Origin of the sequence: Kitasatospora sp. NPDC096147 (assembly GCF_044763225.1) — a bacterium.
In the GTDB taxonomy this organism is placed as follows: Bacteria; Actinomycetota; Actinomycetes; order Streptomycetales; family Streptomycetaceae; genus Kitasatospora.
Window position 1 is genome coordinate 95,728 of record NZ_JBIWFX010000006.1, and the last position, 55,133, is coordinate 150,860.

The window sequence follows — 55,133 nt, forward strand, 5'->3', positions numbered from 1 at the left end:
TGTTCCGCATGACAGCTGTCATGCGGAACACCCGACGCGCCGCACTGCCCGCGCTCCGCCGTTTTCGCGACTCTTGAGGGGTCGGAGCGAACGGGGAGAGAGGGAAGCGCGATGAGCACCGCGACAGCGACGGCCACCGAGGTGGCCGCCTTCCGGCAGGTGAGCAAGAACTACGGCACCGTCCGGGCCGTGGACGGCCTGGACCTGGTGCTGCGGCCGGGTGAGACGGTCGCCCTGCTGGGCCCGAACGGGGCCGGCAAGTCCAGCAGCCTGGACCTGCTGCTCGGCCTGCGGGAGCCGGACACCGGCACCGTCTCGCTGTTCGGCGGCAGCCCCCGGGCGGCGATCGAGACCGGCCGGGTGGGCGCCATGCTGCAGAGCGGCGGCCTGCTGGGCGAGGTGAAGGTCCGCGAGCTGGTGAAGTTCGCCTGCGACGTGCACCCCAAGGGCCACCGTCCCGAGCAGGTGATGGAGAAGGCCGGGATCACCGAGCTGGCCGAGCGCAAGGTGGACAAGCTCTCCGGCGGCCAGGAGCAGCGGGTGCGGTTCGCCCTCGCCATCGCCGGGGCCAACGACCTGATCGTGCTGGACGAGCCCACCACCGGGATGGACGTGTCGGTCCGTCAGCAGTTCTGGGCCGCCATGCGGGCCGAGGCCGAGGCCGGCCGCACCGTGCTGTTCGCCACCCACTACCTGGAGGAGGCGGACTCCATCGCCGACCGGGTGCTGGTGCTGCACCGGGGCCGGCTGATCGCCGACGGCACCGCCGCCGAGATCAAGGCCAAGGCCGGCGCCCGCCGGATCTCCTGCGAGCTGCACCCGGCCGACGGCCGGGCCGAGGAGGCCGTGCTGCGCGCCCTGCCCGGCACCGTGGGCCTGGACCTGACGGTCCGTCCGGACGGCGTCACGGTGGTCCGGATCCGCACCACCGACGCGGACGCCGGGGTGGCCGGCCTCTACCGCGCCGGGCTCTACCCCCGGGCCCTGGAGGTCACCGGGCTCGGCCTCGAGCAGGCCTTCCTGACCATCACCGGCGAGGCCGACGCCTCCGAGGGCACCGACGGCCCGCAGAGCACCGACACCCACGGGGAGAGCGCGCGATGAACACCCTGATCCAGCTGGAGATCCTGCGCACCTTCCGGAACAAGCGCTACCTGATGTTCACGGTGCTCTACCCGGCCCTGCTCTACGTCTTCTTCATCAACGCCTACGGCAGCTCCCCGCTGGCCAACGGCATGCAGGTGAAGACCTACTTCATGGTCTCGATGGCCACCTTCGGCGCCGTCGGCGCGGTGCTCACCGGCAGCGCCCAGCGGATCTCGCTGGAGCGCAAGAGCGGCTGGGTCCGCCAGCTCCGGCTGACCGCGCTGCCCGGCCGGGCCTACACCATCGCCAAGATCGCCTCCTGCGCCGTCACCACGCTGCCCGCGATCGTGGTGGTCTTCGTGATCGGCGCGATCGAGGGGGTCTCGCTGTCCGCCGCCGAGTGGCTCGGCCTGGCGCTCGCGCTCTGGCTCGGCAGCTTCGTCTTCGCCGCGCTCGGGGTGGCGCTCGGCTACGCGGCCCAGCCGGACGCGGTGCAGCCGATCGTCATGATCGTCTACATGCTGATGGCGCTGCTCGGCGGCACCTGGTTCCCGGTCGGCGGCTCGCTGGAGAAGTTCGCCCGGTTCAACCCGGTCTACCTGTACAACCAGCTGGCCACCTTCGTGCAGCCGGGCCACTCCTTCGACCTCGGCGCGGTGGCCGGGCTGGGCGCCTTCCTGGTGGTCTTCGTGGCCGCCGCCGCCCACCTCTACCGCAAGGACACCAAGCAGGCATGATGTCGCCCATGCCGAAGCTCCCCACCACCTCCCGCACCGGTGCCGAACCGACGGGAGGGGGCGGGGAGTTCCGCGTCATCCCGGGCGCACCGGTGGACAACCTGCGCCAACTGGTCGTCAAGATCTGCTGGATGTCGCTCTGGATGATCTACCTCTACTACCCGGTGGAGGACCTGACCGGCGACGAGCACACCACCGCCGGGAAGGTCTTCGGCTGGTGCGCGCTGACCCTCTTCCTGGTCGCCTACCTGGGCATGGTCGCGGTCCGCTCGCTGGCCCACGACCGCTGGTGGATCGGCCTCCCGGTGGCCTGCACCATGCTGACCCTCGCGGTGGTCACCTCCTTCGGCCTGGGCCCGGCCTGGCTGACCCTGTTCACCTACACCTCGGTCTGCTTCGGCGCGGTGCTGCCGCCGAAGTACGGGCTGTACGGCGTCGGCGGGGTCACCCTGCTGGCGCTGGCGGTCGCCCTGCTGGTGCACGCCGACTCCGGCCTGCTGGCCGCCATCCTGCTGCCCTGCCTGCTCAGCGGACTGGCCATGGTCGGCCTCCAGCGGCTGGTCGGCACCATGCGCGAACTCCGCGAGGCGCGGGCCACGGTGGCCCACCTCGCGGTGGCCGAGGAGCGGCTGCGGATGGCCCGCGACCTGCACGACCTGCTCGGCCACTCGCTCTCGCTGATCACCATCAAGGCCCAGCTCGGCGGCCGGCTGATGGACGCCGGCAAGGAGGAGGCCGGCCGGGCCCAGTTCAGCGAGATCGAGCAGGTCGCCCGGCAGTCGCTGACCGACGTCCGGGCCGCTGTCGGCGGCTACCGCCGCCCCACCCTGCCGGTCGAACTCTCGGCCGCCCGGACGGCCCTGACGGCCGCTCAGATCCGGCTGGAGGCCGACCCGCTGCTCGGTGACCCGCGCCCCGGCCTGGACGGCGAGGAGGCCGGGGCGCTCGCCTGGGCGCTGCGCGAGTCCGTCACCAACGTCATCCGGCACGGCGAGGGCGCCACCCGGTGCACCGTCACGCTGGACGAGACCTGGGCCGAGGACGGCACCCGGCACGCCGTGCTGACCGTCACCGACAACGGCCGGGGCCCCGGCAAGTCCCCGGTGGGGAACGGACTCTCGGGCCTGCGGGAGCGGCTCGCACTGGTCGACGGCCGGCTGGAGACCGGGCCGGGGGAGCGGGGGCGCGGCTTCCGGCTCCGGGCGTCGGTGCCGCTGCGGGCGGTGGCCGATAGGGTGCCCGAATGATCAGGGTGCTGCTGGCCGAGGACCAGGGGATGGTGCGGGAGGCGCTGGCGGCGCTGCTCTCGCTGGAGGGCGACATCGAGGTGGTCGCGCAGGTCTCGCGCGGCGACGAGGTGGTGGCGGCCGTGACGGCCCATCAGGTCGAGGTCGCGGTGCTCGACATCGAGATGCCCGGGATGACCGGGATCGAGGCGGCGGCGGCGCTGCGCAAGGCCGCGCCGGGGGTGCGGATCGTCATCGCCACCACCTTCGGGCGGCCCGGCTACCTGCGCCGGGCGATGGAGGCCGGGGCCGACGCCTTCCTGGTCAAGGACGCGCCCGCCGCCGAACTGGCCGAGGCGGTCCGCCGGGTGCTCCGGGGCGAGCGGGTCATCGACCCCACCCTGGCCGCCGCGGCCCTCGCCGAGGGGGCCAATCCGCTGACCGCCCGCGAGCGGGACGTGCTGGCGGCGGCCGCCGACGGGGCGCTCAACTCGGAGATCGCGGCGCGGCTGCACCTGTCCGAGGGGACGGTGCGCAACTACCTGTCGATGGCGATCCAGAAGACGGCCACCCGCAACCGTGCGGAGGCGGTCCGGCTGGCCCGGGAGAAGGGCTGGCTGTAGCGGCGGGCCGGGGCGGGCCCGGCCGGGCGCTCAGGTGGCGACGACGTCCTGTGACGGGCCTCCGAACGCCGATCCGGTCGGGGCGTCGGTGGGCGTCCGCGGCGGGTCGAGGCGGTGCACGGCCGCACGGTGGGCAGCGTGCAGCAGGACCGTGCTGAGGGTGTGCCAGGCGATGCCGATGAGCATGCCGACGGCGGTGACGACCAGGAGCGAGGACCCGGTCGGGCCGTCCGCCACCGCCCGGAGATGGAGCTGCTGCACCCCCGCCGCCACCACCTGGCCGATCAGCACCAGCGGCAGCACGTGCAGGACGGTCCACCAGGAGCCGTGCGCCAGCCGGAGGGCCCGGCCGAGCCCGCCGCCGTCCACCCGGACGGCCATCGGCACCAGCAGGCCCACGTACATCAGGTAGACCATCAGCGGGAGGGCGACCAGCGCGAAGGCCAGGGTCCGCTCCGGGAGGACGTCGGCCCGGAGGGCCAGCAGGAGCAGGTGCTGGGCGTCCGTCAGCATCAGCAGGACGGCCAGCAGCGGGAACCGCAGTGGTCCGGCGAGCGGCCGGCCGGGGTTGAGCAGGCGCAGTGCGAGCCACCAGTACCCGGCACCGACCAGCCCGCCGATCACCAGCTCGACGACCGAGCCGGCCGGGCCGTAGGGCAGCGGCAACGCCGTGCAGACCAGCAGGACCAGGCCCTCGGCCACGCCCAGCCCCAGCAGCAGGGCCCAGCCGGAGGCGGGTATCACCTTGACGGCGTCCCACCAGCGGGGCGCGGCGTGCACGTTCGCATCGGTCACCGGGCGACCCTAGCGGTGCGGCGGAGCCCGCCGCACCGGGGTTTCAGTTCAGCCGGTGCCGGGCGGCCCGCGCGTCCTGGCGGGCCCGGGTGGCGGCCTTGGGGTCGAAGGTGTCGAGGATCTCGGCGTAGGCGTCCATCTCCGCCGCCCCGGCCAGGAAGTCGCCGGTGCGGACCAGGAGTTCGGCGCGCTCCAGGCGGAGCTGGGCGGGGTGGCGGGGGAGCAGCAGGGCGAGCTCGGTGGCCCAGAGCTGGGTGCGGGCGTGCTCGGGGCGGTCGGCGGCCCAGCTGCGGATGTTGCCGAGCACCCGGTGCACGGTGTCCAGCGGGGCGGCGGGGCTGAGGAGTTCGGGGGAGAAGTGGTGACCGGTGGCCCGGGCCAGCTGCGCGGCGTCGGGCAGGTCGAGCAGCCGGCCGCCGTGGTACGGGTCGGCCAGCACGTAGTCCTCGCCACCGGCCGGTCCGCCGACCGCGACGATGAAGTGCCCGGGCAGCGCGACGCCGTGCACGGTCAGGCCGGCCCGCTTCGCCACCGCCTGCCAGACCAGCGAGAGCATGATCGGCAGGCCGCGCCGCCGCCGCAGCACGTCGGGCAGCAGCGAGGACTCCACCCGGCGGTAGTCGGCCGGCCGGCCGTGGAAGCGCTCCCGGCCGCCGAGCACGGCGGCCAGCAGGGCGGCCACCTCCTCGGGCGTGCCGGGGGTGCGTTCGGCGACGGCCTGCCGGACGGCGGCGGCGTGCCGGTCCAGGGCGGCCTGACAGGCCGCCAGCAGCTCGTCCAGGGTGGGCGGTTCGGGGTTCTCGGCCGAGGGCGCGAGGACGTGCTCGGCGGCGGCGAGCACGCAGAGCAGCACCGGGTCGGGCTGCTCGGCCCTGGCCTCGGCGCGGAAACGTGCACGGCTCTGTTCGGTCAACAGTCCACACTCTCCGGTGACGCTACCGCCGGGGGAGGCGGGCGTAGTGGTAAGTGTGACTGGTGGTGAAGCCCAGTCGGTCGTAGAGGGCGATCGCGCCCGCGTTCTCGGCCTCGACCTGGAGGTAGCCGCCGGTGGCGCCCTCCTCGGCGGCGCGGGCCGCGAGCACCGCCATCAGGGCGCTGGCGAGACCGGCCCGGCGGGCCTCGGGGGCCACCTCGACGGCCCCGAAGCAGGCCCAGGGCCCGTCGATGACGCACCGTCCGATCGCGGCCGGGGCGGCCGGATCGGGCCCCGGCACGGTGGCGAACCAGACCGAGGGGCCGCCGTGCAGCACCTGGTGGGCGGCCCGCTCCAGGGCCGGGTCGTCGCCGACCCGGCGGTAGCGGGACAGCCAGGCGGCGTCGGCGGTGCGCGACAGCCGTACCCGGTCGCCTCCCTGACCGAGCTTCACCAGGGCGGCCAGCGGGGCGGTGCGGACCAGGGTGGGGGCCAGCTCGGCCCCGCAGCGGGTCAGCTCCTCGGCCAGCCCGTCCGGCGAGCCGGGCACCGAGACCTCGACGTACCCGGGCAGGCCGCGTGCCGCGTACCAGTCGTCCACGGCTGCCAGCGCCTGCGGCAGCGGCAGGCCCGGGTCGCCCAGCGCCTGGACCGAGTTGGCTCGCCGGGTGAAGCCGGCCGAGGCCCGCAGGGTCCACTCGCCGAGCGGCTCCTGCTCGACCGCCGGCCACCCCCGGGCGGCGGTTCGCTGCAGCTCGGTCGGGGAACTGACGGGGAGTGGGCTGCGGCGGGCCGGGAAGAGCGGGACCGGCTTGCCGGCCATCAGCAGCTGCTGCGGGATCGTCACCGCTCCGCCGTCCCTGGCCACCACGGTCAGCCCCTCGGCGTCCCAGGAAGTGAGCACGCCGATCACATCGCGGAACACGGGCCGGCCGTCCAGCATCTCCGAAAGCCGCCGCACCGAGACGCGTCTTCCCACGTCAGAGCGGGTCAGCCGGACCTCGGGGCGGCTTTCGGCCGCACTACCCTCGGGCATCCAGGGCACCTCCTGTGCATTTGCGGTCTCTGACCCGCGATACTAGGGGCGGGCATCGACGACGCCGCGCTCACCCGCGCACAAGCCAATAGTTTGGGCAACTGCCCAACCGAGGAGGAACGACAGCGTGACTTACGTCATCGCGCAGCCTTGTGTCGACGTCAAGGACAAGGCGTGCATCGAAGAGTGCCCGGTTGACTGCATCTACGAGGGCAAGCGCTCGCTCTACATCCACCCGGATGAGTGCGTCGACTGTGGCGCCTGCGAGCCGGTCTGCCCGGTCGAGGCGATCTTCTACGAGGACGACACCCCGGAGGAGTGGAAGGACTACTACAAGGCGAACGTCGAGTTCTTCGACGACCTCGGTTCGCCCGGTGGTGCCTCCAAGCTGGGTGTCATCGACTCGGACCACGCGTTCATCGCGGCCCTGCCGCCGCAGAACGCCGACCACTGATCGGTGGCCGACCAGCTGTGAACGACAACAGCACGCACGCGCCGCTCCCGGGCCACCCGGGGGCGGCGCGCCGCGTCTCGGACCTGCTGCCCGTCTTCCCCTGGGACAGGCTGGAGCCGTACAAGAAGACGGCCCTCGCCCACCCGGACGGGCTCTGCGACTTCTCCGTGGGCACCCCGGTCGACCCGGTGCCCGAGCTGATCCAGAAGGCCCTGGCCGCCCACACCGACACCCCCGGCTATCCGACCGTCTGGGGCCCGGTGGAGCTGCGCGAGGGCATCGCCGACTGGCTGCGCCGCCGCCTCGGGGCCGAGATCGGCCCGGAGGCGATCCTGCCGACCGTCGGCTCCAAGGAGCTGGTGGCCTGGCTGCCGACCCAGCTGGGCCTCGGCCCGGGCGACCAGGTCGCCTACCCGAAGCTGGCCTACCCGACCTACGAGGTGGGCGCCCGGCTCTGCGGCGCCGAGCCGGTCGAGTACGGCGAGCTCGACGAGCTGGACCCGGGCCGGGTCCGGCTGCTCTGGCTGAACTCGCCCTCCAACCCGACCGGGCGGGTGCTGACGGCCGATCAGCTCCGGGCCGCCGTGGCCTGGGCCCGGGAGCACCGGGTGCTGCTGGTCAGCGACGAGTGCTACTTCGAGCTGGGCTGGGAGGCCGAGCCGGTCTCCGTCCTGGACGAGGCGGTGTGCGGCGGCAGCCACGAGGGCCTGCTCGCGGTGCACTCGCTCTCCAAGCGGTCCAACCTGGCCGGCTACCGGGCCTCCTTCGTGGCCGGTGACCCGGTGGTGGTCCGGGAGCTGCTGGAGATCCGCAAGCACGGCGGGATGATCGTGCCCGCCCCGGTGCAGGCTGCCACCCTGGCCGCGCTGGCCGACGACGCCCACGTCGAGGAGCAGCGGGGCCGGTACGCGGCCCGGCGCTCGGCGCTGCGGGCGGCGCTGGAGGGCCGGGGCTTCCGGATCGAGCACTCCGAGGCCAGCCTCTACCTGTGGGCGACCCAGGGCCGGCCGTGCTGGGAGACGGTGGCCGAACTGGCCGGGCTGGGCATCCTGGTGGCGCCCGGCGACTTCTACGGCCCGGCCGGGGCCGAGCACGTCCGGGTCGCGTTCACCGCGACCGACGAGCGGGTGGCCTCGGCGGTGGAGCGGCTCACCCGCTGAGCCTCCGTCACCACGCCGAAGGGGCGCGCACTCCACGGAGTGCGCGCCCCTTCGGCGCTTCGGCAGCCGGCCGGTGGGCTCAGGCCGGCCCGTGCCGGGGTGTGGCGGGGTGTCAGCCGCCGATCGGCAGGCCGCCACCGAGCAGGCCGGTCACCGGGCCGAGCAGGCCGGAGGCGTCGCCCAGGCCGGGGGCGCCACCGAGCCGGTTGGAGTGGTCGGTCGGGTCCTGGGTGTCCACCGGCAGCTTGGTGCTGTCGGGGACCAGGTGGCCCAGGCCGCCGGGGAGGTGGTCGGTGAGCAGGTGGGTGTCCGGGACGCCACCGGTCGGCAGCGCGCTGGCGGCGGTGCCGGTCAGCGAGCCCGAGGTCAGGTCGCTCAGCGGCAGGCCGGTGCCGGGCAGCGAGCGGTTGGCGGCGGCGGGGGAGCCGGGCAGGTGCGGCACCTTGTCGGTGACGGCCGGGGCGAGGCGGTCCACCAGCATCGGGGTGGCCTTGCCGGCCACGGCGGCCAGCGTGCCGGCCGTCTCGGTGGTCTTGGCGGCCGGGCCGGCCACCTTGCCGAGTGCCTGGTCGGCGTCGGGCAGCGCGCCGGCCACGGCCTTGCCGGCCACGTCGGCGGAGGCCGGCACGCCGGTCTGCACGGTGGCGGCGGTGGTGTCGGCGGCGGCCACACCGGCGTCGTGGGTGGCGCCCTGCAGGGTGTTGTTCGGGTTGTCGAGCTGGCTCAGGCCGGCCCCCAGGTCGGTCTTCGGCAGCAGGTCGGCGGCGGACGCCGCGCCGGCGGCGGCCAGCGGGGTCGCGGCGGCGGCGACGAGGAGCGCGGCCTGGGCGATCCGGCGCGTGAGGGGACGAGACATGGTGCTCCTGCTCCTGAGAGGTGGGCCCCCGGCAAGGGGTCGGGTGTTCGGGGCGCCAGGGGTCGTCCGTCGGGCGGACGACGTGATTACCGCCGGAACGCCGAGAAGGTTTCGCCGGGCCAAGGTCAAGGCTTGGCAAAGGTCGGACGATCCTCTTTCCGGCATTCGGCCCAAAACGCCCGCCCGGCCGAGGGGCTGACGAAACGTCACGGCGCCCCTCCCGCAAGGGGAAGGGCGCCGTGGTCGCGATCGGGCCGGAGTGGCCCCGGAGCGGGCCGGACGGTAAACCGCGGTTGACCGGAATCACCCGGCCGGCCGGTACTGGTGCACCAGTGCGTCAAGCCTTCGGCGGGGCGCCCAGGGTGACCAGCACCCGCTCGGTGCCGGCCGACTCGCCGCCCTTGGCGTGCCAGCCCTCGGTGGGCCGGTCCACCTGCCAGACCCGGCCGTCGTACGCGACCTGGCCGATGCCCAGGTCGGCGGCCTGCGCCACCGCCCACTGGGCCAGCGCCCAGCCGGTCTGCTTCTGCGCGGCCCCGGCCTGCGGGGTGAGCGCCAGCACCGTGCGGGTGTCCTTGCCGGCCGGCGGCACGTCGGAGGTGGTGACCAGCTTCCCGAACTCCCGGCGGGCCCGGTCCGCCGGGCCGGGCAGCGGCTTGCCGTTCTCGTCCAGGGCGGCCGCGGCGGCGGTCTGCGCCGGGTCGTGCACCACGCAGCTGAGCGCGGCCGGCTCGCGACCGGTGAGCACCGAGGCGAGCAGGGTGGCGTTGGTCTCGTGCTTGGCGTAGGCCTGCGGGTAGCCGCTGCGCTGCACCTCCTGGGCCGCGTCGGTGAGCGGCATCCGGGCGTAGCCGTTCACCTTCACCAGGCCGTCCAGGAACTTGTTGGTGGCGTACACCGGGTCCTTGATCTGCTGCACGGTGCCCCAGCCCTGGGACGGCCGCTGCTGGAACAGGCCGACCGAGTCGCGGTCGCCGCCGTTCAGGTTGAGGATCTTCGACTCCTGCATCGCGGTGGCCAGCGCGATGGTGACGGCCCGTTCGGGCAGGCCCCGGGAGAGTGCCACGGCGGTGATGGTGGCCGCGTTGGCCGCCTGCGGCAGGTCCAGCTCGCCCTGGCCGGTCGCGGTGGCGACCTTGCAGCCCTCGGGCGGCGGGATCAGGGTGTCCCGGTTGAGGTAGACCACGGCGCCGCCCACGATCGCGAGCACGGTCAGCCCGATCAGCACCCGGCGCACCGGCCGCCGACGGCGGCCCGCCGTCTCCTCGGTCGCAGTCTCCGTCACAGGTCCCGTCCTCTCCTCGCCCGATCGCCCGGACACCGTACCCACTCGGACGGCTGTGCGGTGTCCGTGGTTGCGCACGCCCCCACTACGCTGACCGTCATGACCAGCTCCGACACCACCTCCGTGCAGCGGCTCGACCTCACCCTCGACGGCGGAGCGCTCACCGCGCAGCTGGTCGACTTCCCCTCCGTCAGCCGCTCGGAGGGGCCGCTGGCGGACGCGGTGGAGGCCGCGCTGCGGCAGTACCCGCACCTGCGGGTGGACCGGTACGGGAACAACGTGGTGGCCCGCACCCGGCTGGGCCGGGCCGAGCGGGTGGTGCTGGCCGGGCACCTGGACACCGTGCCGATCGCCGACAACGTGCCGTCCCGGGTGGAGGGCGACCTGCTCTACGGCTGCGGCACCTCCGACATGAAGTCCGGCGTGGCCGTCCAGCTCCGGCTGGCCGCCACCCTGACCGAGCCCAACCGGGACCTCACCTTCGTGTTCTACGACTGCGAGGAGATCGAGGCCGCGCACAACGGCCTCGGCCACCTGGCGGAGCATCACCCGGACTGGCTGGCGGCCGACTTCGCGGTGCTGATGGAGCCCAGCGGCGCGATGGTCGAGGGCGGCTGCCAGGGCACCCTGCGGGCCGACGTCAAGCTGCACGGCACCCGCTCGCACGCGGCCCGCAGCTGGCTCGGGGACAACGCCATCCACAAGGCCGCCGAGGTGCTCCGCCGGCTCTCCGAGTACCGGCCGCGCCGGGTGGAGATCGACGGCCTGGAGTACCGCGAGGGCCTCAACTGCACCCGGATCAGCGGCGGGGTGGCCGGCAACGTGATCCCGGACGAGTGCCTGGTGCACGTGAACTTCCGCTACGCGCCGGACCGTTCGGAGGCCGAGGCGGCCGCGCACGTGCGCGAGGTGTTCGCCGGCTACGACATCGAGGTGACCGACACCGCCCCCGGCGCACTGCCCGGCCTGGACCAGCCCGCCGCCCGGGCGTTCCTGGAGGCGGTCGGCGGCCAGGCCCGGGCCAAGTTCGGCTGGACCGACGTGGCCCGGTTCTCCGCGCTCGGCGTGCCGGCCGTCAACTACGGCCCGGGCGACCCGAACCAGGCGCACAAGCGGGACGAGCACTGCTCGCTGAGCGCCATCGCCGAGGTGGAGGAGCGCCTGCGGGCCTGGCTCACCGCGGCCAACTGACCGTCACCTCGCGTACCGCCCGTTTTTCCCCGGGAAAGGGGATCAACGGGCGTACTGTTCCGTCATGACAGGCACAGGAGACGAGAACACCACGTACGGAACCGACGAGCACTCGGACAGTCCCGAGAAGAAGAGCGTGCCGGAGAAGCGCAAGGGCCCGGTGCTGCTCCGCCGGGACCAGGTCGGCACCGGCACCACCGACCAGCGGCTGCTCGACACCACCGGCCCGACCGACTGGCTGCACACCGACCCGTGGCGGGTCTGGCGGATCACCTCGGAGTTCGTCGAGGGCTTCGGCGCGCTGGCCGAACTCCCGCCCGCGATCAGCGTCTTCGGCTCCGCCCGGACCCCGGTCGACTCGCCCGAGTACGCCGCCGGGGTGGCCATCGGCCGGGCCCTGGCGGAGGCCGGCTACGCGGTCATCACCGGGGGCGGCCCCGGCGCCATGGAGGCGGCCAACCGGGGCGCCTCGGAGGCCGGCGGCCTCTCGGTCGGCCTCGGCATCGAGCTGCCGTTCGAGCAGGGGCTGAACGAGTTCGTCGACCTCGGGCTGAACTTCCGGTACTTCTTCGTCCGCAAGACGATGTTCGTGAAGTACGCCCAGGGCTTCGTGGTGCTGCCGGGCGGGCTCGGCACGCTGGACGAGCTGTTCGAGGCGCTCACCCTGGTGCAGACCGGGAAGGTCACCCGCTTCCCGGTGATCCTGTTCGGCTCGGCCTACTGGGGCGGCCTGGTGGACTGGCTGCGGGACACCCTGATCGCCCAGGGCAAGGCCAAGCCGTCGGACCTGGAGCTGTTCCACGTCACCGACGAGATCGACGACGTGCTGAAGATCCTGGCCGACAGCCGCCGCCCGGCGGACGAGGTCTGACCCTCGCTCAGGCGAGCCCCCGGCGGGCCACCGCCGGGGGCCGGGTGCCCCGGATCGAGGCCACCATGTCGAGCACCTGGCGGGTCTCGGCGACCTGGTGCACCCGGTAGACCTGCGCGCCCAGCCAGGCCGAGACGGCGGTGGTGGCCAGGGTGCCGAGCAGCCGCTCGTCCACCGGCCGGTCCAGGGTCTCGCCGACGAAGTCCTTGTTGGAGAGCGAGACCAGCACCGGGAAGCCGGTCGCGGTCATCTCCGGCAGCCGACGGGTGGCCTCCAGCGAGTGCCGGGTGTTCTTGCCGAAGTCGTGGCCCGGGTCGATGATCACCGCGTCCCGCCGCACCCCGAGCTGCACCGCCCGCTCGGCCAGCCCGACCGTCACGCCGAGGATGTCCGCCATCACGTCGGCGTACCCGACCCGGTGCGGCCGGGTGCGCGGCTCGGCCCCGCCCGCGTGGGTGCAGACCAGCCCGGCGTCGTACCGGGCGGCCACCTCGGCCAGCTTCGGGTCCACCCCGCCCCAGGCGTCGTTCAGCAGGTCGGCCCCGACCTCGCAGACCGCCTCGCCGACCTCGTGCCGCCAGGTGTCCACGCTGATCACGGCCCCGGGGTGACGCTTCCTCAGCTCCGCCACGAACGGCACCGTGCGGCGCAGCTCCTCCTCGACGGTGACCTCCTCGCCGGGCCCGGCCTTCACCCCGCCGATGTCCAGGATCGCCGCGCCCTCGGCCACCGCCCTGTCGGCCGCGGCGAACGCGGCCTCGTCGGCGAAGGTCGCGCCCCGGTCGAAGAACGAGTCGGGGGTGCGGTTGACGATCGCCATGATGACGAGTTCCCCGTCGCCGAATTCGCGCGGGCCCAGACGCAGTGCCACCGGTGTCTCCTCCACGGCTCGCCCGGGTGCAATGATGGGCCCCGGTCTGTTCGGGGACCATGATCCCATCTCTCTCGTCTCGTGCCGGGCCCACCGGAGTACTGGAGGACAGCTCGTGTTCTGGTTGGTCGTGGTGGCGATGGCCGTGGTGATCGGCGGGACGGCCCTGGTGGCCCTCGGCGGGGGTGGCACCCTGCCCGAGGCGGAGCACGACCGGATCGCCGCCCGGCTGCCGCAGGACCGGCCGCTGAGCCGCACCGACGTGGACGACATCCGGCTGCCGATGGCCGTCCGCGGCTACCGGATGGACGAGGTGGACGACGTGCTGGACCGGCTCGGCGCCGAGCTCGCGCTGCGGGACACCCGGATCGCCGAGCTGGAGGCCGCCGCCGTCCCGGTCGGCGCGGGCGCCCCGGCCGCCGCCGGCTCCTCGGCTCCGGCCGCCGAGGCCGCGGCCACCGTGACCGCCGCCGTCGAGCTGACCAAGGACCGGGACGGGAACGCCTGATGGCCGACGGCACGGCGGCCGGCGCGGTGCTCGGCGCGGACGGCCTGAAGCGCTGCGGCTGGGGCGACTCGGCCGACGACTACCGGGTCTACCACGACACCGAGTGGGGCCGGCCGGTGCACGGCGACGACGCGCTGTTCGAGCGGGTCGCGCTGGAGGCGTTCCAGTCCGGACTGTCCTGGATCACCATCCTGCGCCGCCGGGAAGGCTTCCGGGCGGCCTTCGCCGGCTTCGCGATCGAGCGGGTGGCGGAGTTCGGCGCGGAGGACGTGGAGCGGCTGCTCCAGGACACCGGCATCATCCGGAACCGGGCCAAGATCGAGGCCACCATCGCCAACGCCAAGGTCGCCCGCGACCTCGACGGCGGCCTGGACGCGCTGATCTGGCGGCACGCCCCGGATCCGGGCCCGGCCCCGCACGCGCTCTCCGACGTGCCCGCCGTCACCCCGGCCTCCACGGCGCTGGCCAAGGAGCTGAAGAAGCAGGGCTTCCGCTTCGTCGGCCCGACCACCGCCTACGCCCTGATGCAGGCCTGCGGGCTGGTCAACGACCACCTGGCGGACTGCCACGCCCGGTAGGCGCGCTCCGCGCGGCAGGCAGGCCCACGGGGGCGCGAGGAACCGCGCGGGTCGGCAGGCGGCCCACGGGCAACCGAGCCGCCGTCAGCCGGTCGTCCGTGCTGCCGTTCTCCCGCGCGGTTCCTCCCGCCCCCGGCGGGGCGCTTCCGTGCGGGTGTCAGCGGCCGAGGTACTTCGGCTGCTCCTTGGCGAGGAAGGCGGCGACCGCGATCCGGTGGTCGGCGCTGGCTCCGGCCAGGGTCTGGAGCTCGTCCTCCCTGTCGAGGGTCTCGCTCAGCGAGTGGGTGGCCCCGTAGGCCAGCGCGGTCTTGATCGCGCCCAGGGCGACCGTCGGGCCCTCGGCCAGGCGCTGGGCGAACTCCCGGGCGGTGGCGGCGAGTTCCTCGGCCGGGACGACCTTGGTGGCCAGGCCCAGCTCGGCCGCCTCGGCCGCCTTCACGGTGCGCGGGAACATCAGCAGCTCGGTCGCCCGGGCGTGCCCGACCAGCCGGGGCAGGGTCCAGGAGGCCCCCGAGTCGGCGGTCAGCGCGACCCCGGCGAAGGAGGTGTTGAAGCCGGCCGTGTCGGCCACGATCCGGAAGTCGCAGGCGAAGGCCAGCGAGGCGCCCGCGCCGGCCGCCACGCCGCCGACCGCAGCCACCGTCGGCTTGGCCATCCCGGCCAGTGCCCGCACCAGCGGGTTGTAGTGCTCGGCCACGGTCCGCAGCGGCGGCGCACCGCCCTCGTCGGCGGCCCGGAGCAGGCCGAGGTGCTCCTTGAGGTCCTGGCCCACGCAGAACGCCTTGCCGCCCGCTCCGGTGAGCAGGACCGCCCGGACGGCCGAATCCTCCGCCGCCGCCGTCACGGTGTCCCGCAGGGCCACCTTGGTGGCGGTGTCCAGGGCGTTCATCGCCTCGGGGCGGTTGATGGTGATGACGGCCAGGCCGCCGTCGATTTCGTACAGCACGGAGTCCGACATGGACCGCAGCTCCCGGTGTCTGAGGGTGGGACGGAGTCAGGATGCCCGACTGTCAGTGGCATGCGGGAGTGTGACCTCCGGCACCCTCCCGCAGGGTCGCACACCTCCTGCCACCGGGGCTTCCGGCCGTCCGCCGGGCGCTTCGCGGGGTGCGGCGAGCGGTGCGGAGAGAGTGACGTTGGTCATCCGGGCTCCGGATGCGGGATAATGGCTTCCGATCAATGCGTTCGATACCGGCGGTGGACGGACTGCCGGGACGTTTTTGATGCGGTTTGCAGGAAGGGGAACGAGCATGGCGGCCATGAAGCCGCGGACGGGTGACGGCCCGCTCGAGGTCACCAAAGAGGGGCGGGGCATCATCATGCGCGTTCCGCTCGAAGGCGGCGGACGCCTGGTGGTGGAGCTCACGCCGGACGAGGCGAGCGCCCTCGGTGAGGCTCTGAAGAACGTCACCGGCTGACACAGCGGGTGCCGCCGCGTTCTCCTCGGAGACCGCAGACCTGAGCCCGGTTCCGGACCTCCGGAACCGGGCTTCGCGTTGCCCGGGGCCGGCTGACGGGTGGTCGGCTGACGGGGGTTCGGCCGACGGGCGGTCTCGGCCCGGGGGTCGGCTGACGGGTGGTCAGCGCTTCACGGCGCAGAGCAGGCCGTCGCTGACCGGCAGCAGTGCGGGCAGCAGCCGGTCGCTCTCCCGGACGTCCCGGACCAGCTCGCGGACCGCGTGGGTGGCCGGGTCGTCGAGGTCGGGCTCGGCCAGCCGCCCCTGCTGGAAGACGCCCTCGAAGCAGGCCATCCCGCCCGGGCGGAGCAGGCGCAACGATTCGGCGAGGTAGGCCCGGGACTCGGCCGGATCGCCGTCGCAGAACACCAGGTCGTACTGGCCGTCCGCGAGCCTCGGCAGCACGTCCAGCGCCCGGCCCGGGATGAAGCGGGCCCGGTTCGCCGCGAAGCCGGCCGCCTGGTACGCCTCGCGGGCGTACTGCTGGAGCACCGGCTCGGTGTCGACGGTGGTGAGCACCCCGTCCGGCCGCATCCCGCGCAGCAGGTAGACCCCCGACACGCCGGTGCCGGTGCCGATCTCGGCGACCGCCTTGGCGTCCAGCGCCGCGGCCAGCAGCCGCAGGGCGGCCCCGCCGCTGGGGCCGATCGGCTGCACCCCGATCCGGGCGGCCTGGGCCCGGGCGTAGGTCAGCACCGGGTCCTCGCCGACGTAGCTGTCGGCGAGTGCCGCGCGGGCGGGCCCGAACTCGGTGATGGCTGCCTCTTCCGGAGCGCCGGATGTCGATATTTCCTGGCACAGGTTACTGGCCGCGCGGGAACCGCGTTCGAAGACGGTCCGTTGTGGGAGGAGACGGCCGGTGGCCGGCCCGCGCGGTGCGCGGTCCGGCGGGAGACCGGTGCTTTATCCGGAGCTGACGGGTGAGGTCGATATGGTGGTGGCCCTGCTGGGCAGAAGAGCCGACCGAGGAGGTGTGGCCGAGGGCGACGTCCCGATGTCGTGGCACTCCTACGGCACCGCGTCGACCCGTACGCCGAAGCCCGTGATGAACCAGCCTGCGCACTCCCCCCTGGACACGTCGACCGCAGCCGACTCCGTGGTGGCGGACGCCGCCCCGCTCGCGACCTTCGCCGAGGGCCCCGACGCGCAGACCTGGACGCCGCCGAGCTGGGCGGAGATCGTCGAGGCGCACAGCGCCCGGGTGTACCGGCTGGCCTACCGCCTGACGGGCAATCAGCACGACGCCGAGGACCTGACCCAGGAGGTCTTCGTCCGGGTGTTCCGCTCGCTCTCCACCTACACCCCCGGCACCTTCGAGGGCTGGCTGCACCGGATCACCACCAACCTCTTCCTGGACATGGTCCGCCGCCGCCAGCGGATCCGCTTCGACGCCCTGGGCGAGGACGCCGCCGAGCGGCTGCCGTCCAAGGAGCCGAGCCCGGCCCAGCACTTCAGCGACACCCACTTCGACGCCGACGTCCAGCAGGCGCTGGACACCCTGGCCCCCGAGTTCCGCGCGGCCGTGGTGCTCTGCGACATCGAGGGCCTGTCCTATGAGGAGATCGCCGCGACCCTGGGCGTGAAGCTCGGCACCGTGCGCTCGCGCATCCACCGTGGCCGCTCGCACCTGCGGGCCGCGCTCAAGCACCGGGCCCCCGGCAGCGCGCCGGGCCGGGTCCGCCGCGGCGGGGTCGAGCCCGAGCCGGTGGCGGTGGCCGCCGGGTCCGGGGGCGAACGGGGGCCGGCGTGAGTTCCGCCGGCGCCACCGGGAGGTCGCGGCGCGGGAGCGTCCGGGCCGCCCTCGGGCGCCGCGCCGAGCCCCTGACGGAGCTTCAGTCCGTCCCCGCCGCCCCCGAGGCGGCCGAGCAGCACCACCTGGGCGACCGGCTGGCGGCCTTCGTGGACGGCGAGCTGGACCACGACGCCCGCGAGCGCGTCCAGGCCCACCTGGCCACCTGCGCCGACTGCCTGGCCGAGGCGGACGAGAGCCGTTCGGCCAAGCTGCTGCTGACCCGCAGTGCCGTCCCCGAGCCCTCCGGCCTGCTGATGGCCCGGCTGCTCGCGGTGGCCGCCGGTCCGGCCGACGACGACCTGCCGGGCAGCGGCCCCGGGGCCCCGCTCGCCGGTCCGCAGACCGGTGAGCTGCCCGGCGCGCCCGGCCCGGGGGGCAGCGTCTTCGGCGGCAGCCGACTGACCGGCGGTTCTTTCGGCCGGGGCGCCGGCGCCACCTTCGGTGGCGGTGCGCTCGGCGCGGACAGTCCGCTGGCCGGAGTGGACCCGAGGGCCCGCCGGGCCACCGCCGTCCGTCCGTCCCCCGCCGCCGTGGTCCGGCCGCTGGCCGCCGCGGTCCGCCCGCTGGCCGCACTGGCCGAGCTGCCCCCGGCGGTCCGGCCGTGGGCCCCGCGCGGGCGGCGCTTCGTCTTCGCGGCGGCCGGGGCCTTCTCGGTCGCGGCGGTCACCCTGGGCGGGGTCGGCGCGGTCTCCGGGCAGCCGGTGCCCACCCGGATCACCCCGGTCAGCGGTTCGGGCTCCGGGGCCGGCTCCGGCGGCGCGGCCGTGCTCCCGGTGGACTTCCAGGCCGGCTACGCGCCGGGCCGGGGCGCCCGCCCCCCGGCCGGCCCCAGCGGGCGGCCCGAGGAGTCCTCCTCCGGGCCCCAGCACTACTTCCGCTGACCGCCCCGCACCCCCGTCCCCGCCCTGACCAGGGCGGGGACGCTTTTTTGCCACAGCTTCATCCAGGGGGATGCCTGGTCGGCACCGGGGCCGTTTACTCTGTACTCACTGCCGTCCAGATCCCTCCATTCAACGCCGGGAGCCCGGGTGTTTTCTGACATAGGCCCACTTGAGGTGGTGACCCTGGTCGTCCTGGCGATCGTGATCTTCGGGCCGGACAAGCTCCCGAAGCTGATCCAGGACGTGATGGGCTTCATCCGCAAGGTCCGCTCCTTCGCGGACAACGCCAAGCAGGACATCCGCACCGAGCTCGGTCCGGACTTCAAGGACTTCGACTTCGAGGACCTGAACCCGAAGACCTTCGTCCGCAAGCAGGTGCTCGGCGGCGGCGACGGTGACCCGCTCGGCTTCAAGGAGATCCGGGACGGCCTGGACATCAAGTCGGTGCTGAACGACGAGCCCGCGCCCAACCGCGCCGTCACCGAGCTGACCAAGTCCGCCCCGCCGGTCACCCTGGAGCCGCTGAAGGCCGGCGAGCGCCCGCCGTTCGACCCCGACGCCACCTGAGCGCCCGACCGTCCGAGCCGCCCGACCGTCCGAACCGTCCGACCGTCTGAGCCGCCGTCAGCCCCCGCGCACGCGTTCGACGCCCCGCCAGCCACGCTGCGCGGGGCGTCGGCGTGCGGGGCCCGCTACTGTGCTGAGTGCCAATCAGTGGTGTGACCGAGGAGGACCGGATGGACGCGAGCAGCACGACGGTGGGGGCCCAGGTGGGTGCGCAGAAGCGCCCGGCCGCCGACCCGCTGGCGCCCTACCAGGCCGCCGACTTCCCCTGGTACGGCCTGGACGACGGCTGGACCGGCCGGCGCTGGCTGATGCAGGCCGGGGCGGGCGGCCGGGACGGCGCCCCCGTCGACTACGGCACGCTGGGCCACGGCGACGAGCCAGCCAGGGCCTACGAGCCCCGGGACGTCCGGAAGTTCGCGGTGGTGGTCACCATGGCCCGCCGCGACTCCCGCCGCAGTGCCGACAACACCGGCACCCTGGAGGCCACCTCGGCCTCCTCCGCCGCCTGGCTGGCCGGCTCCGGCCTGCTCGCCGCCACCTGGCCCGGCCAACTGGACCGCACCCTGCGCCAGGACTGGCTGGACCAGCAGACCGCCCTCGCCTGGGACCTCGCCGACGACCTCGACGGCCCCGGCTGGTCCCCGCTCACCCTCCCCGTCAACGGCCTCCCGCAGCCCTTCCGCTACCGCGAGTCCGAGTACGGCTGGGTGCTGGCCGGGGAGGCCCCCGGGGTCCTGCTCGGGGCCTACGGCCGGGGCGTCAGCGCCTACGGCGCGGGCTTCGCCACCGTCCCCGACCTGACCGCCTACACCCGCCCCTGACGGTTCACAGGGCGCAGCGGTAGGACCCGTCCTGCTGCTGCGCCACCTTCGGGTACCCGAAGCAGTCCAGCATCGGCGCCAGGGTGACACCCCGCCAGCCCGCCGCCACCACCAGCGCGCAGCACACCGCCCCCACCACCGCGAACCGCACCCGCGGCCCCCGCCGGGAGGCCACCAGCGCCCCCACGGCCGCCCCCAGCGCGACCACCAGGCACAGCAGCGCCAGCCCCCCGTGGTTCGCCTGCATCCCCCGGTACTGCTCCGGCCGCTCGGCCTCGGCCGTCACCGCCACGCTCAGCAGCAGCGCCATCGCCGACACCGGCACCAGCCGGACCCCCAGTCGTCCCGTCACGAACAGGGGAACGCAGGAGGCCCCGGAACCGGTTCCGGGGCCTCCTGCTGACGTTCGGTCAGAACTTGTTCTTCGGGGTCAGGCCGAGGGAGAGGCCGGAGAGGCCGCGCTGGCGGCCGCCGAGCTTGCCGGCGATGGTGCGCAGGGCGGCGCCGGCCGGGGAGTCGGGGTTGGCGAGGACCACCGGGCGGCCGTCGTCGCCGCCCTCGCGGAGGCGGACGTCGATCGGGATGGAGCCGAGGACCGGGACGGTGGCGCCGACCGAGCGGGTGAGGGCGTCGGCGACGGTCTGGCCGCCGCCGGTGCCGAAGACGTCGATCATCTCGTCGCAGTGCGGGCAGGGCATGCCCGACATGTTCTCGATCACGCCGACGATCTTCTGGTGGGTCTGCAGCGCGATGGTGCCGGCCCGCTCGGCCACCTCGGCGGCGGCCATCTGCGGGGTGGTGACGATCAGGATCTCGGCGTTCGGGACGAGCTGGGCGACCGAGATGGCGATGTCGCCGGTGCCCGGCGGGAGGTCGAGCAGGAGGACGTCGAGGTCGCCCCAGTAGACGTCGGCCAGGAACTGCTGGAGGGCGCGGTGGAGCATCGGGCCGCGCCAGACCACCGGGGCGTTGCCCGGGGTGAACATGCCGATCGAGATGACCTTCACGCCGTTCGCCGACGGCGGCATGATCATGTCCTCGACCTGGGTCGGCCGGCCCTCGACGCCCAGCATCCGGGGGACGCTGTGGCCGTAGATGTCGGCGTCCACCACGGCGACCTTCAGGCCGTCGGCGGCCATCGCGGCGGCCAGGTTGACGGTGACCGAGGACTTGCCGACACCGCCCTTGCCGGAGGCGACGGCGTAGACCCGGGTCAGGGTGCCGGGCTTGGCGAAGGGGATCTCGCGCTCGGGGGCGCCGCCGCGCAGCAGGGTGGAGAGCTCGCGCCGCTGCTCGTCGCTCATCACGTCCAGCTCGACCTGGACGTCCGTCACGCCGGGCACGGCGGCGACGGCGGTGGTCACCCGCTCGGTGATGGTGTCGCGCATCGGGCAGCCGGAGACGGTCAGGTAGACGGCCACCTTGACCGCACCGCCGGCCTCGATGTCGACCGACTTCACCATGCCGATCTCGGTGATCGGCCGGTTGATCTCCGGGTCGTTCACGGTCGACAGTGCGGTGCGTACGGAGTCCTCCGTGACGCCTGCCGTGACCTCAGTCTCGTTCGCCATGCCTTGATGGTACGGCCCGGCGGCACCCGGCCGACCGGAGAGTAACGTGCGGAGGGTCACAACGTGTCGGCGTGGTCCCGGCGTTCGTCCAGTTCCTTGAGCAGGGCCTGGAGTTCGGACCGGACGAAGTCGCGGGTGGCGACCTCGCCGAGGCCGTGGCGCAGGGCCGCGACCTCGCGGGTGAGGTACTCGGTGTCGGCGATGTTGCGGTCGCTGCGGGCCCGGTCCTGCTCCATGTTGACCCGGTCGCGGTCGTCCTGGCGGTTCTGGGCGAGCAGGATCAGCGGGGCCGCGTAGGAGGCCTGGAGCGAGAGCATCAGGGTGAGGAAGATGAACGGGTAGTCGTCGAAGCGCCAACTCTGCGGCCCCACGGTGTTCCAGACCACCCAGGCGATGATCACCACCGTCATCCAGACGATGAACCGGCCGGTGCCGAGGAAGCGGGCGATCCGCTCGGAGAGCTTGCCGAACGCCTCGGGGTCGTAGGCGGGCAGCGAGAACAGCCCGGGACGGCCGGTGCGCGGCTGGTCCAGCCGGGGCCGGGCCGAGCTGCCGGTCGACTCGGAGCGGTTGCCCCGCTGGGTGCCCTCGCGGGCCCGGAGCTCACGCAGTTGGCGGAGCTCGCGCAGCTCGCCCTGGAGGCGCTGGCGCGGGGACTCCTCGCGGCGGTTCCTGCGGTCACCGTCCACCGGTGGTCACCTCGCTCTCGTGGTCGGGCGCGTCGTGCGGGTCGTGGGCCTCGCCCGGGTGCAGCGCCTCCTCGCGCCAGTCGTCCGGCAGCAGGTGGTCCAGCACGTCGTCGACCGTGACGGCGCCGAGCAGGTGGTCGGCCTCGTCCACCACCGGGGCGGCCACCATGTTGTAGGCGGCCAGGTAGCTGGTCACCAGGTGCAGCGGGGTGTCCGGCGGCAGCGGGTCCAGGTCGTCGTCGACCAGCGAGCCGACCAGGGTGTACGGCGGCTCGCGGAGCAGCCGCTGGAAGTGGATGGTGCCCAGGTACTTGCCGGTCGGCGTCTCGTTCGGCGGCCGGCAGACGTAGACCTGGGCGGCCAGGGCCGGCTTGTGGTCGGAGACCCGCACCCGGGCCAGCGCCTCGGCCACCGTGGCGTCCGGCTCCAGCACGATCGGCTCGGTGGTCATCAGACCGCCCGCGGTGTTCTCCTCGTAGCTGAGCAGGCGTCGGACGGAGGCCGCGTCGTCCGGCTCCATCAGCCGCAGCAGCCGCTCGGCCGCCTCCTCCGGGAGGTCGGAGAGCAGGTCGGCCGCGTCGTCCGGGTCCATCGCCTCCAGCACGTCGGCGGCCCGCTCCTCCTGGAGCTTGCCGATGATCTCGACCTGGTCGTCCTCCGGCAGCTCCTCCAGCACGTCGGCCAGCCGGTCGTCGTCGAGCGCGGCGGCCACCTCGGCGCGGCGCTTGGGGGAGAGGTGGTGCATCACGTTGGCCAGGTCGGCCGGGCGGAGCTGCTCGAAGGTGGCCAGCAGGTTGGCCGCGCCCTGGCCCTCCTCGGCCAGCGAGAAGCCGCTGACGGCGGACCAGTCCAGGGTCAGCGTCTCGCCCTTGGCCTTGCGCAGCCGGGAGACCTTGCCGACCTGGACGAAGACCTTGCTGATCTCCCACTCGCGGACCCGGGTCTGCACCATCGCCACGTCCAGCACGGTGACCTCGTCCGAGGTCTTGGTGCGGGTGACGGTGCGGTCCAGCAGTTCGGCGAGCACCAGGGTCTCGGACGGGCGCTGCTCGAACCGCCGCATGTTGATCACACCGGTGGTGAGCACCTGCCCGGACTCCAGGCTGGTCACCCTGGTCATCGGCAGGAAGATCCGCCGCCGGCCGACCACCTCGACCACCAGGCCGAGGACCCGGGGCGGACGCCCGCCGATCCGCAGCGACACGACCACGTCCCGGACCCGCCCGACCTGGTCGCCGTTCGGGTCGAAGACCGCGACCCCCGAGAGGTGCGAGATGAAGACCCGGGTGCCCGGCCCTGCCATTGGCTTCCTCCTCGCGCTGATCCGCCGCCCAGGCTACCCGCCCGGGCGGGCGGCGGCCCGCCGACCGGCGGTGGCGCGGTACGGTCACGGCAGTTGATCATCCGTCAGACGGAGTGGTCGTCAGCTGACAGGGGAGGGGATGGCGCATGAACGGTACGGCACACGTACGGATCGCCCGGCCGAGCAGGGACCTGGTGGCGGCGGAGCGGTTCTGGATCGAGGGGCTCGGGCTGAGCGTGCTCTGGCGCTCGGAGCCGGAGCCGGATTCGGGGGAGCACGCGCTGCTGATGGCCGGGTGGCCGGACGCGGCGTGGCACCTGGAGCTGGTGGATGCGGGGGAGGTCGTGCCCGTGCCGACGGTGGAGGACCTGCTGGTGGTCTACCTGGGCGGCGAGGTGCCGGCCGGACTGGTGGAGCGGCTGGAGGCGCACGGCGGCCGCCGGGTCCCCGCGCACAACCCGTACTGGGGCCAGTGGGGTGTGACGGTCGAGGACCCGGACGGCTACCGGCTGGTGCTCTCCACCCGGGAGTGGTCCAACGCCGCCGCGCTGGGCCCGTCCTGATCCGGCGTCAGTCGAGCGGCTGCTGGAGCTCGGTGACCCAGGTGGTCTGCGGGCCCTCGCACTCCAGGTAGAGCTCGCGGACGTACCCGACGGCTCGCTCGCCGGTGGCCTCCGTCCAGCGGGCCATCAGCTGCTCGGCCGGGAGCACCTGGTCCATCGCGCCCCGGTGGACCAGGGTGGCGGCGCGCGGCACGGCGGGCAGGTCGGCGATCTCGAAGCCGTGGGCGGGGTCGGGCTCGGCGTTCACCGGCAGCGCGGCGTACGCGCGGACGCGGTCGGAGCCGGGCTCGGCCTCCTCGTAGTACGCCAGGCCCGGCCCGGCGACGGTCAGGCCGGCCCGCTCCACCAGGGCGCAGAGCCGCCCGAACAGCGGGTCGATGACGGGCCCGACGTGCTCCGGCCCGAAGCTCTCCGCCACGGCGGACAGCCGGGCCACCCGGACCGCCGGCAGGCTCTTCACCACGATGTCCTCGGTGGGCATGTGCCCCTCGCTCTCGATCGAACGGAGCCGCGACTCGACCCGGGTGAGCCGGCTCTCGGCCTCCGCCACCGCCTCGGCGAGCTCGGCCCGGCGCAGCCGCAGCATGCCGCGGAGCTCGTCCGGGGACACCTGCTCGTCGATGATCCCGGCCACCTGCTGGAGGGTGAAGCCGAGGTCCTTGAGCGCGATGATCCGGTTGAGCCGGGCGAGCTGGGCCGCCTCGTAGCCCCGGTAGCCCGTGAACGGGTCCACCCGGGCCGGGGCGAGCAGGCCGATGGCGTCGTAGTGGCGGAGCATCCGGACCGACACCCGGCCGTGCTTCGCGAAGTCTCCGATGCTGAACATGATGAGGGGTACTCCAGGGGCTGACACGGTGTCAGGGTCAAGTGCGGAAGCCCTGCGGCGGGCCGGCGGGAACCACGCGGGGGGTCGGGGCGGTGGGAACCGGGCAGCGGCCCGACGGTTGCGATGGTGGGATCCATGCAGCGGCCCAGGGGCGCGGGGAACTGCGCGCTGCGGGAGGCACAGAGCTGACTGCCGGGTGCGGGGGTTCACTTGCAGGTGGTTGTCCGTACCCGGCGGGTGGGTCTGGTTCTTCCGCTTCGCGCAGTTCCTCGCGCCCCTGGCTGCCCTTCGGGCAGCTGGGGCGTGTGCCGGGTGCGGGGGTTCACTTGCAGGTGGCTGGCCGTACCCGGCATACGGGTTTCGTTCTTCCGTTTCGCGCAGTTCCCCGCGCCCCTGACTGCCCTGCGGGCAGCCGGGGCGCCCAGGGCAGCCGGGGTGGCCGGAGGGCAGGGGTCAGCGGGGGCGCTTGAAGAGGAGCTTGGGGAGGCCGGCCGGGATGGGGCGGCGGGTGGTGGCGGGGGTGGGGAGGGGGACGGCCTGGTGGGAGGTGTCGGGCATGGTGCCGGGCTTCTCGGTGAGGGGGCCGGCCGGCTCCAGGCGGAGGACGCGGCACTCGCGCGCCCAGCGCTCGCCGATGGTGTCGGTGTCGGGGGCGTTCAGCCGCTTGCCCTTGAGCTCCTCGACCGCACCGGTCCACGCCTCGCTGCCGGCGGCCAGCTCGCTGACCCGGGCCGGCCAGGCGGTCAGCCGGCCCCACTTGTCCTTGCTGCGCACCGTCACCTCGGCACCCTGACCGGCCGTCAGGCCGTGCAGCGGCTGCTCGCCGCCGTCCCCGACCACCACCACCGCGCCGTCGTGCCAGGCGTGCCAGACCGGGCGGGCCTGCGGCTGCCCGTCGGCGCGCACCCAGAGCAGCCCGGACTTCTTGGCGGCCTCCTCCAGCAGGGCGCGGTCCAGCAGGTCGTCGGCGGCGATCGTGGGCTCCATGGCGGACAGCGTACGGCCTGCCGTCCGGGGCCCGTCCCAGCAGACAGGACGACAGTTCCGTACACGCGTCACAGCCCTTACGGTATGAGCCGAAGCCCGCGCACCACCCCGAGGAGCACCGTGCCCGCCGCCCGGCCCGAGACCGCCACCGCCGCCACCGTCCAGGCGCCCGCCACCGTGCCGGGCGGGGCTCCGCTGCCCCGGACCGACCTGGTGCTGCTGGCCGTCTCGATCGCCGGCATCTCGCTCTCCGCGCCGCTGATCACCGCCACCGCCGCGCCCGCGCTGGCCATCGCGTTCTGGCGCAACGTCATGTCGGTGGGCGTGCTGGGCCCCTACGCGCTGCTGCGCCACCGTGCCGAGCTGCGCGGGATCGGCCGCCGGGCGCTGCTGCTGGCGATGGCCGCCGGGGCGCTGCTGGCGGCGCACTTCGCGCTCTGGATGCCCAGCCTGCGGATGACCTCGGTGGCCTCGGCCACCGCGCTGGTCACCACCACCCCGCTCTGGACCATCCTGCTGATGCGGCTGCTCGGCACCCGGGCGCCCCGGCTGGTCTGGATCGGCACCTGCGTGGCCTTCGCCGGGGTGCTGGTGCTGACCGGTGTCGACATGTCGCTCTCGCCGCGCGCGCTGCTCGGGGACGCGCTGGCGCTGGCCGCCGGACTGGCCGCCGCCGGGTACATGCTGCTCGGCGCGGAGGTCCGGCGGACCGTCAGCACCACCGCGTACACGCTGGTCTGCTACTCCACCACGGCGGTGGTGCTGCTCGGGATCTGCCTGGTGGCCGGCACCCCGATGACCGGCTGGGACCTCGGGGTCTGGGGGCAGATCGCGCTGCTGATGGTGACCGCCCAGCTGCTCGGCCACTCGCTGAGCAACCGGGTGCTGCGCACCCTCGGCCCGACCGTCACCTCGACCGCGATCCTGCTGGAGACCCCGGGGGCGGCGCTGATCGCCGCGCTCTGGCTGGGCCAGCTGCCGCCGGTGGCCGCCTACCCGGCACTGCTGGTGATCCTGGCCGGCCTGGCCCTGGTGATCCGGGGCCAGGGCCGGAGCTGACGGTGGGTCAGGGGCGCTGTCAGAGCCAGCCGTTGCGGCGGAAGCCCCGGTACATGCCGACGCAGAGCGCGCCGATGCAGGCCATCACGATCGGGTAGCCGTACTTGGAGTGCAGCTCCGGCATGTAGTCGAAGTTCATCCCGTAGACGCCGGTGACCATGGTGGAGACGGCGAAGATGGCCGCCCAGGCGGTGATCTTGCGCATGTCCTCGTTCTGCGCCACCGAGACCTGGGCGAGGTTCGCCTGGAGCAGCGAGTTGAGCAGCTCGTCGAAGCCGTGCACCTGCTCCACCACCCGGGTCAGGTGGTCCGCCACGTCCCGGAAGTACTTGCGGATGTCCGGGTCGACCAGCCGCTGGCCGGGCTCGGAGAGCTGCTGCATCGGGCGCAGCAGCGGGGTCACCGCGCGCTTGAACTCCAGGACCTCGCGCTTGAGTTGGTAGACCCGGCCGACGTCGGCGCCGCGTCCGCCCTTGTTGGCGAAGACGTCGAACTCGATGTCGTCCACGTCGGCCTGGAGGCGGTCGGCGACCAGCAGGTACTGGTCCACCACCTGGTCGGCGATGGCGTGCAGCACGGCGGACGGGCCCTTGGCCAGCAGCTCGCCGCCGCCGTCGCTCTCCAGCCGGCGGCGCAGCTGGCCGAGCGAGCTGTGGCCGCCGTGCCGGACGGTGATCACGAAGTCGGGGCCGACGAAGACCATCAGCTCGCCGCTCTCGATCACCTCGCTGGTCGGGGTGAGCGCGTCGTGCTCCACGTAGCGGATGGTCTTGAAGACCGCGAACAGCACGTCGTCGTAGCGCTCCACCTTGGGGCGCTGGTGCGCGTGCACCGCGTCCTCGACCGCCAGCGGGTGCAGGCCGAAGCGCTGGGCGATGCCCTCGAACTCGGCCTCGGTCGGCTCGTGCAGACCGATCCAGCTGAACGATCCTGCATCCGTCTCCCGGGCCGCGCGGACCTGGCGGGCCGCCTCGCGGGGGCTGCACTTGGCGCCGGCCCGCTTGCCGTCCAGGTAGACGGCGCAGTCCACCACGGCCGAGGAGCTCTGGTCGCCGGCGGCGGCGTCGTACTTGGGCGCGGTGCGGCGGGGGCGTGGGCGGACGACGGCACGGAGGTTGTCGATCATCGACATGACGGGCTCCTCGGGCAGGAACCGTCGCACGGCGGCGCTGAGGGCAGACCGTGGTGCGGCGGAGCGGGCGGCACGTTCGTAGCGGCCGAGGCCGGTGTTTCCGGAGCCGGGGAAGAAGTCCTGCTGCCTTGCTGGGGCGCGGTTTGGACGCTGCGGCTTCGGGGAAGGTGCTCTCCCGGCCGGACGTGACGCTGCCTCAGCTGCTCGTCGGGCCGATCACCGCGGGGTGATCGGACGGGGTGCCACGGAGGGGCCCTGCGGAGAGGGGCCTCAGACGAGGCTGACGAGGACGGAGCGGAGGCGACGCGGCCGGGCAGAGCTGCCGGTACTGCATGGTCGGCTGGTATCCACCGCAACCACCTCCTTCACGTCGTGGCCCTGTTGGTGAGTGATGCCCCAGTGGCCAGCTCCATACCCTAACAGTTGACGGGCCGCCAGCGCTGGGGGTCTGCCGCCCCGGCCTGTCAACCGGGCGTTAGGGTCTGCCCATGGCGCACGATTCCCACGACCCCGCCGAGCTCTCCCGCACGGCCGTGCTGGCCGCCGTCGAGGCCCGCTTGCTGGCGACTTTCGGCGAACCGAGCGGCCGGGCGGCCGTCACCTTCCTCGGCGCGGACCGGATCGAGGTGCTGCGCTTCGGCCCCGACGCGGCCGGACTGGTGAGGTACGTCACGCTCGGCATGTCAGCTGCGCCGATGACCGACCCGACCTCGGTGGTGGCCGATCCGGTGCGCGGGCCGCGCACCGAACTGGTGCTGACGGTCCGTGGGGGGCGCGACGACGTGCTCCGCACGCTGGCCACCTTCGCCGCCACCCCTCAGGTGGAGGGTCTGGTGGTGGCCCCCGGCGCCTCGCTCGACCTCGGCTCCCCGCTCTGGGCGGGCGCGCCGTTCACCTCCGTGCTGACCGGCGAGCCCGGCGGGCTGGTCGAGGACCTGGAGCTGGCCGAGCCGGCCGAGCCGGTGCGCTTCCTGCCGCTGCTGCCGATGACGCCGAACGAGGCCGCGCACAAGCGGGTGCACGGTGCGGCGGAGCTGGAGGAGCGCTGGCTGCGGCACGGCACCGACCTGCGGGACCCGGAGCGGCGCGGCGTACCGCTCGACTGACGGACGGTCAGCCGTGGCCCGCCCGCCGGGCCGTGCGGTCAGCCGGTGATCGGGGCCGCTCCGGTCGCCTGGGCCAGCAGGGCCTCGTAGACCTCGGGGGCGGTGGTGTGCTCGCCGAGCCGGACGGTCTTGCGGCTGCCGTGGTAGTCGCTGGAGCCGGTGGCCAGCAGCCCCAGCTCGGCGGCCAGCGCGCGCAGGCGCTCCCGGGTCTCCGGGTCGTGGTCGGTGTGGTCCACCTCCAGGCCGCCGAGTCCGGCCCCGGCCAGCTCCCGGATGGTGGCGTCGGAGACCGTACGGCCGCGCTTGACGGCTCCGGGGTGGGCGAAGACCGGCACCCCGCCGGCCGCCCGGACCAGCCGGACGGCCGTCACCGGGTCGGTCTCGTGCTTGGGCACGTCGGCCCGTCCGCCGTTGGCCAGCCAGTCGGCGGTGAAGGCCGCCGAGACGTCCGGCACCACCCCGGCCTCGACCAGTGCGCTGGCGATGTGCGGGCGCCCGACACTGCCGTCGCCCGCGATCCGCTGCACCTGCTCCCAGCTGATCGGCGCCCCGAGCTCGACGCACCGCTCCACCACCGCCCTGCCCCGGCGGAACCGGTCGGTGCGGACCAGCTCGCGCTCGGCCGCGAAGGCCGGCTCGGTGGGGTCGAAGAGGTAGGCCAGCAGGTGCATCGAGATCCCGCCGGTCCGGCAGGACAGCTCGGCACCCGGCACCACCGTCAGCCCGGTGCCGCGCACCGCCCCGGCCGCCTCGGCGTGCCCGGCCACCGTGTCGTGGTCGGTCAGCGCCACCACGTCCAGCCCGGCGGCCACGGCGGCGGCGACCAGCTCGGCGGGGGAGTCGGTGCCGTCCGAGGCGTTGCTGTGGGCGTGCAGGTCGATGCGCACTTGCTGGTCTCTCCTCGCGGCCGGGGCTCGTGGGCGCTCAGCCTACGACCCGGCCCGCCCGGGAGCGGCGGCTACCCCAGCAGGCGCGGGGACAGCGCTCCGCACGGCAGCAGGCTCAACTCGGCGCCGGCGTCCCGCAGATCGGTGAGCACCAGCTCGTCGTACATCATCAGTGCGGACTGCTCGGGCCAGGCCACCGCCCAGATCCACAGCCCGCGCGCCTCGCCGACGTAGACCGCGCGGTCGTCCGGCGCCTCCGGCACGTGGAACATCGGAGTGGGCCGGCCGGCCGCCGTGACCTTGGCGTCGGCGGGCTTGTAGAGCGAGACCGAATCGCCCGGATCCGGGCCGGGCAGTCCGGCGTACCGGGCGCCGAGCCCGACGCCCAGCTCCTCGGCCACCAGCACCAGCTCGCCGAAGCCGCCGAGCGGGGCCGGGCCGGAGCAGGCCACCGCGGTGGCGCGGGCACCTGACACGTCGTCACCCGCGTGCGCGATCCCGGTGAAGAGCCAGCCGACCGGCAGCGGCCAGGGCAGCCAGACCGGCACCTGCGAACGGGCGACGGCGACCCCGAGGGCTTCCACGCTGGGCGGCAGCACCGGCTGCATCGGATGAACCGCGCCGTGCTGGTCACACTGCCAGGTGTCGGAGAAGAGACCGGGTGCGCGGACCCGGGCCGCACACCTCGGGCAGCTTGGCTCGCCCCTCATGACGGACAACGGTCCTCCCTCCGGAGCGCCGCGTCAAGGACGATCACCCGGATGGAGTGGCGCTCCGCCGGGGGTGGTGGGCGGCCCCGTTGGGGGATGTCCCGCCGGGGCCGGTGGCAAACGTGCGCCAGCTCGCGGCCGGTGGCGCGGCCCCGCCGCACTGCGCCGGGAACGCACTGACGCCCCGTCACCGGGATGCGGTGGGCGGGGCGTCGGTGGGTATCGGGACGTCGGACGCGGCCTCGGCCGGTCCGTCGCCGGTCAGACCGCCTTGCACGGACGGATGTAGATGCGCTCGCCGGTGACGGCGGCCCGCTCCACGTACTCGCGGACGGTGTCCGCGTCGGCGATCAGTCGGTCGGTGGCGGCGCCCTGGACGTCGTCCAGGCGGAGGATCTCGAAACGCATGGGTCGCTCCCTTCCCTGCCCCGCGCGGAGCGGGGCCTTGGTGACAGCTCGGTCTTCGTCGTCCGGTGGTGCTGCTGTCCTGTACATACGGTGTCGCACTGCTGGATCGGGCGGGTTGCCCGCCCGTTAAGTCCCGGTTTCGGCGCATCGGCGCCGGTGTGCTTCGACTGCTCCAACCAGGCGCCGGGCTCGGTGATTCCCGGACAGAATCAAATATTACCTGAACTAAAGAAATTGTGCCCGGGATGAGCCCCGGCGTCCTCCCGCCGGGGGCTGCTCCGTCAGGTCAGGTCCCAGAAACCGGCGAGTACGGCGGCCGTGGCGGCGGGCTGCTCGGCGTTCGGCGAGTGCAGCGCCCCGGGGACGGTGGTGTGCGGCACGCCGAGGCGGTCGGCCATCGCGATCTGCTCCTCGACCGGCCAGGCGTAGTCCCGCTCGCCGGACACCACCTGGGCCGGCAGCCCGGCGGCCGTCAGCGCGGCCAGCTCCGCCACCCGGTCCGGTGCGGAGATCAGGTGGCCGCCCATCGCGATCAGCGCCTCGGGGCGGTTCGCCAGCCAGCGGCGGTGCAGGAACGCGCCGATCTCCGGCTCCGGGGCGGGCCTGTCCCGGTCCATGTCCTGCATCAGCTGCCAGATCTCCTCCAGCGTCAGCCCCCCGGCCAGCGCGTCGACCAGCAGCCCGGTGCGGGCCGCCTCCGGCGGGTCGATCGCGGCCGGACCGGTGGAGAGCAGGGTCAGCGAGCTCCAGGGCAGCGCGGCCCGGTCCGCCGCCAGCGTGGCCTGCCGGCAGACCTGGCCGCCGAAGGAGTGGCCCAGCAGGTGCAGCGGGGCGTCGGTGGGCAGCGCGGTGGCGAGCGCCAGCAGGTCCAGGGCGAGCCGGTCGATCGCGTAGGCGGCGGCGTCGGCCGGGCCCCCGGTCTCGTACTGGCCGCGCTGGTCCACCGCGACGGTGCGGTACCCGCGCTCGGCGAGCGGCTCCAGGAGGGCGATGAAGTCCTCCTTGCTCCCGGTGAAGCCCGGCACCAGCAGCGCCGTCCCGCGCACCGGGCCGGCCGGTTCCCCGACGAAGGCCGCGAAGCTCCCCCGCTCAGCGGTGGCCAGCCGGACGGCACCGGCGCAGACGGGCAGCTTCAGGAAGGGGGGAGTGCTCACCGGCAGAGCGTATGCCACCCGCTCTGCCGCCCGGGGGGCGTGCGGGGCGGCGGACGGGCGAGTCGGGGGCGCGCGTGCCTGGTGGGCGGTTGCCCGGAGGGGGAGGCAGGTGGTCGCCCCGGGGCGCGGGGCACTGCGCGGGTCGGGAGGTGGGAGCCGTGGGCCGGGTGCGGGGAATCACGTGCAGGTGATCGTCCGGTCCCGGCGGACGGTTGGTTGCCTTCCGCCTCGCGCGCCTCCGGAGGACCCGACCGTTGCCGCCGTGGGACGGGGAAGTGCGACGGGGCCGGCGCTCCGTGGTGGAGGGCCGGCCCCGTCGGGGTGGTGCGGGGACTACTCGGCGGCCGGGGCCTCGGTGGCCGCCGGGCGGCGGGTCCGGGTCCGGGTGCGGCGCTTGGGGGCCTCGCCCTCGACGGCCGGGGCGGCCTCGGTGGCGGGGGACTCGACGGCGGCCTCGGCCGCGCGCGGGCGGCGGCGACGGCGCTTGGGGGCCTCGCCCTCGACGGCCGGGGCGGCCTCGCCGGCCTGGGCCGGGATCACCGGGGCGGCCTCGGTGGCCTTGGCGGTGTCGACGGCCTGGCCGTCGGCGCCCACGCCGCCACGGGTGCGACGACGCTCGCGCGGCTTGCGGGCCGGCTTCTCGGCGACCGGGGCGGCGGCCTCGGCCGCGGGAGCGCCACGACGGCCGCCACGGGTCCGGGCGCCACGGCCGCCGGTCTCGCCGAGGTCCTCGATCTCCTCCGCCTTCAGACCGGCCCGGGTCCGCTCGGAGCGCGGCAGCACACCGGTGGTGCCCGGCGCGATCTTCAGCAGCTCGTAGAGGTGCGCGGAGGTGGAGTAGGTCTCCTCCGGGTCGCTGAACGGCAGGTCCAGCGCCTTGTTGATCAGCTGCCAGCGCGGGATGTCGTCCCAGTCGACCAGGGTCACGGCGGTGCCGGAGGCCCCGGCGCGGCCGGTGCGGCCGATCCGGTGCAGGTAGGTCTTCTCGTCCTCGGTGCACTGGTAGTTGATGACGTGCGTGACGCCCTCGACGTCGATGCCGCGGGCGGCGACGTCGGTGCAGACCAGCACGTCCACCTTGCCCGAGCGGAACGCGCGCAGCGCCTGCTCGCGGGCGCCCTGGCCGAGGTCGCCGTGGACCGCGCCGGCCGCGAAGCCGCGCTGGGTCAGCTGGTCGGCCACGTCGGCGGCGGTGCGCTTGGTCCGGCAGAAGATCATCGCCAGGCCCCGGCCGTCGGCCTGGAGGATGCGGGAGACCATCTCGACCTTGTCGAGCGAGTGGGCACGGAAGACGTGCTGCTCGATGTTGGCCACGGTGGCGCCGGTGTCGTCCGGGGCGGCGGCCCGGATGTGGGTCGGCTGGCTCATGTAGCGGCGGGCCAGCGAGATGACCTGGCCGGGCATGGTGGCCGAGAAGAGCAGGGTCTGCCGCTTGGCCGGCAGCATGGTGATGATCTTCTCGACGTCCGGCAGGAAGCCCAGGTCGAGCATCTCGTCGGCCTCGTCGAGGACCAGCGCCTTGACCTTCGAGAGGTCCAGCTTGCGCTGGCCGGCCAGGTCGAGCAGGCGGCCGGGGGTGCCGACGATGATGTCGACGCCCTTCTTCAGCGCCTCGACCTGCGGCTCGTAGGCCCGGCCGCCGTAGATGGCGAGGACCCGCACGTCGCGGACCTTGCCGGCGGTCTGCAGGTCGTTGGTGACCTGGGTGCAGAGCTCGCGGGTGGGCACCACGATGAGCGCCTGCGGGCTGTCCGAGAGCTGGTCGGGGGTGGCCCGGCCGGCGTCCACGTCGGCCTTGACGACGACCCGCTCGATCAGCGGGAGGCCGAAGCCGAGGGTCTTGCCGGTGCCGGTCTTGGCCTGGCCGATGACGTCGTGGCCGGTCAGCGCGACCGGCAGGGTCATCTCCTGGATCGGGAACGGGTGGACGATCCCGACGGCCTCCAGGGCCTCGGCGGTCTCGGCCAGGATGCCCAGGTCCCGGAAGGTGGTCTTGGTGGGTTCAGCGGTGGTGGACAGGGTGCTGCCTCTTCCATGTGGGTGGGCCGAGAGCGAGAGGGCGGCGGGCAGCCCCGCGCGAGGTGTCGGGCCGTCCTGCAGCCCGCTCCGTCGTCACGAGGTCGCACAACCGCGCCGGCCCCTGTGCCCTGCCGACCCGAGCGGCCCGGAGGGGGCGCGGGGTGCGGCGGCGTCGGGGAGGATTCCCTTGAGGGGCGCGGCGCGGGACCTGCGCCGGGGGGCGGCGTGGTCCGCGGCGGCCCTCGCTCGGCCACTGATGCGGTGCCAGGGCCCGAAGTCCGGGCCATGGTCGGAGCCGATCGGCTCTCCGACCGGGCATCCGCGTACGTGAACGCCCGGTGTCCTGCGCGGCACCGTCGTGTGCCGCCCGGATACATCGGGCCTCACTACCACCATACAGTCAGGCGACGACTCGAACACGTGACGTGCCCTACTCCGCGCAGACCCCGCCTGTTCAGCGAGGTACTAGGGTGACGGGAATGGAGACTCAGGCCGCCGACGACGGCACCCCGCTGGACGCTTCCGTCACTCCCGACACCCCCGCCTCGATCGGCGGCTGGGACGCCCGGGCGGTCGACCCGGGGTACCGGGCCGCGGTGCTGGACCTGCTCGGTGCGCTCGCCTACGGCGAGCTGAGCGCCTTCGAGCGGCTGGCCGAGGACGCCAAGTTCGCCCCCGGGCTGGTGGACAAGGCCGCGCTGGCCAAGATGGCCTCGCACGAGTACCAGCACTACCAGCAGCTGCACGACCGGCTGGTCGAGGTCGGGGCCGACCCGACCGAGGTGATGACCCCGTTCGTCGAGCCGCTGGAGAACTTCCACCGGATGACCGCGCCCTCGGACTGGCTGGAGGGCCTGGTGAAGGCGTACGTCGGGGACGCGATCGCGACCGACTTCTACCGCGAGGTGGCCGTCCGGCTGGACGACGACACCCGGGACCTGGTGCTCGGGGTCTCGGCCGACACCGGGCACGCGCAGTTCGCGGTGGACCGGGTGCGGCAGGCGATCGAGGAGGACCCCCGGGTCGGCGGGCGCCTGGCGCTCTGGGGCCGGCGGCTGATGGGCGAGGCGCTCAGCCAGGCCCAGCGGGTGGTGGCGGAGCGGGACGCGCTCTCCAACCTGCTGGTCGGCGGCGCCGAGGTGCAGGGCTTCGACCTGGTCGAGGTCGGCAAGATGTTCAACCGGATCACCGAGGCGCACACCCGGCGGATGGCCGCCCTGGGGCTCGCGTCCTGACGGCGGATCAGGCGTGCCGGTGCCGTCCGTGGCCGGCCGCCCGGTCCGGGCGGGCCAGGACGGAGAGCAGCAGGCCCGAGCTGACCGCCGAGAGCAGCAGGACCAGGCCGGGCAGCCGGCCGTCCAGGGCGTAGCCGGAGACCACCCCGCCGAGCAGGGCCGAGACCACGGCGGTACCGACCGTCAGCACCCGGGAGAACGGGTAGAAGTCGGCGAACAGCAGCAGCGCCACGGCGGCGACGGCGAGCCCTATGGCGGCGAAGGCGATCGTCTGCAGGACCACGGGCGGGCCTCCCAGGTGTGGGGCCGGGGGCGGGGGTGCCACCCCGCCCCTACCCCGTACCGACCTGTGGTACGCGCGCTCGAACGCGGAAGGCCGCCCCACCGGACGGTGGGGCGGCCTTCCGCGTTCGAGACGGCCGTTCGCCGCCGTGCCTCAGCTGGTGCCGAAGCCGACCTTGCGCACGCTCGGCTCGCCGATCTCCACGTACGCCAGGCGCTCGGCCGGGACGATGACGCGGCGGCCCTGCTCGTCGGTCAGCGTGAAGAGCTTCGAGGTGCCCTCCAGCGCCTTGGCGACCGCGCTCTCGACCTCATCGGCAGTCTGCGAGCTCTCGAGAACGATCTCTCGGGGCGCGTGCTGCACGCCGATCTTGACCTCCACGGCTTCCGTCCCTCCGGGTTTGCAGTCAGCGGTGCGCTCGGACCGCCGTTCGCGGCCCTCGCGTCGTACGGCTTCACCATAGAGCACCGGTCTCACCGGTCGGCGAAGGTCGGGTGATCACCCGTCAGCCGGCGGACTCCGCGCCCTCGGAGCCCGGGTGCATCGGGAAGCCCTTGAGGCCGCGCCAGGCCAGGCTGGCGACCAGCTTGACGGCGGCGTCCCGGGGGATCTCCAGGTTCTGCGAGAGCCAGTACCGGGCGGTGATCTGGGCCAGGCCGCAGACACCGACCGCGAGCAGCTTGGACTCGGCGTCGGGCAGGTCGGTGTCCTCGGCGATCACCTGGCTGACCAGGGTGGCGCTGGCGTCGGCGGCCCGCTCGACCCGCTCGCGGACGGCGGGCTCGTTCGTCAGGTCGGACTCGAAGACCAGGCGGAAGGCGCCGGACTCGCTGGAGACGTAGTTGAAGTACGCCTCCATGGTGGCGGCCACCCGCTGCTTGTTGTCGGTGGTGGCGGCGAGGGCGTCCCGGGTGGCCTCGACCAGCGCGTCGCAGTGCTTGTCCAGCAGCGCGAGGTAGAGCTCCAGCTTCCCGGGGAAGTGCTGGTAGAGGACGGGCTTGCTGACCCCGGCGCGGTCGGCGATGTCGTCCATCGCCGCAGCGTGGTAGCCCTGGGCGACGAACACCTCCTGCGCGGCACCGAGCAGTTGTTCACGACGGGCGCTGCGCGGCAGGCGGGCGCCGCGCGGGCGCTCCTGAGCCTCCTGGACGGCCGACACGGGCGCTCCTCACTTCTCGGTCTGCGGCACGCCCGGGACGGGGACGGTGTGCCGGGCGTGGCTGGCAGAGGTGTCTGATTCTACTTTTGGGTAACCGGTTCCGCGCCGGGCGAGCGCCGATCAATTACCCCTCTGCCCCCTTGTCGGATGCCCACAATACGGGGCCGACCTGCGGTGTCCAGAGGACGAGACGGCGCCGGGGGTGCGCGGGGGACTGGGCCGGCCCCCGCCCGCTCACTACGATCTCCGTCCATGAGCACTGAGCAGCGGGTGGCGGACGGCACGGGCGCGGAGCGGCGGAGCGTGGAGGTCCCGGGGGCGGTGCTGGCGGTGCACGGGCCGGCCGCGCGGGCCGAGGGTCTGCCGGCGGCGCTCTTCGTGCACGGGCTCGGTGGCTCGGGGGACAACTGGACCGAGCTGATGACCGAGCTCTCCGACGTGCTGGACGCCGAGGCGGTGGACCTGCCCGGCTTCGGCTGGTCGGCGCCCCCGCAGGACGGCAACCTCTCGGTCAACGGGCACGTCCGGGCGGTGATCGGGTACCTGGAGGCGTCCGGGCGCGGGCCGGTGCACCTGTTCGGCAACTCGCTGGGCGGCGCCGTCGCGGTCCGGCTGGCCGCCGTCCGGCCCGATCTGGTGCGCAGTCTGACCCTGATCTCGCCGGCCCTGCCCGAGCTGCCCCCGCAGCGCAGCGCCTGGCCGACCGGCCTGCTGGCGGTGCCGGGGGTGGCCGGTCTGCTGGGCCGGCGGCGGGCGCCCGGCGGCGACGTCGAGGCGGCCACCCGGCAGCTGCTGGCGCTGGTCTACGGCGACCCGGGCGCGGTGCCGTCGGGCCAGTGGGACCGGGCGGTGGCCGAGTACCGGCGCCGGTCCGGGCTGCCGTACGCGCTGGCGGTGCTGGCCGGGTCGGCGCGCGGGATCGTCTCGGCGTACACCGAGCGCGGGGACCAGTCGCTCTGGCGGCAGGCCGCGCAGGTGAAGGCGCCGGTGCTGCTGGTGTACGGGCTCAAGGACCGGCTGGTCTCCTACCGCTCCGCCGCCCGGGCGTGCGCGGCCTTCGCGGACGCCCGGCTGCTGGTGCTGCCGGAGGCCGGGCACGTGGCGATGCTGGAGCACCCGGAGCGGGTGGCGCGGGCGGTGCGGGAGCTGCTGGCGGCGGTCGGGCCGGTGGACTCCGGGGTGGCGCAGGGGAGCTGACGACCGGTCAGCGGGCGCGCGGAACGGCGCGGCCGGGCCGAGGTCACGCGGTTTCACTCGTTCAGGTGGCCCCTCCGTCCAGGCCGGAGGGGTTCTCAGCGATTCGTTCTACCTTCGTGGTGTCGGACCGAACAGGTGTGGGGGAAGCGCGCCGCTCCGGGTGTCCCGGAGGAGCCGCGCGGGTTCTGAGTACCGGTACGTGGGCTGACGCCGTCACGTGACCGCACCCGGTCACCACGAACCGCCGCGCCCTGGAGGTCGTCGTGCGCATTGCCCTGATCACCGAGAGTTCCCACTCGTACGCGAGCCGTGCCGACGGCTGGTGCGGACGGCTGGCCGAGGGCCTGGCCGAGCACGAGTTCCGGTTGTACGTGCTCGGGGAGGGCAGTGGGGCCGGGAGTGGGCGGCTGCCCGTCCGGGAGCTGCCGATCTGGGGCCGGCGGCCCCGGGGGCGGGGGCCCGCGCTGCACCGGCGGCGGTCGTACGCCCAGGCGTACCGGGCCCTGGTGAGATCGCTGGTGATACCCGGGGAGAAGGGGTCCTTCGGGCCCGCGCTGCACCGGCTGGCCGCGCTCGGCCGGGAGGACGGCGCGCTGCCCGCCTTCCTGGCCTCCGGCCCGGCCCAGCGGGTGCTGGAGCAGGTCTGGCGCTCGCCCGGGGCCGAGACGGCGGCCGGGCAGCCGCAGGTGCAGGACGTGCTGGTGGCGGCCGACCTGCTGGAGCAGTGCCTGCGTCCGCTCTCCGCCCCCTGGTACGGGACGGGGGAGGACGGGCTCGGCGGGGCCGACCTGTGCCACGTGGTCGGCGGCGGCCCGGCGGCGCTGCCCGCGCTGGTGGCCAAGCAGCTGCACGGGGTGCCGTTCGTGGTCACCGAGCACGGGCTGCACCTGCGCGAGCAGTACCGGAGCTGGCGCACCGCGCCCTACCGCTGGCCGGTGCGGGCGCTGCTGATCGCCTTCTTCCGGCAGCTCACCGAGGAGACGTACCGTCAGGCCGCCGTGCTCACCCCCGGCAGCGACTACGACCGGCGCTGGCAGGAGCGGTGCGGGGCCGACCCGGCCCGGGTCCGGGTGGTGCACGAGGGCACCCCGGCGGTGGCCCGGCCGGCCGCCGGGCCGGAGCCGGAGCGGCCGGTGCTGGTCTGGGCCGGGGCGCTGGAGCCCGGGCGGGACCCGGCGCTGGTGCTGCACGCCTTCGCCCGGGTGCGGGCCGAGCTGCCCGGCGCGCGGCTGCGGCTGTACGGGGAGGAGGGCGCGCCCGGGTACCTGGAGCACCTGCGCGGGATCGCGGAGAAGCTCGGGGTGGGCGCCGCGGTCTCCTTCGAGGGGCGGCCGGCGGGCGGTGCGGCCGAGGCCTGGGAGGCCGGGCAGGTGGTGGTCTTCTCGGCGCTGGCCCAGCGCAGCCCGCGGCTGCTGGCCGACGCCATGCTGAGCGGCCGGGCGGTGGTCTCCACCGAGGTCGGAGTGGCCCGGGAGGTGGTCGGGCCGACCGGCCTGCTGGTGCCGCCCCGCGATCCGGCCGCGCTGGCCGCCGCCTGCCTGGCCCTGCTCGGTGACGAGGAGCGGCGGGCCCGGCTGGGGCTGGCCGGGCGGCTGCGGGCGCAGGAACGGTTCGCGGTGGAGCCGGTGGTGACCGCCTTCCGGGAGGTCTACCTGGAGCTGGTCTCGCGCTTCCCGGCCTACCCGGTGGCGGAGGCGGAGGAGAAGGCCGGCCGGACCGCCAGGGGCGGGGCCAGGGGTGTCAGGGCGGAGGTGCGGCCGTTCGCACGCCCGGCCGAGTACTGGGTGGCGGGGCCGGTCGGGGCCGAGGACGTGGCGGGTGCGGGGGCCGGTGCGGCTGCCGCGGTCGAGGCGGAGCCGCTGAAGGAAGCGGTCTGATGCCCGGGGAGGTCGCGGACCCGGTCCGGGAGTTGATGGCGCGTCACCGCTCGGTCTGCGAGCAGGCGGTGGACGCCCTGGAGATAGCCGCCGCGCTGGAGGACTCGGGCATCGGGCCGGGCGAGGCGGCCCGGTACCGGCACGCGGACGTCTTCTCGCTGGCCGAGGAACTGTACGCCCGGGTGCCGCGCCACCCGCCCCGGCCGATGGCCGCGGCGGGCGGGGCGCGGTGGCGGGAGCGGGTCGGGGCGGCGCTGCGCAGTGCCGTCCGGCACGGGGCGCCGGCCGGGGTGCTGGCGGTGGGCTGTGCGGTGTCGCCTGCGGCGCGGGGGCCGTTGGCGGTGCTGTGCGGCGGGTGGCTGGCCTGGGCGGCGAGTCGGCCGGCGGGGCTGACGGGGGGCGCGGGGGACCGTGCGCGGGGGGTGACCCGGGTACCGGGTACGGACCACCGGGTACAGGACCACCACGTACGAGGGGACGGCCGTACCCGGCACCCGGGGCCGGGTCTTCCGCCGCGCGCCGGGGTGCCTGCCGCCCGCCTGCTGGCCGGGGTGGCCGTGGGCGGGCTGCTGGTGGGGGCGGTGCTGGGCGGCGGGGTGCCGGGGGTGGCGGCCGCGGTGGGGGCCGGCGCGGCGGAGTGGGCCGTGGGGTGGGTGCGGCAGGTCGGCCGGGGGCACCTGGCGGCGGCCCGGACCCTCGCGGACTTCCGGGCCCTGATGCGGCCGGTGCTCCCGGTCGCGGTCGGGCTGCACGCGCTGGCGGTGACCGCGCTCGGCTTCGGGGGCCTGTTGCTGCTCGCCGCGGCGGACCCGGCCCCGCAGGGTGCGGGGCTGTTCGAGGCAGCGCTGCTCCGGGCGAGCGGCCCGCAGTGGGCCGGGCAGCTGGTGCTGGGGCTGGTGCTGCTGCCGGCCGTCGTCCTGCTGCGCTGCGGCCGGCCGGGCCCGGCGGTGGCGGGGCTGGTCGCGGCGGGCGCGGGCCGGGCGCTGCTGACGGTGGCTCAGCACGGAGCCCCGGCCGCGCAGGTGCTGGCCTGTGCCCCGGTGGCGGCGGTGCTGCTGCCGTACGCGTGGCTGGTGCTGGGCCGGCCCGGCGCACACCGCGACCCCTGAGGGGCTCCGGCCCCTCCTCGATCTTCTCGTTCGCAATGGATTCTCGTGGAAGGACACCCCAGATGAGGGTGCTGCTGTTGGGCGCCGACGGTTTCATCGGCCGCCGGGTCGCCGAGCGACTGCTGGACGAACCGGACCTCCAGGTCACCGTGCTGGGCCGGCGGGACTCGGCCGACATCCGCTTCGACCTGACCGCCGGGAGCCCCGGGGCGCTGGCGAGGTTCCTGGACGCGGTGGCGCCGCAGGTGGTGATCAACTGCGCGGGGGCCACGTACGGCAGCTCCCGGACGCTGATCCGCTCCAACACGCTGGCGGTGGCCACCGTCTGCGAGGCGATCCGGCGCAGCCGGGAGCCGGCCCGGCTGGTGCACATCGGCTCGGCGGCGGAGTACGGGCCGATGCCCGCCGGGGTGCCGATCTCGGAGCACGCCGAGCCCAGGCCGTCCGGCCCGTACGGGGTCTCCAAGCTGGCCGGGACGGAGCTGGTGCTGGCCAGCGGGCTGGACGCGGCGGTGCTGCGGGTGTTCGACGTGGTCGGGCCGGGCTCGCCGGCCGCCTCGCTGTTCGGACGGCTGGCGGAGGGGCTGCGCCGCGCGCTGGAGCAGGGCGAGCGGCAGGTGCGGATGCCGGACCTGTCCGGATACCGGGATTTCGTCGACGTCCGGGACGTGGCCAGGGCGGTGCAGTCGGCGGCCGTCTCGGCGGCCACCGGGGTGATCAACATCGGCAGCGGCCACGCCGTCCGGGCCCGGGACGGGGCGCAGCTGCTGCTCCGGGCGGCCGGGTTCGAGGGCTCCATCAGCGAGGACGCCCGCCCGGCCGTGCTGCCCGGCCAGCCGGGGCCGGGCGCGGCCGGGGGCACGGGCGGGGACCACCCGCCGCAGTACCCGCCGTTCCGCCCCGGGGGAGAGCCGGTGCAGTGGCGGCAGGCGGACGCCCGGACCGCCCGGGACCGTCTCGGCTGGCGGACACAGGTGCCGCTGGAGGAGTCGCTGGGGGACATCTGGCTGGAGACGGCCTGTCGGGTCTGAGGCGTCACCGCCCGCTCTCACCAGGGGTGTTGCGGAGATCCGGCGCGGTCCCACGATCCGGCGGAGGGTGTCTCACCAGGCGGACCTGCTGTCTCGGAATACCTCGGTCGAGTGACACTGTTGGCGTAGCAGAGCCACTTCGGTGGCCCGCCAAGCCCCGAACTGACGACCATCGGAGTCACTGTGTCGCTGCCACCCCTGGTAGAGCCGGCCGCCGAGCTCACCATCGACGAGGTCCGCCGGTACTCCCGCCACCTGATCATCCCGGACGTCGGGATGGCCGGGCAGAAGCGGCTGAAGAACGCCAAGGTGCTCTGCGTCGGCGCCGGCGGCCTCGGCTCGCCCGCCCTGATGTACCTGGCCGCCGCCGGTGTCGGCACGCTCGGGATCGTCGAGTTCGACACGGTGGACGAGTCCAACCTCCAGCGCCAGATCATCCACGGCCAGTCGGACATCGGCCGCTCCAAGGCCGAGTCGGCGAAGAACTCCGTGCTGGAGATCAACCCGTACGTCAACGTGATCCTGCACGAGGACCGCCTCGACAACGACAACGTGATGGAGATCTTCTCCGGCTACGACCTGATCGTCGACGGCACCGACAACTTCGCCACCCGGTACCTGGTGAACGACGCGGCCGTGCTGCTCGGCAAGCCGTACGTCTGGGGCTCGATCTACCGCTTCGACGGCCAGGCCAGCGTGTTCTGGGCCGAGCACGGCCCCTGCTACCGCTGCCTCTACCCGGAGGCCCCGCCGCCGGGCATGGTCCCGTCCTGCGCCGAGGGCGGCGTGCTCGGGGTGCTCTGCGCCTCGATCGGCTCGATCCAGGTCACCGAGGCGATCAAGCTGCTGGCCGGGGTCGGCGAGCCGCTGGTGGGCCGTCTGATGATCTACGACGCCCTGGAGATGAACTACCGTCAGGTCAAGATCCGCAAGGACCCGAACTGCGCGGTCTGCAGCGAGAACCCGACGGTCACCGAGCTGATCGACTACGAGTCGTTCTGCGGCGTGGTCTCCGAGGAGGCCCAGGAGGCCGCCGCCGGTTCGACCATCACCTCGAAGCAGCTCAAGCAGTGGCAGGACGACGAGGAGGACATCTTCCTGATCGACGTCCGCGAGCCCGGCGAGTACGAGATCGTCTCGATCCCCGGCGCCACGCTGATCCCGAAGAACGAGTTCCTGATGGGGAACGCGCTGGAGTCCCTGCCGCAGGACAAGAAGATCGTGCTGCACTGCAAGTCGGGCGTCCGCTCGGCCGAGGTGTTGGCGGTCCTCAAGTCGGCCGGCTTCTCCGACGCGGTCCACCTGGGCGGCGGCGTGCTCGGCTGGGTGAACCAGATCGAGCCGCACAAGCCGTCCTACTGACGGTCCGTCGGCAGACGGAAGGGGCGGGCGGCCGGTGGCCGCCCGCCCCTTCGGCGTTCCTAGAGCGCGTCCTTGCGCTGGAGCACGTTGTAGCAGATCCAGCCGGGGATGACGGGCAGCCAGAAGGTCAGCAGCCGGTAGAGGAAGACTGCCGGGGTGGCGACGGTGGCCGGGACACCGGTGAAGGTCAGGGTGCCGATGAGGGTGACCTCGACCGCGCCGATGCCACCGGGGGTCGGGATGGCGGAGCCCGCCGCGTTGGCGGTCAGGAAGACCACCGCGACGGCCGAGAAGCTCATCGTGTACCCGAACGCCCGGATGGAGGCGTCCAGGCAGGCGGTGAAGCTGAGCGTCAGCAGCAGGATGCCGCCGAAGCCGGTGAGCAGCTTCTGCGGGTTCTGCATCAGGTCGAGCATCCGGGGCACCACGCCGAAGAACAGGGCCCGCACCCTGGTCACCACGAAGCGCCGTATCGGGCCGACCGCCGCGATCACCAGGGCGAGCACGGCCGTGCTCAGCACGCCGATGATCAGGGCCCGCGACGTGCCGAACTCACCGTTGCCCTCGGCCTGCCGCTGGCCACCGGCGATCAGGCCGAAGGTGAACAGCAGGAACAGGTGCCCGCCGAGCCCGGCCAGTTGGGAGGCACCGACGCTGGCCACCGCCTGGACCGGGCGGATGCCGGCCTTCTGGAGGTAACGGGTGTTCAGGGCGATGCCGCCGATCGCGGCGGGCGCCACCAGCTTCACGAAGGAGCCGGCCACCTGGGCCGCCACCGTGCGCCGGAACGGCAGCCGCTCCAGCACGAAGCCGGTGAGGCTCATCGAGGCGGCGATGTAGCTCATCGCCGAGGCGGCCAGGGCGGCTGCCGCCCAGGCCCAGTTCATCCGGTCGAGGTTGAACTGCTCGGGCTTGATGGCGGTCAGCGCGAAGTACGCGGCGAACGCCAGCGCCACCACCGTGATCACGGTCTTCGGCTTCAGCCGTTCCAGCTTCTCGGGGGCCAGCGGTGCTTCCGGGACGACCTGGAGGATCTGGCCGCGAATCCGGCTGAGCAGGTCCTCGCTCGCGATCGCGATGTCCTCCTCGGCCTGTTGCTGGGTGCGCTCCCCGGCCGCGACCTGCTCCAGGGCCAGGGCCTGGGCGGTGGACTTGCGCGCCTTGTTCAGCCGGCTCAGGTCGGCCCGGCTGCCGCGGTTCAGGGCGACCGGCTGGAGCAGCGGGAGCGAAGCGGCCACCCGGTCGGCGCTGAGCACCAGGTTGGCGGTGGCCACCGCGCGCTCCGGGCCCACCCGCAGGGCGAAGGTGGTGAGCAGCTGGGCGATGTCGATCCGCAGGGTCAGGTCACCGGCCGCGATGTCCCCGCCGGAGAGGTTGACCAGGTAGCCGGTCTTCTCGTCCACCACGAGGAGCGACTCGCCGGTCAGCCGGCGGTGCGCGATCCGGCGCTGGTGCAGCGCGTCGACCGCCTCCCAGAACGAGGCCATCGCCTCGTCGGTGACCTCGTCGTCCGCCAGCTCGTCCAGCGGACGGCCCGTCAGCTTCTCGTAGACCAGCACGGCGGCGTCCGGGCCGAGCTCGGAGGTGGCCACCAGCTGCGGGGCGCGGGCCCCGGAGGCGGTGGCCGCGTAGGCGATCAGGGCCTCCTGCTCCAGTGCCTGGCGGAGCGACTGGGGGCTGCGCCGGACGGCCACCGAGCGGAGCCTGACGCGGCGCCAGGCGCGGTAGAAGAAGCCGGATGCCTGCTGCTCGCGGTCGATCACGTGGACGTCCAGCGGCGGTCCGGAGACCTGCTCGACGTAGTAGCGCCGGGCGCCGCCGGGGGCGTCGGGCGCGCCGTGCGCGACGGAGGGGGAGAAGCCGACCTTGCGCAGGCCGATCATCAGGTGCTGGCCGGTGGGGCGGATGTTCGGCGAGCCGATGGCGTACAGCGTGGCGTAGGCCACCGACCAGCCGATCAGCACCGTCAGGATCAGCGAGAGCACGGTGGTGTAGCCGCTGGCCAGCTCGGTCAGGCCGCTGAGCAGCACCACCGACCAGAGGGCCACCCGCCACCGGGGTCTGCTCGACATGCCGACGGCGGTCATGTAGGCGATCACCGGGGCCAGGTAGCCGTGCACCGGGTCGGTCAGCGACTGCGAGCCGGGCGGGAACTGGGTCAGCGCGTTCCGCACCTCGCTCGGTGCCCCGGCCGCCACCCACCAGTCCACGCCGAGCGAGACCCCGTAGGCCAGCACCGAGGCCAGCACGCCGTCGGCGACCCGCAGGCCGTCCCGCTTGATCAGCCGCTCCACCGCGAAGGAGAGCGGCACGGCGAGCACCGCGATGCTGGAGACCAGGCCGGCGACGGTGGTGAGCCAGCTCGGGATGTGCTCGGCGTTCTTGGAGATGTCGGTCTCCAGGCCCGAGGTGGTGGAGACCGCGAACCGGGCCACCAGGAAGAGGGCCACTATCCCGAGCAGCCCGGCCAGGAACCGGAGCAGGTCGGACGGTCGGTGCGCCCGGGCCGCCAGCAGCGGCTCGTCGACGGCGAGGTGCTCGCCGTTCGGTGGCTCGTCGGCCACTCCCTCTTCCCCCTCGGTCGTGCTGACCGGTGGCTCCGGGGAGCCCGACGGCCGGACGGTGGCGGGCTCCGCAGGGCCCTCTTCCACGTCCACGTCTGCCGTCCCGGTCATCTGGTCTTGTCCTCGTATCACCACTCACCGCCCCGACAGATGGTGGCATGCCGGGGGCACCGGCATGGGACAGGGGCCGCATCGGGCGCGGCGAATCCCCCGGACGGGCTCCGGCTGTCGGTGCTGTTTGGCAGGATGCCAGAGTGACGAACCGTGAGCCGCCGGATGAGCTTCCGCCGTACGTCGAGTCGGTGCTCGAACTGACCGAGCGGATCCCGCCGGGCCGGGTGATGACGTACGGGGACGTGGCCGAGTACCTCGGCCAGGGCGGCCCCCGTCAGGTCGGCCGGGTGATGGCGCTGTACGGCTCCGGGGTGCCCTGGTGGCGGGTGATCCGGGCCGACGGACGGCCGCTGCCCGGCCACGAGCACCGGGCGCTGCCCGAGTACCGGGTCGAGGGCACACCGCTGAGGACCGTGGGCGGCGAGCCCCGGGTGGACCTCAAGAAGGCGCGCTGGGACGGCGGTTAGCCGATCTTCGTACGAGGGTTACGCTCGTCGGATGGCTTCTCCGTTCCGTCTGGTCCGCAGTGCACTGGCACAGCCGGTGCCTCCTGCGCTGGACGCGTACCAGCGGGCGGTGGCCGACCACGAGGACGGCCCGCTGCTGGTACTGGCCGGACCGGGAACGGGCAAGACCACCACGCTGGTGGAGTCGGTGGTGCGGCGGATCGAGCGCGGCACCGACCCGGAGCGGATCCTGGTGCTGACCTTCAGCCGCAAGGCCGCCGCCGAGCTCCGCGACCGGATGACCGCCCGGCTCGGGAACGGCTCGGCCACTCCGCAGGCCACCACCTTCCACTCCTTCTGCTACGCCCTGCTGCGCGCGCACCAGTCGCCCGACGCCTACGCCGAACCGCTGCGGCTGCTCTCCGGCCCGGAGCAGGACGTGATGGTCCGTGAGCTGCTGGCCGGCGGCGCCGAGGACGCCCGGGCGGGCACCGCGCGCTTCGACTGGCCGCTGGACCTGCGGGCCTGCCTGACCACCCGCGGCTTCGCCGACGAGGTCCGCGCGGTGCTGGCCCGCAGCCGGGAGCTCGGGCTCGGCGGCACCGAGCTGGCCCGGTTCGCGGACGGGGTGCAGCGGCCGGACTGGTCCGCCGCCGCGCACTTCCTGGCCGAGTACCTGGACGTGCTGGACCTGCGCGGGGTGCTGGACTACGCCGAACTGGTGCACCGCGCCGTCCTGCTGGCGGAGCGTCCGGAGGTGGGCGGGCAGCTGCGGGAGAAGTACGACGTGGTGTTCGTGGACGAGTACCAGGACACCGACCCCTCCCAGGTCCGGCTGCTGCGCCAGCTCGCGGGCGGTGGCCGGGACCTGGTGGTGGTCGGTGACCCGGACCAGTCGATCTACGCCTTCCGGGGCGCCGACCTGAACGGCATCCTGGACTTCCCGCACGCCTTCCCCCGGGCCGACGGCAGCCCCGCCGAGGTCAAGGTGCTCCGGGTCTCCCGCCGCTCCGGCGCCGTCCTGCTGGCGGCGGCCCGGGAGCTGACCGGCCGGATGCCGATGGGCCGGCTGCCCGCCGACAAGCTGGCCCAGCACCGCTCCCTGCTGCCGTCCCGGGAGGGCGGCCGGGTCGAGGTGTACACCTACCCCACGCCCGGGGCCGAGCTGGACTCGATCGCCGATCTGCTGCGCCGGGCCCACCTGGAGGACGGGGTGCCGTGGGGCGAGATGGCGGTGCTGGTCCGGGCCGGTGCCCGGTCCATCCCCGGGGTGCGGCGGGCGCTGGGCGCGGCCGGGGTGCCGCTGGAGATCGACGGTGACGACCTGCCGCTGCGCGAGGAGCCGGCGGTGGCCGCGCTGCTGGCCGCGCTGCGGGTGTGCGCGCACCCGGCGGAGGAGTGCGACGCGGAGCAGGCGCACGCGCTGCTGACCGGGCCGCTCGGCGGGCTGGACGGTTCGGACCTGCGGCGGCTCGGGCGGGCGCTGCGGGAGGAGGAGCGGCAGGCGCTGCGGGGCGGGACGGCTGACGGGGTGTCGGACGGCGCTGTCCCGGGTGACGGGGCGTCGGCTGACGGTGCGTCGGGTGGCGGCGTCCCGGGTGACGGGGCGTCGGGTGGCGGTGCGGCTGGCCCGGTGGTGGTGCGGTCGGCCGAGGAGCTGATCCGGGAGGCGCTCGCCGAGCCCGAACGGCTGGTGGCGATGGAGCCCTCGTACGCCCGGCGGGCGCTGGAGCTGGGCATGCTGCTGCGGAAGGTGCGCGAGCTGCTGGCGGGGGGTGGCAGCGCGGAGGAGGGGCTCTGGCAGCTCTGGGACGGCGCGCGCCGCTGGCGGGAGCGCCTGGAGCGGGCCGCACTCCGGGGCGGCGGCCCCGCCGGGCGGAACGCGGACCGGGACCTGGACGCGCTCTGCGCCCTGTTCGAGACCGCCGCCCGGGCCGAGGAGCAGTCCGCCGGGCACCGCAGCGCACTGGAGCTGCTGGCCGAGCTGGAGGCCCAGGACATCGCGGCCGACACCCTGACGGTGCGGGCCGTCCGCCCGGAGGCCGTCCGGCTGATGACCGCACACCGATCCAAGGGACTGGAGTGGCGGCTGGTGGTGGTGGCCGGGGTGCAGGAGGGACTCTGGCCCGACCTGCGCCGCCGGGGTTCGCTGCTGGAGGCCGACCGGATCGGCCGGGACGGCCTGGCCGAACCGCTCTCCCCGGGCGCCCTGCTCGGTGAGGAGCGCCGCCTCTTCTACACCGCCGTCACCCGGGCCAAGGAGCGCCTGGTGGTGACGGCGGTCAAGGCGCCCAGCGAAGACGGTGACGAACCGTCACGCTTCCTGCGCGAGCTCTACCGCGAGGAGGTCGACCGGCAGTCGGGGAAGGTGCTGCGCCGCACCCCGCCGGTGACGGTGGAGGAGGTGACGCACCGTCCGAAGCGCCCGCTCTCGGTGGCCGCGCTGGTCGCCGAGCTGCGCGCGGTGACCGTGGACCCGGTGCAGTCGCCGGAGCTGCGGCGGGCGGCGGGGGAGCGGCTGGCGGTGCTGGCCACGGCGGCCGAGGAGGACGGCGTGCCGCTGGTGCCCGCCGCCCACCCCGACCGGTGGTGGGGCCTGGTGGACCGGACCGAGTCGGCGGTGCCGCTGCGGGACCCGGCCGAGCCGGTCCGGCTCTCGGGCAGCGGGCTGGAGCAGCTGGACGGCTGCTCGCTGCGCTGGTTCCTGGAGAAGGACGTCCGGGCGGGTACCACCACCACGGCGGCCCAGGGCTTCGGGAACGTGGTGCACGCGCTGGCCGACGAGGTCGGCTCCGGGCGCACCCCGGCGGACCTGGCGGTGCTGATGGAGCGGCTGGACACGGTCTGGGACGCGCTGGCCTTCGACGCGCCGTGGAAGTCCGGGCAGGAGAAGGAGCAGGCGCGGGCGGCGCTGGAGCGCTTCCTGCACTGGCACGTGCTGGAGCGGGGCCGGGTGACCGTCGCCACCGAGCAGGACTTCGACCTGACCCTGCCGGTCGGGGACATCGCGGTCCGGATCCGGGGGTCGATGGACCGGGTCGAGCAGGACACGGCGGGCCGGGTCTACGTGGTCGACTTCAAGACCGGCAAGCAGCTGCCGACGGACAGGTCGCTGCCCGAGCACAAGCAGCTGGCGGTCTACCAGCTGGCGGCCCGGAGCGGGGCGTTGGACGGGGTCGAGGGGCTGGGGGAGGGCGTCGAGGTCGGCGGTGCGGAGCTGGTGCACCTGCGGGCCGAGGCGTCGAAGAAGGAGCCGGAGGCGCCGAAGGTACAGCACCAGGGGCCGCCGGCCGAGCCGTGGATCGAAGGGCTGCTGGCGGAGTCGGCGGGGCGGGTGCTCTCGGAGCGCTTCACGCCCAAGGCGGGCGAGGGCTGCGCGCGCTGCTCGTTCCGGGCCTCCTGCTCGGCCCAACGGGACGGGCGCCAGCTGCTGGACTGAGGGGCCGAGGCCGGCGTGCCGGGCACGCCGGGGGCGAGCCTCCGCCGCAGGGTGCGGGGGAACTGCGCACGGGGGAACGGCAGCGCGTACGACCGGCTCGCCGCCTCTACCTCCCACCCGTCCGCCTTCCGTACTGGTGCGGTCACCTGCGCCCCGGGGCGACCACCTTCGTCAGGAGCCCGCCTTAGGCTTGCCGGATGCGATCCGTGCTGACCAGCCCCGAGGAGTTGAAGGCGCTGCTCGGGGTGCCGTTCAACCCGGAGCAGGTGGCCGCGATCGGGGCCCCGCTGGAGCCGGGGGTGATCGTGGCGGGGGCCGGGTCGGGGAAGACCACGGTGATGGCGGCCCGGGTGGTGTGGCTGGTCGGGTCGGGGGCGGTGGGGCCGGAGCAGGTGCTCGGGCTGACGTTCACCAACAAGGCGGCGGGGGAGCTGGCCGAGCGGGTCCGGGCGGCGCTGCACCGGGCGGGGGTGGCCGGTCCGGAGGAGGAGGTGCTCGGCGAGCCGGAGATCTCGACGTACCACTCGTTCGCCGGGCGGCTGCTCAAGGAGCACGGGCTGCGCCTGGGCATCGAGCCCGACGTCCGGCTGCTGGCCGACGCGACCAGGTACCAGCTGGCCGCCCGGGTGCTGCGCTCCTCGCGCGGCCCGTACCCGCACCTGACCGGCGCGTTCAGCAGCCTGGTGGCCGAGCTGGTGGCGCTCGACTCCGAGCTGGCCGAGCACCTGGTGGAGCCGGAGCGGCTCCGGGCCTTCGACCTGGAGCTGCTGGACCGCGCCGCCACCGCGAAGCTCAGCAACGACGACCTGCGCCCGATCCCGGTGACCGCCCGGGCCCGGCTGGAGCTGCTGGAGCTGGTGGAGGAGTACCGCCGCCGCAAGCAGCGGGCCAACCTGATGGACTTCGGCGACCAGATCGCCGCCTCGGCCCGCCTCGCCCAGCAGCGCCCGGAGGTCGGGCGGCTGCTGCGGGAGCAGTTCAAGGTGGTGCTGCTGGACGAGTACCAGGACACCTCGGTGGCCCAACGCCTCATGCTGGCCGGGCTGTTCGGCACCGAGGGCGGCCACCCGGTGACCGCCGTCGGCGACCCGTGCCAGGCCATCTACGGCTGGCGCGGCGCCTCGGTGGCGAACCTGGACGACTTCCCCCGGCACTTCCCGCGCGCGGACGGCTCCCCGGCGCACCGCTACGCGCTGAGCGAGAACCGCCGCAGCGGCGGCCGGCTGCTCGCCTTCGCCAACGGACTCGCCGCCCCGCTGCGGGAGATGCACGCGGGGGTGGAGGCGCTCCGCCCGGCACCCGGCGCCGAGGCGGACGGCTACCTGCGCTGCGCGCTGCTGCCCACCCACGCCGAGGAGATCGACTGGCTGGCCGACCGGATCGCCCACCTGACCGCGACCGGTACCCCGCCGGGGCGGATCGCGGTGCTCTGCCGGGGCGGTTCGGCCTTCCCGGACATCCACGCCGCGCTGGTCGCCCGGGAGGTGCCGGTGGAGGTGGTCGGACTCGGCGGGCTGCTCCAACTCCCCGAGGTGGCCGACCTGGTGGCGGTCTGCGAGGTGCTCCAGGACCCGACCGCGAACGCCTCGCTGGTGCGGCTGCTGGTCGGCCCGCGCTGGCGGACCGGCCCGCGCGACCTGGCGCTGCTGGGCCGCCGGGCGGCCGAGCTGGTGCGCACCGGGCGGGCCGAGGGCGGCGATCCGCTGGCCTCGGCGGTGGCCGAGACCGACCCGACCGAGGTGGTCTCGCTGGCCGACGCGCTGGAGACCTTCATCGACAGCGAGCAGCCGGACGAGCTGCCGTTCTCGCCCGAGGCCCGCCACCGCTTCGCCCAACTGGCGCGTGAGATGAGGGACTTGCGCCGGGTGCTGGCCGAGCCGCTGATGGACGTGCTGCACCGGGTGCTCACCGTCACCGGCCTGGAGGTCGAGCTCTCCTCCTCGCCGAGCGCGCTGGCCGCCCGGCGGCGGGAGACGCTGCACTCCTTCCTGGACGTGGCGGCCGGCTTCGCCGACCTGGACGGCGATCCGGGGCTGACCGCCTTCCTGGCCTTCCTGCGGGCCGCCCAGGAGTACGAACGCGGTCTGGACAGCAGCCTGCCCGGCGGCGAGGACACGGTGAAGGTGCTCACCGCGCACAAGTCCAAGGGCCTGGAGTGGGACGTGGTGGCCGTCCCCGGACTGGTCAAGGACGCCTTCCCGAGCAGTCGGGGCCGGGAGCGCTGGACCAGCACCAAGCAGGTGCTGCCGCACCGGCTGCGCGGTGACGCCGCCACCCTGCCGGAGCTGGCGGACCTGACGCCGCGTGACATGAAGGACTTCAAGGCCGAGATGGCCGAGCACGGCCGGATCGAGGAGCTGCGGCTCGGCTACGTCGCCTTCACCCGCCCGCGCGAGCTGCTGCTCGCCTCCGGGCACTGGTGGGGACCGAGCCAGAAGCGCCGCCGGGGCCCGTCCGCCTTCCTCACCGCGCTGCGCGAGCACGCCGAGCGGCCGGGCAACGGCGAGGTCGAGCTCTGGGCCGACCCACCGCTGCCGGAGGCCGAGAACCCGGCGCTGGACACCTCGGTGGAGACCCCCTGGCCGCTGCCGCTGGACGCCGGGGCCCAGCAGGCCCGCCGCCGGGTGGCCGAGGTGGTGCACCGCCGGCTGGCCGGGCAGCCCGCCCCGCCGCCGGAGCGGTACGCCGCCGAGGACGAGCGCCGGATCGCCTCATGGGACCGCGACCTGACGGCCCTGCTGGGCGAGCTGGCCCGGTCCCGCCGCTCGGTCCGCGAGGTGGAGCTGCCCGCCTCGCTCTCCGCCACCCAGCTGCTGCGCCTCAACGCGGACCCGGACGGCTTCGCCCGCGACCTGGCCCGCCCGATGCCCCGCCCTCCGCAGCCGGCCGCCCGCCGGGGCACCCGCTTCCACGCCTGGATCCAGGCCCAGTACGAGCTGCCGTACGAGGAGCTGCCGCTGGTCGGTCCGGACGCGCTGCCCGGCCTGGACGACGAGGGCATCGAGGACGAGCACGACCTGGAGCGGCTCAAGGAGGCCTTCCTGCGCAGCCCGTACGCCGGGCGGCGGCCCCACCGGGTCGAGGTGCCGGTGCAGCTGGTGCTGGGCGGGCGGGTGGTGCGCGGCCGGATCGACGCGGTCTACCGGGACGGTGACGGTGGCTCAGGGTCACGGGCCGGCGAGCGCTGGGAGGTGGTGGACTGGAAGACCCAGCGGGACGAGGCCGCCGATCCGCTCCAGCTCGCCGTCTACCGGCTGGCGTGGGCCGAGACGGTGGGGGTCGACCCGGAGCAGGTCACCGCCTCGTTCCTGTACGTCCGCAGCGGGCGGGTCGACAGACCGTCAGGACTGCCGGGGCGAAAAGAGTTGACGAGGCTTCTGATCGGGAATAGTGACTAATGAGTCACGCAGCGCATCCAGGCCGTCACGGCAGCGTGCGAAACCTGTGCTTCCTGCACGTTTCGCGCCTATTGTGGGGTCGGTAACCGGTCAATCAAGGTACTCCGGCCGCCGGGCAGGGCCCCACCTCTGACCCTCAGTCATCACCGCAGGTGCCCACGGGAGCCTGCGCACCCTCGCTGGAGAGACCGAAGTTGAGCGCGACCGGATGGATCAAGGACCGGCTCGCGGGGCCCTCCCCGGGAGCCGTGCCGGGGACGGTCACCGGAACGTGGCCGAAGACCTCGATGGCACTGCCGTTCATCGGCATGCTGCTGATACTCGCCCTGGACTGGTTCAGCGCCACCGCGCTGACCGTCGAACCCGCCCTCACCGCCGTGCCCGCACTGGCCGCCGTGGTCAGCCGGCGCACCTGGTACCCACTGGTGGTCGGCCTCGCCACCGAAGCCGTCGCCTTCCTGCTCGCCTGGTACAACGGCGTGCTCGGCCAGTCCGTGCACACCGCCACCGTGCTGGCCATCGCCCTGGTCGGCGGCATCGGCTGGGTCAGCGCCACCCTGAGGGTCCGTCAGGAGCAGGCCCTCGCCGAGGCCCAGCTGGTCGCCGAGGTGGCCCGCCGGGTGCTGCTCCGCTCCGTCCCCGACCGGCTCGGCTGCGTCCGGGCCGCCGTCCACTACGCGGCCGCCGCCGCCCACGCCTCCATCGGCGGCGACCTGTACGAGGTGGTCAACACCCGGCACGGGGTGCGGGCCGTGGTCGGCGACGTACGGGGCAAGGGGCTGGCGGCGGTCGAGACGGCGGCGGCCGTGCTCGGTGCCTTCCGCGAGGCCGCCCACCAGGAGCCGGAGCTGGACCGGGTCGCGGGTTGGCTGGCCGTCAGCCTGGACCGGGTGCTGCACGAGGGCGAACACCCCGGGGTGGAGGAGGAGTTCGTCACCCTGGTGCTGATCGGAGTCCGTCCGGACGGGTCGGTGGAGATCGTCAACTGCGGCCACCCGGCACCGTTGCTGCTCACCCCGGGCTCGCCGGCCCGGGCCCTGGAGCTGCCCGAGACGGTGCCCCCGCTCGGGGTGCTGGACCCGGCCGACGTCCGGCCGCCGGTCCAGCGGCTCACCGTGGCGCCCGGCGACCGCATCCTGCTCTTCACCGACGGCGTCATCGAGGCCCGGGACCACCGGGGCGCGTTCTACCCGCTGGCGGAGCGGCTGCCGTACTGCGCGGTCGGTTCGCCGGCCGAGGTGCTGCGGCGGCTGCACGAGGACGTGGTGCGGCACGTCGGGCACAAGCTCGGGGACGACGCGGCGATGCTGCTGCTGCACCACGAGCCCGTGCAGTTGCCGCAGCAGGCCACCACGGAGCTGGTGCCGACGGCCTGACGGGCGGTGGACGGACGCGCGACCTTCGGTAGGGCAGGTGCCCAGGGGCGCGAGGAACTGCGCGGTGTGGGAAGGCAGCTGGTGCAACGTGCTGACAGTGGGTCAGTTGCACCAGCTGCCTTCCGTACGCGCGCCCCGTGGCGGAGCCGCGCACCAGCAGAGCCTCGCCCCCTGGGGTGCCGCGATTGGTCGTCGCGCCGTGGGGCCCTGCCGGGCGAGTGCTGGGGGGTGCCGTGACCGGACCTGGTGACCCCGGGGCTAGAGGTCGACCTCGACCAGGAGCGGGCGGTGGTCGGAGACCGGGGTGCGCGGGGCCGTGATGGTGCCGACGGCGGTGCGGGGGACGCCCATCGCCAGCACGTGGTCGAACTGGACGGCCGGGCGGTGCGAGGGGTAGGTCGGGGTCTTCGCGAGGTCGTGC

Annotated in this window: 53 protein-coding genes (1 of these 53 running past the window's edge); 28 read left to right on the forward strand and 25 right to left on the reverse strand. The window is 74.3% G+C overall.

The genetic code is table 11. The features are described 5' to 3' along the window. Positions 1 to 111 precede the first annotated feature (111 nt). From ACIRBX_RS20690 to ACIRBX_RS20705, 4 genes are read left to right on the forward strand one after another with little or no spacing between them, the layout of a single operon-like run. Positions 112 to 1,104: an ABC transporter ATP-binding protein gene (locus ACIRBX_RS20690; protein ID WP_402298507.1), complete on the forward strand. Its 993-nt coding sequence runs from the start codon at positions 112 to 114 to the stop codon at positions 1,102 to 1,104. Beyond that, positions 1,101 to 1,823 (forward strand): ABC transporter permease, encoded by a 723-nt coding sequence (locus tag ACIRBX_RS20695; protein ID WP_402298508.1) that lies wholly within the window; start codon positions 1,101 to 1,103, stop codon positions 1,821 to 1,823. The genes ACIRBX_RS20690 and ACIRBX_RS20695 overlap by 4 nt, the downstream gene beginning before the upstream one ends. 8 nt (positions 1,824 to 1,831) lie before the next feature. Continuing rightward, on the forward strand, positions 1,832 to 3,070 hold the full coding sequence (locus tag ACIRBX_RS20700) for a sensor histidine kinase (protein ID WP_402298509.1): 1,239 nt from the start codon (positions 1,832 to 1,834) through the stop codon (positions 3,068 to 3,070). Beyond that, positions 3,067 to 3,672, forward strand: coding sequence for a response regulator (locus ACIRBX_RS20705; RefSeq protein WP_402298510.1), 606 nt, complete (start codon positions 3,067 to 3,069; stop codon positions 3,670 to 3,672). Before ACIRBX_RS20700 ends, ACIRBX_RS20705 begins: the two co-directional genes overlap by 4 nt. 30 nt (positions 3,673 to 3,702) lie before the next feature. Here the strand turns inward: ACIRBX_RS20705 and ACIRBX_RS20710 are convergent, their stop codons facing one another. Genes ACIRBX_RS20710 through ACIRBX_RS20720 form a run of 3 tightly spaced genes read right to left on the reverse strand, consistent with a single transcriptional unit; the run spans position 3,703 to position 6,416 of the window. Then, complete coding sequence (locus tag ACIRBX_RS20710) at positions 3,703 to 4,467, reverse strand: hypothetical protein (protein ID WP_402298511.1); 765 nt, start codon at positions 4,465 to 4,467, stop codon at positions 3,703 to 3,705. A 43-nt stretch (positions 4,468 to 4,510) separates the two neighbouring features. Further along, a complete protein-coding gene (locus ACIRBX_RS20715) occupies positions 4,511 to 5,380 on the reverse strand; it encodes a transglutaminase family protein (RefSeq protein WP_402298512.1) in 870 nt (289 codons plus the stop codon). 22 nt (positions 5,381 to 5,402) lie between these two features. Beyond that, positions 5,403 to 6,416, reverse strand: coding sequence for a GNAT family N-acetyltransferase (locus ACIRBX_RS20720; protein WP_402298513.1), 1,014 nt, complete (start codon positions 6,414 to 6,416; stop codon positions 5,403 to 5,405). Positions 6,417 to 6,543: 127 nt separating this feature from the next. On the opposite strand from ACIRBX_RS20720, the gene fdxA reads away from it, so the two are divergent. Then, entirely contained in the window at positions 6,544 to 6,870 is a 327-nt protein-coding gene (fdxA, locus tag ACIRBX_RS20725) for a ferredoxin (protein ID WP_402298514.1), read from the forward strand. Between the two features lie 17 nt (positions 6,871 to 6,887). Next, complete coding sequence (gene dapC, locus ACIRBX_RS20730; protein WP_402298515.1) at positions 6,888 to 8,030, forward strand: succinyldiaminopimelate transaminase; 1,143 nt, start codon at positions 6,888 to 6,890, stop codon at positions 8,028 to 8,030. Between the two features lie 112 nt (positions 8,031 to 8,142). Here the strand turns inward: dapC and ACIRBX_RS20735 are convergent, their stop codons facing one another. Together ACIRBX_RS20735 and ACIRBX_RS20740 are read right to left on the reverse strand one after the other, a co-directional pair. Then, positions 8,143 to 8,886: a hypothetical protein gene (locus ACIRBX_RS20735; protein ID WP_402298516.1), complete on the reverse strand. Its 744-nt coding sequence runs from the start codon at positions 8,884 to 8,886 to the stop codon at positions 8,143 to 8,145. A 337-nt stretch (positions 8,887 to 9,223) separates the two neighbouring features. Continuing rightward, the gene (locus tag ACIRBX_RS20740) at positions 9,224 to 10,171 is read right to left on the reverse strand and encodes a hypothetical protein (protein ID WP_402298517.1); all 948 of its coding nucleotides are present in this window, start codon (positions 10,169 to 10,171) and stop codon (positions 9,224 to 9,226) included. A 99-nt stretch (positions 10,172 to 10,270) separates the two neighbouring features. Between ACIRBX_RS20740 and dapE the strand changes: the two genes are divergently transcribed. Both dapE and ACIRBX_RS20750 read left to right on the forward strand, forming a co-directional pair. Then, positions 10,271 to 11,362 carry a succinyl-diaminopimelate desuccinylase gene (dapE, locus tag ACIRBX_RS20745; RefSeq protein WP_402298518.1) on the forward strand — a complete coding sequence of 364 codons (1,092 nt, stop codon included), beginning with the start codon at positions 10,271 to 10,273 and terminating at the stop codon, positions 11,360 to 11,362. A 64-nt stretch (positions 11,363 to 11,426) separates the two neighbouring features. Beyond that, positions 11,427 to 12,233 (forward strand): TIGR00730 family Rossman fold protein, encoded by an 807-nt coding sequence (locus tag ACIRBX_RS20750; protein WP_402298519.1) that lies wholly within the window; start codon positions 11,427 to 11,429, stop codon positions 12,231 to 12,233. A gap of 7 nt (positions 12,234 to 12,240) precedes the next feature. Here ACIRBX_RS20750 and folP read toward each other — a convergent pair whose 3' ends face one another. Further along, the gene (gene folP / locus ACIRBX_RS20755; protein ID WP_402298790.1) at positions 12,241 to 13,053 is read right to left on the reverse strand and encodes a dihydropteroate synthase; all 813 of its coding nucleotides are present in this window, start codon (positions 13,051 to 13,053) and stop codon (positions 12,241 to 12,243) included. Between the two features lie 166 nt (positions 13,054 to 13,219). On the opposite strand from folP, the gene ACIRBX_RS20760 reads away from it, so the two are divergent. Next, on the forward strand, positions 13,220 to 13,612 hold the full coding sequence (locus tag ACIRBX_RS20760) for a DivIVA domain-containing protein (RefSeq protein WP_402298520.1): 393 nt from the start codon (positions 13,220 to 13,222) through the stop codon (positions 13,610 to 13,612). Next, the gene (locus ACIRBX_RS20765) at positions 13,612 to 14,190 is read left to right on the forward strand and encodes a DNA-3-methyladenine glycosylase I (protein ID WP_402298521.1); all 579 of its coding nucleotides are present in this window, start codon (positions 13,612 to 13,614) and stop codon (positions 14,188 to 14,190) included. The genes ACIRBX_RS20760 and ACIRBX_RS20765 overlap by 1 nt, the downstream gene beginning before the upstream one ends. Before the next feature lie 157 nt (positions 14,191 to 14,347). Here the strand turns inward: ACIRBX_RS20765 and ACIRBX_RS20770 are convergent, their stop codons facing one another. Further along, complete coding sequence (locus ACIRBX_RS20770) at positions 14,348 to 15,148, reverse strand: enoyl-CoA hydratase-related protein (protein ID WP_402298522.1); 801 nt, start codon at positions 15,146 to 15,148, stop codon at positions 14,348 to 14,350. Between the two features lie 292 nt (positions 15,149 to 15,440). Here ACIRBX_RS20770 and ACIRBX_RS20775 point away from each other — a divergent pair, with 292 nt between their 5' ends. Next, positions 15,441 to 15,608: a DUF3117 domain-containing protein gene (locus tag ACIRBX_RS20775; protein WP_345287293.1), complete on the forward strand. Its 168-nt coding sequence runs from the start codon at positions 15,441 to 15,443 to the stop codon at positions 15,606 to 15,608. 162 nt (positions 15,609 to 15,770) lie between these two features. On the opposite strand, the gene ACIRBX_RS20780 is transcribed toward ACIRBX_RS20775, so the two are convergent. Continuing rightward, on the reverse strand, positions 15,771 to 16,436 hold the full coding sequence (locus tag ACIRBX_RS20780) for an O-methyltransferase (RefSeq protein WP_402298791.1): 666 nt from the start codon (positions 16,434 to 16,436) through the stop codon (positions 15,771 to 15,773). Between the two features lie 256 nt (positions 16,437 to 16,692). Between ACIRBX_RS20780 and sigE the strand changes: the two genes are divergently transcribed. The 4 genes from sigE to ACIRBX_RS20800 all read left to right on the forward strand — a co-directional run bounded on the left by sigE (position 16,693) and on the right by ACIRBX_RS20800 (position 19,708). Beyond that, positions 16,693 to 17,397: an RNA polymerase sigma factor SigE gene (gene sigE / locus ACIRBX_RS20785; RefSeq protein WP_402298792.1), complete on the forward strand. Its 705-nt coding sequence runs from the start codon at positions 16,693 to 16,695 to the stop codon at positions 17,395 to 17,397. Beyond that, the gene (locus ACIRBX_RS20790; protein ID WP_402298523.1) at positions 17,394 to 18,320 is read left to right on the forward strand and encodes a zf-HC2 domain-containing protein; all 927 of its coding nucleotides are present in this window, start codon (positions 17,394 to 17,396) and stop codon (positions 18,318 to 18,320) included. The genes sigE and ACIRBX_RS20790 overlap by 4 nt, the downstream gene beginning before the upstream one ends. Before the next feature lie 147 nt (positions 18,321 to 18,467). Continuing rightward, a complete protein-coding gene (locus tag ACIRBX_RS20795; protein WP_402298524.1) occupies positions 18,468 to 18,887 on the forward strand; it encodes a sec-independent translocase in 420 nt (139 codons plus the stop codon). Positions 18,888 to 19,057: 170 nt separating this feature from the next. Continuing rightward, the gene (locus tag ACIRBX_RS20800) at positions 19,058 to 19,708 is read left to right on the forward strand and encodes a hypothetical protein (RefSeq protein WP_402298525.1); all 651 of its coding nucleotides are present in this window, start codon (positions 19,058 to 19,060) and stop codon (positions 19,706 to 19,708) included. Between the two features lie 4 nt (positions 19,709 to 19,712). Here the strand turns inward: ACIRBX_RS20800 and ACIRBX_RS20805 are convergent, their stop codons facing one another. The 4 genes from ACIRBX_RS20805 to ACIRBX_RS20820 are packed head-to-tail and all read right to left on the reverse strand — an operon-like array spanning position 19,713 to position 23,271. Next, positions 19,713 to 20,060: a hypothetical protein gene (locus ACIRBX_RS20805; protein WP_402298526.1), complete on the reverse strand. Its 348-nt coding sequence runs from the start codon at positions 20,058 to 20,060 to the stop codon at positions 19,713 to 19,715. Positions 20,061 to 20,118: 58 nt separating this feature from the next. Then, complete coding sequence (locus tag ACIRBX_RS20810; protein WP_402298527.1) at positions 20,119 to 21,279, reverse strand: Mrp/NBP35 family ATP-binding protein; 1,161 nt, start codon at positions 21,277 to 21,279, stop codon at positions 20,119 to 20,121. Positions 21,280 to 21,335: 56 nt separating this feature from the next. Beyond that, positions 21,336 to 21,968 (reverse strand): DUF1003 domain-containing protein, encoded by a 633-nt coding sequence (locus ACIRBX_RS20815; RefSeq protein WP_402298528.1) that lies wholly within the window; start codon positions 21,966 to 21,968, stop codon positions 21,336 to 21,338. Next, positions 21,958 to 23,271, reverse strand: coding sequence for a magnesium transporter MgtE N-terminal domain-containing protein (locus tag ACIRBX_RS20820; protein ID WP_402298529.1), 1,314 nt, complete (start codon positions 23,269 to 23,271; stop codon positions 21,958 to 21,960). Before ACIRBX_RS20820 ends, ACIRBX_RS20815 begins: the two co-directional genes overlap by 11 nt. Before the next feature lie 146 nt (positions 23,272 to 23,417). Between ACIRBX_RS20820 and ACIRBX_RS20825 the strand changes: the two genes are divergently transcribed. After that, the gene (locus ACIRBX_RS20825; RefSeq protein ID WP_402298530.1) at positions 23,418 to 23,834 is read left to right on the forward strand and encodes a VOC family protein; all 417 of its coding nucleotides are present in this window, start codon (positions 23,418 to 23,420) and stop codon (positions 23,832 to 23,834) included. A 7-nt stretch (positions 23,835 to 23,841) separates the two neighbouring features. Here ACIRBX_RS20825 and ACIRBX_RS20830 read toward each other — a convergent pair whose 3' ends face one another. Together ACIRBX_RS20830 and ACIRBX_RS20835 are read right to left on the reverse strand one after the other, a co-directional pair. Then, complete coding sequence (locus ACIRBX_RS20830) at positions 23,842 to 24,660, reverse strand: MerR family transcriptional regulator (protein ID WP_402298531.1); 819 nt, start codon at positions 24,658 to 24,660, stop codon at positions 23,842 to 23,844. Between the two features lie 453 nt (positions 24,661 to 25,113). After that, a complete protein-coding gene (locus ACIRBX_RS20835) occupies positions 25,114 to 25,647 on the reverse strand; it encodes a hypothetical protein (RefSeq protein WP_402298532.1) in 534 nt (177 codons plus the stop codon). 84 nt (positions 25,648 to 25,731) lie between these two features. On the opposite strand from ACIRBX_RS20835, the gene ACIRBX_RS20840 reads away from it, so the two are divergent. Then, complete coding sequence (locus ACIRBX_RS20840; RefSeq protein WP_402298533.1) at positions 25,732 to 26,706, forward strand: DMT family transporter; 975 nt, start codon at positions 25,732 to 25,734, stop codon at positions 26,704 to 26,706. 19 nt (positions 26,707 to 26,725) lie between these two features. On the opposite strand, the gene corA is transcribed toward ACIRBX_RS20840, so the two are convergent. Beyond that, a complete protein-coding gene (gene corA, locus ACIRBX_RS20845) occupies positions 26,726 to 27,838 on the reverse strand; it encodes a magnesium/cobalt transporter CorA (protein WP_402298534.1) in 1,113 nt (370 codons plus the stop codon). A gap of 488 nt (positions 27,839 to 28,326) precedes the next feature. On the opposite strand from corA, the gene ACIRBX_RS20850 reads away from it, so the two are divergent. Continuing rightward, positions 28,327 to 28,944, forward strand: a complete 618-nt coding sequence (locus ACIRBX_RS20850) for a suppressor of fused domain protein (protein ID WP_402298535.1) — start codon at positions 28,327 to 28,329, stop codon at positions 28,942 to 28,944. 38 nt (positions 28,945 to 28,982) lie between these two features. Here the strand turns inward: ACIRBX_RS20850 and ACIRBX_RS20855 are convergent, their stop codons facing one another. The 5 genes from ACIRBX_RS20855 to ACIRBX_RS20875 all read right to left on the reverse strand — a co-directional run bounded on the left by ACIRBX_RS20855 (position 28,983) and on the right by ACIRBX_RS20875 (position 34,008). Beyond that, positions 28,983 to 29,831, reverse strand: coding sequence for a PHP domain-containing protein (locus tag ACIRBX_RS20855; protein WP_402298536.1), 849 nt, complete (start codon positions 29,829 to 29,831; stop codon positions 28,983 to 28,985). Positions 29,832 to 29,902: 71 nt separating this feature from the next. Beyond that, complete coding sequence (locus ACIRBX_RS20860; protein WP_402298537.1) at positions 29,903 to 30,541, reverse strand: DUF6758 family protein; 639 nt, start codon at positions 30,539 to 30,541, stop codon at positions 29,903 to 29,905. 261 nt (positions 30,542 to 30,802) lie between these two features. Next, positions 30,803 to 30,949 carry a hypothetical protein gene (locus ACIRBX_RS20865; RefSeq protein ID WP_402298538.1) on the reverse strand — a complete coding sequence of 49 codons (147 nt, stop codon included), beginning with the start codon at positions 30,947 to 30,949 and terminating at the stop codon, positions 30,803 to 30,805. A gap of 281 nt (positions 30,950 to 31,230) precedes the next feature. Continuing rightward, complete coding sequence (locus tag ACIRBX_RS20870) at positions 31,231 to 32,103, reverse strand: alpha/beta fold hydrolase (protein ID WP_402298539.1); 873 nt, start codon at positions 32,101 to 32,103, stop codon at positions 31,231 to 31,233. Between the two features lie 333 nt (positions 32,104 to 32,436). After that, the gene (locus ACIRBX_RS20875) at positions 32,437 to 34,008 is read right to left on the reverse strand and encodes a DEAD/DEAH box helicase (protein ID WP_402298540.1); all 1,572 of its coding nucleotides are present in this window, start codon (positions 34,006 to 34,008) and stop codon (positions 32,437 to 32,439) included. A 593-nt stretch (positions 34,009 to 34,601) separates the two neighbouring features. On the opposite strand from ACIRBX_RS20875, the gene ACIRBX_RS20880 reads away from it, so the two are divergent. Next, on the forward strand, positions 34,602 to 35,357 hold the full coding sequence (locus tag ACIRBX_RS20880) for a ferritin-like fold-containing protein (RefSeq protein ID WP_402298541.1): 756 nt from the start codon (positions 34,602 to 34,604) through the stop codon (positions 35,355 to 35,357). A gap of 7 nt (positions 35,358 to 35,364) precedes the next feature. Here ACIRBX_RS20880 and ACIRBX_RS20885 read toward each other — a convergent pair whose 3' ends face one another. The 3 genes from ACIRBX_RS20885 to ACIRBX_RS20895 form a co-directional block, all read right to left on the reverse strand. Continuing rightward, complete coding sequence (locus ACIRBX_RS20885) at positions 35,365 to 35,640, reverse strand: hypothetical protein (RefSeq protein ID WP_402298542.1); 276 nt, start codon at positions 35,638 to 35,640, stop codon at positions 35,365 to 35,367. A gap of 153 nt (positions 35,641 to 35,793) precedes the next feature. Next, positions 35,794 to 36,021, reverse strand: a complete 228-nt coding sequence (locus tag ACIRBX_RS20890; protein ID WP_402298543.1) for a DUF3107 domain-containing protein — start codon at positions 36,019 to 36,021, stop codon at positions 35,794 to 35,796. Between the two features lie 124 nt (positions 36,022 to 36,145). Then, entirely contained in the window at positions 36,146 to 36,799 is a 654-nt protein-coding gene (locus ACIRBX_RS20895; protein WP_402298544.1) for a TetR/AcrR family transcriptional regulator, read from the reverse strand. A gap of 252 nt (positions 36,800 to 37,051) precedes the next feature. Between ACIRBX_RS20895 and ACIRBX_RS20900 the strand changes: the two genes are divergently transcribed. The 5 genes from ACIRBX_RS20900 (at position 37,052) to moeZ (ending at position 43,375) form a co-directional block, all read left to right on the forward strand. After that, positions 37,052 to 37,996, forward strand: a complete 945-nt coding sequence (locus tag ACIRBX_RS20900; protein ID WP_402298545.1) for an alpha/beta fold hydrolase — start codon at positions 37,052 to 37,054, stop codon at positions 37,994 to 37,996. 263 nt (positions 37,997 to 38,259) lie between these two features. Then, a complete protein-coding gene (locus ACIRBX_RS20905; protein ID WP_402298546.1) occupies positions 38,260 to 39,873 on the forward strand; it encodes a DUF3492 domain-containing protein in 1,614 nt (537 codons plus the stop codon). Beyond that, entirely contained in the window at positions 39,873 to 40,982 is a 1,110-nt protein-coding gene (locus ACIRBX_RS20910) for a hypothetical protein (RefSeq protein ID WP_402298547.1), read from the forward strand. The genes ACIRBX_RS20905 and ACIRBX_RS20910 overlap by 1 nt, the downstream gene beginning before the upstream one ends. A gap of 62 nt (positions 40,983 to 41,044) precedes the next feature. Next, the gene (locus ACIRBX_RS20915; protein WP_402298548.1) at positions 41,045 to 42,013 is read left to right on the forward strand and encodes an NAD-dependent epimerase/dehydratase family protein; all 969 of its coding nucleotides are present in this window, start codon (positions 41,045 to 41,047) and stop codon (positions 42,011 to 42,013) included. 183 nt (positions 42,014 to 42,196) lie between these two features. Beyond that, the gene (gene moeZ, locus ACIRBX_RS20920; RefSeq protein WP_402298549.1) at positions 42,197 to 43,375 is read left to right on the forward strand and encodes an adenylyltransferase/sulfurtransferase MoeZ; all 1,179 of its coding nucleotides are present in this window, start codon (positions 42,197 to 42,199) and stop codon (positions 43,373 to 43,375) included. Between the two features lie 59 nt (positions 43,376 to 43,434). Here moeZ and ACIRBX_RS20925 read toward each other — a convergent pair whose 3' ends face one another. After that, a complete protein-coding gene (locus ACIRBX_RS20925; protein ID WP_402298550.1) occupies positions 43,435 to 45,939 on the reverse strand; it encodes a flippase-like domain-containing protein in 2,505 nt (834 codons plus the stop codon). 254 nt (positions 45,940 to 46,193) lie between these two features. Between ACIRBX_RS20925 and ACIRBX_RS20930 the strand changes: the two genes are divergently transcribed. The 4 genes from ACIRBX_RS20930 to ACIRBX_RS20945 all read left to right on the forward strand — a co-directional run bounded on the left by ACIRBX_RS20930 (position 46,194) and on the right by ACIRBX_RS20945 (position 54,712). Next, a complete protein-coding gene (locus tag ACIRBX_RS20930; RefSeq protein WP_402298551.1) occupies positions 46,194 to 46,520 on the forward strand; it encodes an MGMT family protein in 327 nt (108 codons plus the stop codon). Positions 46,521 to 46,551: 31 nt separating this feature from the next. Continuing rightward, positions 46,552 to 49,938 (forward strand): ATP-dependent helicase, encoded by a 3,387-nt coding sequence (locus tag ACIRBX_RS20935; protein ID WP_402298552.1) that lies wholly within the window; start codon positions 46,552 to 46,554, stop codon positions 49,936 to 49,938. A gap of 197 nt (positions 49,939 to 50,135) precedes the next feature. Then, positions 50,136 to 53,336 carry an ATP-dependent helicase gene (locus ACIRBX_RS20940; RefSeq protein ID WP_402298553.1) on the forward strand — a complete coding sequence of 1,067 codons (3,201 nt, stop codon included), beginning with the start codon at positions 50,136 to 50,138 and terminating at the stop codon, positions 53,334 to 53,336. A 194-nt stretch (positions 53,337 to 53,530) separates the two neighbouring features. Beyond that, entirely contained in the window at positions 53,531 to 54,712 is a 1,182-nt protein-coding gene (locus ACIRBX_RS20945) for a PP2C family protein-serine/threonine phosphatase (protein WP_402298554.1), read from the forward strand. A gap of 258 nt (positions 54,713 to 54,970) precedes the next feature. On the opposite strand, the gene ACIRBX_RS20950 is transcribed toward ACIRBX_RS20945, so the two are convergent. After that, positions 54,971 to 55,133, reverse strand: partial view of an endonuclease/exonuclease/phosphatase family protein gene (locus ACIRBX_RS20950; protein WP_402298555.1) — the final stretch only. 746 nt of this gene lie beyond the right edge of the window; 163 of the gene's 909 nt are visible here — the last part of the coding sequence; its start codon lies beyond the right edge, outside the window; it ends in the stop codon at positions 54,971 to 54,973.

What these genes read in the sequence shown, in the direction of transcription:
- ACIRBX_RS20940 (WP_402298553.1), top strand. Translation starts at nt 50,136, where the DNA reads ATGCGATCCGTGCTGACCAGCCCCGAGGAGTTGAAGGCGCTGCTCGGG.
- ACIRBX_RS20770 (WP_402298522.1), bottom strand. Translation starts at nt 15,148, where the DNA reads ATGTCGGACTCCGTGCTGTACGAAATCGACGGCGGCCTGGCCGTCATC.
- ACIRBX_RS20850 (WP_402298535.1), top strand. Translation starts at nt 28,327, where the DNA reads ATGGCGCACGATTCCCACGACCCCGCCGAGCTCTCCCGCACGGCCGTG.
- ACIRBX_RS20810 (WP_402298527.1), bottom strand. Translation starts at nt 21,279, where the DNA reads ATGGCGAACGAGACTGAGGTCACGGCAGGCGTCACGGAGGACTCCGTA.
- ACIRBX_RS20830 (WP_402298531.1), bottom strand. Translation starts at nt 24,660, where the DNA reads ATGTTCAGCATCGGAGACTTCGCGAAGCACGGCCGGGTGTCGGTCCGG.
- ACIRBX_RS20750 (WP_402298519.1), top strand. Translation starts at nt 11,427, where the DNA reads ATGACAGGCACAGGAGACGAGAACACCACGTACGGAACCGACGAGCAC.
- ACIRBX_RS20935 (WP_402298552.1), top strand. Translation starts at nt 46,552, where the DNA reads ATGGCTTCTCCGTTCCGTCTGGTCCGCAGTGCACTGGCACAGCCGGTG.
- ACIRBX_RS20825 (WP_402298530.1), top strand. Translation starts at nt 23,418, where the DNA reads ATGAACGGTACGGCACACGTACGGATCGCCCGGCCGAGCAGGGACCTG.
- dapE (WP_402298518.1), top strand. Translation starts at nt 10,271, where the DNA reads ATGACCAGCTCCGACACCACCTCCGTGCAGCGGCTCGACCTCACCCTC.
- ACIRBX_RS20735 (WP_402298516.1), bottom strand. Translation starts at nt 8,886, where the DNA reads ATGTCTCGTCCCCTCACGCGCCGGATCGCCCAGGCCGCGCTCCTCGTC.
- ACIRBX_RS20915 (WP_402298548.1), top strand. Translation starts at nt 41,045, where the DNA reads ATGAGGGTGCTGCTGTTGGGCGCCGACGGTTTCATCGGCCGCCGGGTC.
- ACIRBX_RS20900 (WP_402298545.1), top strand. Translation starts at nt 37,052, where the DNA reads ATGAGCACTGAGCAGCGGGTGGCGGACGGCACGGGCGCGGAGCGGCGG.
- folP (WP_402298790.1), bottom strand. Translation starts at nt 13,053, where the DNA reads ATGGCGATCGTCAACCGCACCCCCGACTCGTTCTTCGACCGGGGCGCG.
- corA (WP_402298534.1), bottom strand. Translation starts at nt 27,838, where the DNA reads ATGTCGATGATCGACAACCTCCGTGCCGTCGTCCGCCCACGCCCCCGC.
- ACIRBX_RS20800 (WP_402298525.1), top strand. Translation starts at nt 19,058, where the DNA reads ATGGACGCGAGCAGCACGACGGTGGGGGCCCAGGTGGGTGCGCAGAAG.
- ACIRBX_RS20765 (WP_402298521.1), top strand. Translation starts at nt 13,612, where the DNA reads ATGGCCGACGGCACGGCGGCCGGCGCGGTGCTCGGCGCGGACGGCCTG.
- ACIRBX_RS20880 (WP_402298541.1), top strand. Translation starts at nt 34,602, where the DNA reads ATGGAGACTCAGGCCGCCGACGACGGCACCCCGCTGGACGCTTCCGTC.
- ACIRBX_RS20720 (WP_402298513.1), bottom strand. Translation starts at nt 6,416, where the DNA reads ATGCCCGAGGGTAGTGCGGCCGAAAGCCGCCCCGAGGTCCGGCTGACC.
- ACIRBX_RS20690 (WP_402298507.1), top strand. Translation starts at nt 112, where the DNA reads ATGAGCACCGCGACAGCGACGGCCACCGAGGTGGCCGCCTTCCGGCAG.
- ACIRBX_RS20695 (WP_402298508.1), top strand. Translation starts at nt 1,101, where the DNA reads ATGAACACCCTGATCCAGCTGGAGATCCTGCGCACCTTCCGGAACAAG.
- ACIRBX_RS20835 (WP_402298532.1), bottom strand. Translation starts at nt 25,647, where the DNA reads ATGGAGCCCACGATCGCCGCCGACGACCTGCTGGACCGCGCCCTGCTG.
- sigE (WP_402298792.1), top strand. Translation starts at nt 16,693, where the DNA reads ATGAACCAGCCTGCGCACTCCCCCCTGGACACGTCGACCGCAGCCGAC.
- ACIRBX_RS20840 (WP_402298533.1), top strand. Translation starts at nt 25,732, where the DNA reads ATGAGCCGAAGCCCGCGCACCACCCCGAGGAGCACCGTGCCCGCCGCC.
- ACIRBX_RS20865 (WP_402298538.1), bottom strand. Translation starts at nt 30,949, where the DNA reads ATGCGTTTCGAGATCCTCCGCCTGGACGACGTCCAGGGCGCCGCCACC.
- ACIRBX_RS20775 (WP_345287293.1), top strand. Translation starts at nt 15,441, where the DNA reads ATGGCGGCCATGAAGCCGCGGACGGGTGACGGCCCGCTCGAGGTCACC.
- ACIRBX_RS20700 (WP_402298509.1), top strand. Translation starts at nt 1,832, where the DNA reads ATGCCGAAGCTCCCCACCACCTCCCGCACCGGTGCCGAACCGACGGGA.
- ACIRBX_RS20860 (WP_402298537.1), bottom strand. Translation starts at nt 30,541, where the DNA reads ATGAGGGGCGAGCCAAGCTGCCCGAGGTGTGCGGCCCGGGTCCGCGCA.
- ACIRBX_RS20705 (WP_402298510.1), top strand. Translation starts at nt 3,067, where the DNA reads ATGATCAGGGTGCTGCTGGCCGAGGACCAGGGGATGGTGCGGGAGGCG.
- ACIRBX_RS20820 (WP_402298529.1), bottom strand. Translation starts at nt 23,271, where the DNA reads ATGGCAGGGCCGGGCACCCGGGTCTTCATCTCGCACCTCTCGGGGGTC.
- ACIRBX_RS20910 (WP_402298547.1), top strand. Translation starts at nt 39,873, where the DNA reads ATGCCCGGGGAGGTCGCGGACCCGGTCCGGGAGTTGATGGCGCGTCAC.
- ACIRBX_RS20875 (WP_402298540.1), bottom strand. Translation starts at nt 34,008, where the DNA reads ATGACCCTGCCGGTCGCGCTGACCGGCCACGACGTCATCGGCCAGGCC.